Origin of the sequence: Cupriavidus sp. TMH.W2 (genome assembly GCF_050847365.1) — a bacterium.
In the GTDB taxonomy this organism is placed as follows: Bacteria; Pseudomonadota; Gammaproteobacteria; order Burkholderiales; family Burkholderiaceae; genus Cupriavidus.
This window is the reverse complement of sequence record NZ_CP193792.1, coordinates 1,408,348-1,466,018: the sequence shown is the minus strand read 5'-3', so window position 1 is coordinate 1,466,018 and position 57,671 is coordinate 1,408,348. Positions and strand designations below refer to the sequence as shown.

The following is a 57,671-nucleotide window of genomic DNA, read 5'->3' as shown; positions in this document are numbered from 1 at the left end:
CAGCAGTCCCATGCGCTGCTCGACCTTCTCCTGGGTCAGCTTGCCCTTCTTGGCGCTGTTCTCGTAGTTCCTGCGGATGATGCCGACGCCGCGGTCGAGCGCTTCCTGCTTGGTTTCCAGGATGGTGACCGGGATGCCCGCGTTCAGGAAGTTCATGCTGATGCCGCCGCCCATGGTGCCGGCGCCGATCACGGCAACCTTCTCGATCTTGCGGGTCGGCGTGCCTTCGGGCACGTCGGGGATCTTGCTGGCGGCACGCTCGCCGAAGAAGGCATGGCGCAGCGCGCGCGATTCCGGCGTGGTGACCAGGTAGAGGAAACCGTCGCGCTCTTCCTTCAGGCCCTGTTCGAACGGCTTGAGCGAGCCGGCCACCGCTTCCAGGCACTTCAGCGGCGCCGGGAAGTTCTTGGCCATCGCGGCCACGGTGTTGCGGGCAAAGCCGAGGTAGCCTTCCGCGTTCTCGTGGCGCACCTTCAGGTCGCGCACCTTCGGGTGCGGGCCGTTGGCGGCTGCCACATTCTGCGCGAACTTGACTGCGGCGGGCAGCACGTCACCATCGACGATCTCGTCGAACAGCTTGGTGCCGGCGAACTTTTCGGACAGCACCGGAGTGCCCGACACGATCATGTTGGCCGCGGCCTCCAGGCCGATCACGCGCGGCAGGCGCTGCGTGCCGCCGGCGCCGGGCAGCAGGCCCAGCTTCACTTCCGGCAGCGCGATCTGCGCGCCCTTGGACGCCACGCGGTAGTTACAGCCAAGGGCCAGTTCCAGGCCGCCACCCATGGCAACCGAGTGCACGGCGGCCACGACCGGCTTGGACGAAGCTTCCAGCACGCGGATCACCGAATGCAGCGTCGGCTCCTGCATGGCCTTGGGCGTATTGAATTCACGGATGTCGGCGCCGCCCGAGAACGCCTTGCCAGCGCCGGTGATGACGATGGCCTTGACGGCGGCATCGTCCAGCGCACGGGTCATGCCTTCGACGATGCCAAGCCGGGTGCTGTGACCCAGGCCGTTGACAGGGGGATTGTCGAGCGTGATGACGGCTACGCCGTCCTGAACCTGATACTGCGCTGTCATGCTGGTTCCTTTGGTGTCAGAAGTTGTCTCGGGATTCGAATTCTCGAATGATTTTTCTCTGCTGGCGGCGCGTGCCGGCGTCCGCCGGCGATTGCCTCCGGAGGCGGCCGTCATGGGCGGGTAAACCCTCTGCCCAATTTGCCGCTTTCCCGCGCACCGCAACGCCTTGCGGTGCCTGGGCGAAACAAGCATACACAAAATAGCACGGTCGTTCAATTTTAATTTTCGGACTTTTCCGGTGACATGCGCAGCACGAATGCCGCCCCTTATCGCGATGCATGGAGCCTGCGCTTAAGCGGCACCACATCACTCTCGCGATGCCGGATAGAGCACTTGGCAAGTGCAACCGAATCTTGCCTCTAAACCAGTATCGGTCTTTATTTGACCGACACAGAGTAAGGCGGCGTGCCGTAATGCCGTTCAGTTAGCGACTGTCGTTCCCGCGCAGGCGGGAACCCAGTGACGTCATTCCCGAAGAGGACGTGAAAGACGCTGGATTCCCGCCTGCGCGGGAATGACGGTAGGGCTGAACGGCATTGGGCGGCGTGCCGGCGTTTTCGGCGCTGTGGTGATGGGATCGGGTGGTGAAGAAGTCGCAGCCGACCGGCCGCGAGGGTATGTCGTTTGCGTTACCGGCGCCGCTTGAGGCGCAGCGGGAACGCCGGTTGGCTTGACGGGTTGAGAGTGACGGCGGGCGACAATGGAATGCCCGGGATCAAAACACCGACCCGGCGCATGATGCGGTCAGTGCCGCATCAGACCTCGAGCCATTCCTTTCTCACCTGCGAATTCGCCTTCAGCTCGGCGGGCGTGCCTTCGAACACGATGTGCCCGTGCCCCATCACATAGACGCGCTGCGAGATATCCAGCGCGATCGCCAGCTTCTGCTCGATCAGCAGCACGGACACGCCGCGCTCCTTCAGCGTTTTCAGGTAGTCCCCCACCAGCGTCACGATCATCGGCGCCAGCCCCTCGGTGGGCTCGTCGATCAGGATCAGGTCGGGGTCGCCCATCAGGGTGCGGCACAGCGTCAGCATCTGCTGCTCGCCGCCGGAGAGCACGCCGGCCGAGGTGTTTTCGCGCTCCCTGAGCCGCGGGAACATGTTGTACATGTCCTCGATGGTCCAGCGCGGCCTGGCCTGCCGCGGATTGCGCTTCTCGCCCAGCAGCAGGTTCTGGCGCACGGTCAGGGTCGGGAAGATATCGCGGTTCTCCGGCACATAGCCGATCCCCAGGTGCGCGATCTCGAAGGTGCGCCGGCCCAGGATCTCTTCGTCGCGGAACTTTACCGAGCCTTCCGCCCTGACCATGCCCAGGATGGCCTTGGCCATGGTCGAGCGCCCCACCCCGTTGCGGCCCAGCAGCGCGACGATCTCGCCTTCATCGATATGGGCATCCACGCCGTGCAGGATATGGCTCTTGCCGTAGTAGGCGTGCAGGCCCGTCACGTCCAGCATGCGCTTGCCCATCAGTGCGCTCCTTCGGTGGTGTCTTCGTCCAGCGTGGTGCCCAGGTAGGCTTCCTTGACCTTGCGGTTGTTGCGGATGGCCTGCGGGGTGTCCGTGGCAATCACTTCGCCATAGACCAGCACCGAGATCCGGTCGGCCAGGCCGAACACCACGCTCATGTCATGCTCCACCATCACCAGCGTCTTGCCCACGGTGACCTTGCGGATCAGCTCGACCGCATGGTCCGATTCCGATCGGCTCATGCCCGCGGTGGGCTCGTCCAGCAGGATCACCTCGGCGCCGCCGGCGATGGTGATGCCGATCTCCAGCGCGCGCTGCTCGGCATAGGTGAGCAGGCCCGCCTGGGTATCGCGGCGATGCTGCATGCCGATCAGCTCCAGCACCTCGTCGGCGCGCTCGCGCGCGTCGCGCAGGCCGGTCAGCCGGTGCCAGAACGAATACTTGTAGCCAAGCGACCACAGCACCGCGCAGCGCAGGTTCTCGAACACCGTCAGCCGGTGGAAGATATTGGTGATCTGGAAGCTGCGCGACAGCCCCATGCGGTTGATGACGAAGGGCTGCAGCCCGCCGATCTCTTCGCCGTTCAGGCGCACCGTGCCGCTCGTCGGCGCAAAGCGGCCCGAGATCAGGTTGAAGGTGGTCGACTTGCCGGCCCCGTTCGGGCCGATCAGCGCATGGCGCTCACCCTTGGGGATACTCAGGTTCACGCCGCGGATGATCTCCGTCTGGCCGAACTTCTTGCGTACATCGGTCAGTTCCAGTGCCGCTGCGGTCATGCCCTGCCTCCTGCGATTTCTGCCTGCACCTTGTCCCACTGCGCGCGCGCGGCGCGCACCGCCAGCCGCCACGCGGCCAGCCCGACCGCCCACAGCACCGCCGCCACCAGCCATGGCGTCCAGCTTGCCGCATCGAAGCCGACGCCGAACAGCGACATCGCGGTGCCGTTGGCGCTGTCGACCTGCACCTTGTAGACCAGCTCGACCGTCAGGATCATGGCCAGCAGCAGCACCACGCCGGCCCCGCCCGCACGCGCATAGGACGGCAGCATGCGGCCCAGCTTGCCCTTGCCCAGCAGCGGCATCTGCATCAGCAGCAGGCTGGCCAGCCCGCCCGGCACGAACATCACCATCAGCACGAAGAACAGGCCCAGGTACAGCAGCCAGGCCTTGGTCAGGTCCGACAGCGCCACCGCGAACAGCACGAACACCACCGCGCCGATGACCGGCCCGAAGAATACGCCCGCGCCGCCGATGAACACCGCCAGCAGCACGCCGCCCGAGCGCACCGCGCTGACGTTCTCGGCCGAGACGATCTCGAAGTTGACGGCACCCAGCGCGCCGGCGATGCCCGCGAAGAATGCCGACAGGATCAGCACCAGGTAGCGCACGCGCTGGGTGTTGTAGCCAATGAACTCGACCCGCTCGGGGTTGTCGCGCACGGCGTTGGCGATGCGGCCCAGCGGCGTCTGCGTCCACGCGTACATCGCCACCATCGACAGCAGGCACCACGCCGCGATCAGGTAGTAAACCTGGCGCCCCGGCCCGAAGGTGATGCCCAGGAACGGATCACCCACCACGCGGTTGGTGGAGATGCCGCCCTCGCCGCCGAAGAAATCCGGGAACATCAGCGAGCTGGCGAACACCATCTCGCCGATGCCCATGGTGATCATGGCGAAGGTGGTGCCGGACCTCTTGGTGGTGACATAGCCGAAGATCACGCCAAAGAAGGCGCCGGCCAGCCCGCCCACCAGCGGCAGCATCGACACCGGCAGCCACACCTTGCCCGCGCCGACCATGTTCAGCACATGCACGGCAATAAAGGCGCCCAGGCCGGCATACACCGCGTGGCCGAACGACAACATGCCGGTCTGCCCGAGCAGCATGTTGTACGACAGCGCGAAGATGATCATGATGCCCATCTGCGACATCAGCGTGATGGCGAAGCCCCCGGTGAAGATCAGCGGCATCACCAGCATGACCAGCACGGTCAGGCTCCAGATGATCCAGCGCGCCAGGTTCAGCGGACGGTAGCGCAGGGTGCGGCCGGTCACCACCGGCTCGCGCGGTTGTTGCATCGCTCGCTCCATGGCGTCAGCTCTCCCGGGTTCCCATCAGTCCACGCGGGCGGAAGATCAGCATCACCACCAGCAACAGGTACGGCAGCACCGGCGCCACCTGGGCCACCGTGAGCTTCCACAAGGCATAGAACGGCGTGGCGTCGCTGACGGCCAGCCCCAGGCTGGTCATCAGCCCCGCCAGCGAGGCGTCGATGGTGACCGCGAAGGTCTGCAGCACGCCGATCAGGATCGACGCAATGAACGCGCCCACCAGCGATCCCATGCCGCCCACCACCGCCACCACGAACACGATCGACCCGACCGCCGCCGCCATCGACGGCTCGGTGACGAAGGCATTGCCGCCGATCACCCCGGCCAGCCCGGCCAGCGCGGCACCGCCGCCGAACACCATCATGAATACGCGCGGCACGTTGTGGCCCAGCGCCTCGACCATTTCCGGGTGGGTCAGCGCGGCCTGGATCACCAGGCCGATGCGGGTGCGCGTCAGCACCAGGTAAATCGCCACCAGCATGCCCAGCGACACCAGCATCATGAAGGCGCGGTACTTGGGGAAGGACGAGGTGAACACCGTGAACAGCGGACCATCCAGCACCTCGGGAATCCGGTACGGCACCGCCGCCAGGCCCCACACCAGCTTGACGCCCTCTTCGATCAGGTAGGCCAGGCCGAAGGTAAACAGCAGTTCTGCGACGTGGCCGAACTTGTGCACCGTGCGCAGGCCGAAGCGCTCCACCAGCGCGCCCGCGCCGGCCACCAGCAGCGGCGCGAAGATCAGCGCCGGCCAGAAGCCGACCTTGCTGGCGATGGTGTAGGCAAAGTAGGCGCCCAGCATGTAGAAGCTGGCATGCGCGAAATTGAGCACGCCCATCATGCTGAAGATCAGCGTCAGGCCCGATGAGAGCATGAACAGCAGCAGCCCGTAGCTGATGCCGTTCAGCAAAGAGATGATGAAGAATTCCACGGCGTGTCCTTCAAGCTGGTGCCGCCATGCGTGGGCATGCCGGCATCCGTCCGGTTGGATTGAGGGTGAGCGCCTCCCTCCGGGGGGCGGGAGCCGCCCCGGACGCTCCCCGTATCGACCGAAAAATACGACCGAAAAGACCGAAAGTATGCAGCCCGGGCGGCCACTTTGTCAGCGTGGCCGGCCCGCCATCGGCAGGATCAGCCCGGCCGCTTCATCTGGCAGGAGGTCGGCTGGGCCGACACGTACTGATCCATCAGCGCATTGGTCTTCCAGCCGTAGCCGGTGTTCTCCTGGTCGTACTTGACGTCCTTGCCGTCAACCTTGGTCCAGGTGGCGACGACCAGTGGCTGCTGCGCCTGGTGGTCGGTGTTGCGCATCTCGACCGCGCCGTTCATGCTGTCGACCTTGATGCCCTCCAGCGCCTTGGCGACCTTGACCGGGTCGGTCGAGCCGCTGTCCTTGAACGCCTTCGACAGCATGGCGATGCCGGTATACGAGGCCATCACGTAGAAGTCATCGTTGTACTTTTTCTTGAAGCCCTCGATGACGTCGGCGCCCTTGAAGCCCTTGTTGTTGGGGTTGTAGTAGCCGACGTACTTGACGTGCTCGGCGCCGGTCGGGCCCATCGCGGTGGGCACGCCGGTGGTGCCGGCGTAATAGGTGTAGTAGTTGGTGGTCAGGCCGGCGTCCTTGCCCGCCTTGATCAGCAGCGCCAGGTCGCTGCCCCAGTTGCCGGTGATCACGGTATCGGCGCCGGAGGCCTTGATCTTGGCCGCGTACGGGGCAAAGTCCTTGACCTGGGCCAGCGGATGCAGGTCCTCACCCACGATCTGGATGTCCGGGCGCTTGCGCTTCAGGTACTCCTTGGCCGCGCGTGCCACCTGGTGGCCGAACGAGTAGTTCTGGTTGATCAGGTAGACCTTCTTGACGTTCGGGTCCTTGGCCAGGAAGGTGGTCAGCGCCTCCATCTTCATGTCCGAGTTGGCGTCGAGCCGGAAATGCCAGTAGTTGCACTTGGAATTGGTCATGTCCGGGTCCACTGCCGCGTAGTTCAGGTAGACGATTTCCTTGCCCGGATTGCGCTCATTGTGCTTGGCCACCGCGTCTTCCAGCGCCATCCCGACCGACGAGCCGTTGCCCTGCACGATATAGCGGATGTTCTGGTCGACCGCCTGCTTCAGGATGGTCAGGCTTTCCTGCGGCGACAGCTTGTTGTCAAAGCCCACCACCTCGAACTTGTGCGCGCCGGCCCAGCCCTTCTGGTTGGCCATGTCCGCAACATACTGCCAGCTCTTGAGCTGGTTCTGCCCAACTGGAGCCATCAGCCCCGACAGCGGATCGATAAAGGCGATCTTCACCGTATCCGCGAGTGCGGCACCCGAAACCAGCGCAGAACCGACTGCGGCAAACATGGCCGCACCGGCCACCAGCGGACGCATCTTGGTCATACCTGTCTCCTTCACTCTTTTCGTTGGCTTGTCGTTGATGGCGGCTGGCCGCGCGCGTCCTCCGTCGCGCCCCCGGCCCGCCCCGGATGCGCCACGCCGCAAGCTGGCATGGCGCACCGGACTGCGGCTGTGCCGGCCTCAGGCAGTCGGCAGCTTGTAGTCCTTGAACTGCTCGCGCAGCTTGAGCTTCTGCATCTTGCCGGTCGCGGTCAGCGGGATCTCGGTGACAAAGGCCACGTCGTCCGGAATCCACCACTTGGCGACCTTGCCTTCGAAGAACTGCAGCAGTTCCTCGCGCGTGACCTCGGCGCCGGGCTTCTTCACCACCACCAGCAGCGGGCGTTCGTCCCACTTGGGGTGGTAGGCCGAGATGCAGGCCGCCATGTGCACCGCGGGGTGCGCCGCGGCGACGTTCTCGATATCGATCGACGAGATCCATTCGCCGCCGGACTTGATCACGTCCTTGCTGCGGTCGGTGATCTGCATGAAGCCGTCGGCGTCGATGGTGGCGACGTCGCCGGTCGGGAACCAGCCGTCGACCAGCGGGCTGGCATCGTTGCGGAAGTAGCGGTCGATGATCCACGGGCCGCGCACCATCAGGTCGCCGAAGGCCGTGCCGTCCCACGGCAGCTCCTTGCCGTCGCCATCGACGATCTTCATGTCGACGCCGTAGATCACGCGGCCCTGCTTTTCCTGGATCTTGTGGCGGTCGGCGTCGGACAGGCCCTGATGTTTGGCCAGCAGCTTGCATGAGGTGCCCAGCGGCGACATCTCGGTCATGCCCCAGGCGTGGATCACCTCGACGTCCAGCGCCTCGAGCGCGCGGATCATCGCCGGCGGCGCGGCCGAGCCGCCGATCACGGTGCGGTGGAAGGTCGAAAACTTCAGCTGGTTCGACTGCACGTGCTGCAGCAGGCCCAGCCACACCGTCGGCACGCCGGCGGAGATGGTCACCTTCTCCTGCTCGAACAATTCATAGATGGAGGCCCCGTCCAGCCTGGCACCCGGCAGCACCAGCTTGGCGCCGACCAGCGGCACCGAGTAGGGCAGGCCCCAGGCATTGACGTGGAACATCGGCACCACGGGCAGGATCACGTCGCTGGCGGAACAGCCCAGCGCGTCCGGCATTGCCGACGCATACGAGTGCAGCACCGTCGAGCGGTGCGAATACAGCGCGCCCTTGGGGTTGCCGGTGGTGCCCGAGGTGTAGCACAGGCTCGATGCCTGGTTCTCGTCGAACTGCGGCCATTCGTAGTTGCCGTCCTGGGCCTCGACCAGTTCCTCGTAGCACAGCAGCGGCACTTTGGATTCGGCCGGCATATGCGCGCGGTCGGTCATCGCCACCCAGCCCTTGACGTTGGGGCAATGCGGCGCGACGCCCTCCACCAGCGGCAGGAAGGTCAGGTCGAAGAAGACATAGCTGTCTTCCGCGTGGTTGACGATATAGGCGACCTGCTCGGGGAACAGGCGCGGGTTGACGGTATGGCAGACGGCGCCCATGCCGGACACGCCGTAGTAGATCTCCAGGTGGCGGTAGCCGTTCCAGGCCAGCGTGCCGACGCGCTCACCCGGCTTCACGCCCAGGGTGCCCAGCGCCTGCGCCAGCTTGCGGGCGCGCAGTTCGCAGTCGCGGTACGTATAGCGATGCAGGTCGCCCTCCGTGCGCCGCGAGACGATCTCGGTGCTGCCGTAGTAACGCGCGGCGTGTTTGATGATGGAGGAAATGAGCAGCGGCGCGCTCATCATTTGACCCATCAATGCCATGTACCTGCCTCCTGAAAGTCTTGTCTTTTCCGTCAAAAAACGAACAACCGTACTATTTTTTGGCGGTCGTTCGCATGCATGGAATCAGCATCGGGCCGATCCAGTTGTGCACTGCCGTACTGTCGTCGCGTTGCTGTGTGTTGCCGTCGTCGCGTGCTGCTGGTCGTCGGGCCGCAATTCTGCGGAAGTCCATGCACCGGATTCATGTGCGCACTGAAGGCGGAAAATAACCGTGCGGTGCATGGCGGCATTACTCGGCAGAGAGCGGTCGAGTGCCGTTGAGGACGTACAATACTGCGTGGCATGTTGCACCTCAACATGTCGTTTTCCCTAGCCACCATCGCATTTTCGTGCCCTCGGCATGCCGCGCCGCACCGCCTTTTACACGGTTCCCGGCACATCGACGACCGCACGGAATTCGCACCGCCCCACTTGCGCCCCGATGCGCCCCTACGCGATGCCAGACACGCTCCAGCCACAAGCCACGCAGCCCGCCGACGCAACCACGCCGGACACGTTGTCCGCGCCCTTCCGCACCGCGCCCGGCTTTGCCGAACTCGGCGCGCAGTTCTTCACGCGCCTGCGTCCCACGCCTCTGCCGTCGCCGTACCTGGTGAGCGTGGCGCCGGCCGCGGCGGCGCTGCTCGGCTGGGACGCCGGCATCGGCAGCCGGCAGGACTTTATCGATGCCTTTGTCGGCAACCAGGTGCCGGACTGGGCCGACCCGCTCGCCAGCGTGTATTCCGGGCACCAGTTCGGGGTCTGGGCCGGCCAGCTCGGCGACGGCCGCGCCATCCGCCTGACGCAGGCCGAGACCGCCACCGGTCCGTGGGAAATCCAGCTCAAGGGCGCGGGCCTGACACCGTACTCGCGCATGGCCGATGGCCGCGCGGTGCTGCGCTCGTCGATCCGTGAGTATCTTTGCTCCGAAGCCATGGCTGCGCTGGGCGTGCCAACCACGCGCGCGCTGTCGATCATGGGCTCGGACGCGCCGGTGCGCCGCGAGACCATCGAGACCGCCGCGGTGGTGACGCGGCTGTCGCCGACCTTTATCCGCTTCGGGCACTTCGAGCACTTCGCCGCGCACGACGACGTGGCCGCGCTGCGCAAGCTGGCGGACTTTGTCATCGACAACTTCATGCCCGCGTGCCGCGACCATGCCCAGCCCTACCAGGCGCTGCTGCGCGAGGTTTCGCTGCGCACCGCCGACCTGGTCGCGCACTGGCAGGCGGTGGGCTTCTGCCATGGCGTGATGAACACCGACAATATGTCGATCCTGGGCCTGACCATCGACTACGGCCCGTTCGGCTTTCTCGACGCATTCGACGCCAACCATATCTGCAACCACTCCGACACGCAGGGCCGCTACGCCTACAGCCAGCAGCCGCAGGTGGCATTCTGGAACCTGCACTGCCTGGCGCAGGCCCTGCTGCCGCTGTGGCTGCCACCGGACGATGCCGACCAGGAGGGCGCGCGCGACGCCGCCGTGGAAGCCGCGCGCGCCGCGCTCGACCCGTTCCGCGACCGCTACGCCGCGGCGTTCTTCCGCCATTACCGCGCCAAGCTGGGCCTGCGCCCGCCCGCGGGCGGCGACGACAAGTCCGACGAGCCGCTGCTGACCAGCCTGTTCCAGCTGCTGCATGGGCAGCGCGTGGACTACACGCTGTTCTGGCGCAAGCTGTGCGGGATTTCGTCCGCCGACGCCTCGCGCGACGCGCCGGTGCGGGACCTGTTCCCGGACCGCGCCGCCTTCGACGCCTGGGTGGCCGACTACCGCGTGCGCCTGCGGGCCGAGCCGTCGCACGATGCCGCCCGCGCACTGGAAATGCTGGCGGTCAACCCCAAATACGTGCTGCGCAACCACCTGGCCGAGACCGCCATCCGGCACGCCCGCGACAAGGACTTCAGCGAAGTGGACCGGTTGCTGGCGGTGCTGTCGCGCCCATTCGACGAACAGCCAGAGGCTGAGCATTACGCGGCGCTGCCGCCGGACTGGGCATCGGGACTGGAGGTCAGCTGCTCATCGTGACGCGCCCTGCACGCCGGCGCCGGCCGGTGTAAGGTTGGCGCAGTTCGCACGACCAACGCCTGACCTGAGGAAACCCTTCAGACGAAGACCCGCCGAGGACAAACCATGACCACCACCAAGAGCGACGCCGAGTGGCGTGCACAACTCTCCGACATCGAATACCGCGTGGCCCGCGAGTCCGCCACCGAGCGTCCCTTCACCGGGCGCTACTGGGACCACTGGGACAATGGCATCTATCATTGCGTCGGCTGCGGCACGCCGCTGTTCGAATCCGCCACCAAGTTCGACGCCGGCTGCGGCTGGCCCAGCTATTTCCGCCCGATCAACGGCGAGGTGATTGCCGAGCATGTCGACCACAGCCACGGCATGACGCGGGTCGAGGTACGCTGCAAGGAATGCGGCAGCCATCTGGGCCACGTTTTCGAGGACGGCCCCGCCCCGACCGGCCTGCGCTATTGCATCAACTCGGCTGCGTTAAAATTCGACGATCGCGACCCGGCACAGCGTGCGGCGGATGATGCCCACGGTGCCGGCAGCGGCGACTAACCCCGGCGCGACCCGCAGCGCCAATGCCCCGGCAAGGACGCCGGACACAACCTGGTACCGCATGAAATTCCTGTTCGACCTGTTCCCGGTCATCCTGTTTTTTGCCGCCTTCAAGCTGGCCGACATCTACACCGCCACCGCCGTGGCCATTGGCGCCACGGTGCTGCAGATCGGCTGGGTCTGGTTCCGCCACCGCAAGGTCGAGCCGATGCAGTGGGTCAGCCTGCTGATCATCGGGGTCTTCGGCGGCGCCACGCTGGTGCTGCACAACGAGACCTTCATCAAGTGGAAGCCGACCGTGCTGTACTGGATGTTCGCGGCCGCGCTGCTGGGCTCGGTGATCGGCTGGCGCAAGAACCTGATCCGCGCCATGATGGAAAAGCAGGTGACCCTGCCCGATGCCGTGTGGACGCGGCTGAACGCCGCCTGGGCCGGCTTCTTCGCCGCCATGGGCGTGCTCAACCTGTATGTGGCCTATCAGTTCTCGACCGAGGCCTGGGTCAACTTCAAGCTGTTCGGCAGCATGGGGCTGATGCTGGTCTTCATCGTTGCACAGAGCGTCTGGCTGTCGCGCCACATGCCCGAGAACAGCCAGGACTGACAGCCCTGCCCCCTTTTTTCCCCGCAGCCCCGAACCGAAGGAAACCATTGATGGCAGCCGATCCCGCCACGATCGAAGCGATGCTGCGCGAAGCGCTCGCCCCCAGCCACCTCGCCGTGCGCGATGACAGCGCGGCCCACGCCGGGCATGCCGGCGCCGCATCCGGCGGCGGACATTACGACGTGACAATCGTCAGCGAGCGCTTTGCGGGTCACAACCGGGTTGCCCGACACCGCATGGTGTATGATGCGCTGCGCGGTCTGTTCCCCACGCAGATCCACGCGCTCGCCGTGACTGCGTTCACCGACCAAGAGTATCAATCCCGCACACAATCCTTCGCACCATCACGCGATTCTTCCAGCAACTCTCAGACCTGATTCCATGAAGACCACCGTCCTCTCGTTCAGCCTGGCGGCTGTGCTTGCTGCCGGCAGCCTGCCGGCCTTCGCCCAGAATGCCGCCGTGGTGAATGGCAAGGCCATTCCGTCGGCAAAGCTGGACAAGTTGATCGCCGGCACCGGCCAGCCCGACAACCCGGAGCTGCGCACGCGCGCGCGCAACATGCTGATCGACCGCGAACTGCTCTCCCAGGAAGCCAACAAGCGTGGCCTGACCCAGCGCGACGACGTGCAGGAGCAACTGGAACAGGCTCGCCTGAACGTGTTGGCCGGCGCGGTGTTTGAAGACTACGTCAAGACCCACGGCGCCAGCGACGCCGAGCTGCTCAAGCAGTACGACAAGATCAAGTCGCAGTTCGGCATTGGGAAGGAATACCACGCCCGCCATATCCTGGTGGAAAAGGAAGCCGACGCCAAGGCGATCATCGCCAAGATCAAGGGCGGCGCCAAGTTCGAGGACATGGCCAAGGCCTCGTCCAAGGACCCGGGCTCGGCCGCCAACGGCGGCGACCTGGACTGGGCCAACAGCAGCAGCTACGTGCCTGAGTTCTCGGCAGCGATGACCGGCCTGAAGAAGGGCCAGATGACCGATACCCCGGTCAAGACCCAGTTTGGCTGGCACATCATCGAACTGGTCGACACGCGCGACGCCAAGATCCCGTCGTTCGAAGAGGTCAAGCCGCAGCTGACGCAAATGCTGATGGGCGACCAGAACTGGCAGCGCGAGCAGTTCCAGGCCATGATGAAGTCGCTGAAGGACAAGGCCAGGATCCAGTAAGCATCGGCCCGGTCGCCCCCGCCGGTCCTGTCATATCCAAGGATGCAGCGCGTGGAGTCGACTGGCCGCTACTGGCAACTCTGGTATCTCTCGTCCCGGGGCATGTGCTATTGCGCACTGGCCTGGGCGACCCTGGACGGCGCCGCCCCTGGCTGGCGCCGGCTCCATCCGCATCTCCCCCTGCGTGACCGTTACGCGCCCGAGAAGATCCTGCACGCCGCGGTGGCGTACAGAGAGGCTCGCGGCGAGATCAGGCCGCCCTCTGGTTTTGAAGCCGGGCGCATGCTGACTTATGCGTATGCGTCGTGGAGTTCACGCTTGCGCGCGCCGATACCGGACTGATTCGCCCTTTACCATTTGCCCGTTACCGACGGCGATCGTAACGCCACCCTTCGTCGTCAAGCTGCCTGATACTGCCGACCACCAGCCCCACCAGGGCGTCAAGCATCTTGCCGCCCTTCTCCGCGCTGGCCCGCGTAGGATCGCCCGTGGCACCCGTCGCGGAAACTTCAGCGATATCCCACATGATCTGCACGCGCTCGCCAAGGCGGATGCTGTCGTCGGGCATCTGGCGCACGGCCTTGCTCAGGTCGCACAATTCCGGGCGCACCGCCATGGTGATGGAGGTTTCGCCTTCGCCGCCGTGCCCCAGCCCGTCCCACTCGGCGAAGAAGCCGTCCCCGAGCACATTGCCGACCACGTACCACCAGGCGGGCATATAGGCGAACACGGCCTCGGGATGCCGCTGCTTGACCTTGCGCTGCGCAATTTCCAGCGGCGCGATATTGCCGTCGTGGCCGTTCAGCACAAAGATGTGCCGGATGCCGTAGGCAAGCAGGCTCTCGAACATATCCTCGGCGACGGCCGTCACTGTCTCGAAGCGAAGCGAGATCGCCATCGGATTGGCGTTGTAGTGCATCGAAGTGCCGAACGGCACGCCCGGGACCACGACGGTGCGGGCGAGCCGTTGCGCGGCCTGCCGGGCCACTTCGGTGGGAACGAACAGGTCCGGCCCCAATGGCAGGTGGCCGCCGTGGCTTTCGCAACTGCCGAAGACCGTGATCGCACTGTCGATGTCGCCGGCGGCAAACATGGCCTCCAGCTCGGCCGTGGAGAATTCATTCAGGAAGACCTTCTTCATGATGCCCTCTGCGCCAGCGGGCGCGGCTTCGCGTTCAGTATCGGGTGCAACAGCAGGTACAGCAGCACGGTGGCCAGCAGCGCCACCAGGCCGTTCGGCCAGGAAGCCAGCCACTGGTTCAGCTCGAGGCAAAGCCCCAGCATCATGCCGATCAGCGCCGAGCCCACGCCAGCCCGGTTGAACGCAGGCTGGGTATTCAGTTCGCGAACGTCATAGCGGCCCTTGTGCTTGACGTAGTAGTCCGCCAGCAGCGGGCCGGCCAGCGGCGGCGCCATGATGCCGAGGTAGTTGATGAACTGCGCAAAGAGCATCTGATAGAAGCCGAGCGCGCCGAGCACGGTGCCGGCAAGGCCTGCCACCAGGACGAGCTGCCTCTTGCCGACCTCGATGCCGCAGGACTGCAGCACGGGACCTGTGTAGAGCGCATTGCAATAGAGCTCGGCATCGTTGGTGGTCCATAGCGACAAGGTCCACGTGACTGCGCCCGCCAGTGCCAGCAGGAAGCTCTTTTCCAGCATCCACGACACGTAGTTGTACTCACCGACGGTGACGGTGCCGATATAGCCGACGATATTGAGCAACGGATTCGTCAGCAGGAAGCACGCGGCCGAGCCCAGCCACACCGCGCGGGCGTTCCGGCTGAAGCGAAACAGGTCGACGCCCATGATGGCGCCGGCAATCCAGCTCCCCACCAGCATGGTGACGGCCGACGATAGCGGCAAACCGCCCTTCTGCGAGGAGGCCGCGATAAAACTGCCGAGCCCGCCGCCCTCGTCCAGCATGCCGATGCCGACCAGCACCGCGATCAGCATGATGACGGGCGCCACCGGCACCGCCAGGCGCTCCAGCCCTTTCATGCCGGACATGGAAGTCGCGGTGAACAACAATCCGCAGAGCAGGCATGCCGCAAAGACCTCCAGCGTAATGGGGGCGATCGGGTACCCCATCCGGCCCGGGTCGAGCACCACGATGCCGCTCGGGTTGCCGATGAAGGCTCCCCAGATATCCCCCACCATGCCCGTGATCGCCGAGAACCAGCCCAGCGTCAGCAGCCCCATCGCCAGCATCGGCAGGTTCATGCCTTTTGCACCATAGGCATAACGGCACAGCAGGGCCAGGCTCAGCCCGGTTCGTTGCGCGATGACGCCCAGCAGCGAGGTCAGCACGAACAGGATGCCCATGCCGATGGCAATGGCCAGCAACGCCATGGGGAAGGAAACGCCCGCGCCGCCCGCCGGCCCGGCCAGGGTGCCGCCGATAAACAGGCCGGTGGCAACGTAGCCAAACCCGACCCACACCATCACCTGCTTCCAGGTCGGCCTGCGCGCATCGGGCGGGACCGGGGCGAACATATAGTCGGCATCGGGTGCCGGGGACGACTGCGCCTTCTGCTTCATGACTGGATCTCCGATTCAACCATTGCGGCTCGGGCAAAAGGCCCGTATCCGATCGTGAGTCAGCACAAGCGTATCAACGCATAAACGGCAGGAAATGCGGAAGATTCCAAGATCCGGCAGGAAATGGCCGCCGCGATCCGGGCAACGGCTGCGCGCATCGCCGAAAAACTAAAAAGCCACCGGCGCTGCCGGTGGCTCTGAGGGGGCATACCTGTAACGGGCACTGTGGGAGCGTGCCAGGCGCAATGGGCTACAAATAACCCTTGGGGTACTCCCTCTCCCGCTTGCGGGAGAGACCGATGCACGCTGGCCATGCCGACTTGGTTCCAAGAACCGACACGTCATTCCCGCGAAGGCGGGGACCCAGTGGCTTCAAAGACGCTGGATTCCCGCCTGCGCGGGAATGACGGAGTGGGGTCAACGTTCTAAAAAAAACGGTTCCTGGGTAGGGTTGGGGTGAGTGCCTGGCGCATCGACGAAGTCATACCGTCGGTATGCCTGCGCCTGCCCTCACCCCCTGCCCCTCTCCCGCACGCGGGAGAGACCGCCGCATGCGGCCCATGCCGACTTGCCGTACCAGGAACCAGTACTACAGTGGTTGATACTCGGCATGACGCGCAGTGTGGCCGCGTCCCCTCTGGTGCACATTCTGTCGCCCGTGGGAGAGACTGGCTCCGGCAGATGACATTCGGCTTGTTTGGTGAGCGTTGTTAGCTTCCCGCTAGGTAGGTTTGTTTCCATTTTTGTGTCTACCGGGCACGTTGGCGCCGAGCCTTCCGAGCAAGAGGAGGCCGCAGATGAAAACGCTACCGATATTGGATGAACGCGCCACCGGCATCGACGTGGGCAGCCAGAAGTTGCACGTGTCCATCGCGGGTGACACGCCACGGGTCTTTGGCACCATGACCCAAGACGTGTCGATGCTGATCAACTGGCTGCGTGATGAAGGCGTGCGCTCGGTGGCCATGGAGGCGACCGGGGTGTACTGGCTATACCTGTACGGCGCGCTCGAGGCCGCCGGCATCACGGTTCTGGTGGTCAATGGCCGGCAGGTACGCAATCTGCCCGGACGCAAGACCGACATGGCCGACTGTCAGTGGCTGGCCACGCTGCATGCGCACGGTCTGCTGCACTCCGGCTTCGTGCCCCCGGCCGCCATCCGCCGGCTGCAGGACTATTTGCGCCTGCGCCAGGATCACATCACGATGGCCGCTAGCCACGTGCAACACATGCAAAAGGCGCTCGAGCGCATGAACATCAAGTTCCATGCGGTCATCAGCGACCTCACCGGTGTCAGTGGGCTCAAGGTCATCGAGGCCATCCTGGCCGGTCAGCGCGATCCCGCCTGCCTGCTGACGCTATGCGACGTGCAAATCCGCAAGCACAAGGCCGATCGGGTCAAGGAATCGTTGCGCGGCATGTGGAAGGACGAACATCTGTTTGCCCTACGCCAAGCCTTTGAGGGGTGGCAGTTCTACCAACACCAGATCGCCGAATGCGATCGCGCGATTGAACAGGTGCTGCACGAGCTCAGCGGCCCGCACCGTGACGACGATCCGGCGGCCTCGCCGGCCAAGCCGGGTGGCACGCATACGCCCAAGATCGACGGCCTGCACCGCATGCTGCTGCAACTGTGCGGCGGCAATGATCCCACCCAACTGCCGGGGCTGGCCGACTACTCGCTGCTGCTGGTCATCGGCGAGGTCGGCACCGACTTGAGCCGTTGGCCCAGCGAAAAACACTTCACGGCGTGGACCGGGCTCGCCCCCGGCGCCCATCAGAGTGGCAAGCGCCATGGCCACCAGTCCCGCCACCGCAACCGCACCGGTGAACTGTTCTGCCACATGGCACGCAGCCTGGCCAACAGCGTAGACAAGGCCCTGGGCGGCTTCTATCGCCGCCTCAAGGCCCGCCGGGGCGGACTCATCGCCAACAAGGCGCTCGCCCGCAAGCTCGCTGCCTTGTTCTGGCAGACCATGGTCAAGGGCGCAGACTACGTCGAAAAAGGCCTGCGGCATTACCAGGCCCGCGCCGCGCAGTCCGAACAGTGCGTACTGCGCAAGCTCGCGCTGAAACATGGTCTGGCTCTCGTGCCAGTAAAAACAATGGGTTAGCGAAGGTTCCTAGGTAGGGGAGCAATCCGGCAGCGCTTGCTTACCCCACCCACTTCCGTGCATTGCGGAACATCCGCATCCACGGGCTGCCGCCGTCGGCCACCTGCTTCCACGCATCCGGCGCCCAGCTCATGGTCGCGGCACGGAACACGCGCTCCGGGTGCGGCATCAGCACGGTGAAACGGCCATCGACGGTAGTCACCGAGGTAATGCCATCGGGCGAGCCATTCGGGTTGAGCGGATAGGCCTGCGTCGCCGCGCCGTAGTTATCGACAAAGCGCAGTGCCACATGGGCCTGGTCGATATTGCCTTGCTGCGAGAAGTCCGCAAACCCTTCACCGTGGGCCACAACGATCGGGATGCGGCTGCCTTCCATGCCGGCGAAGAAGATCGACGGCGAGGACTGCACTTCCACGGTCACGTAGCGCGCCTCGTACTGCTCCGACTGGTTGCGCGTGAACTGTGGCCAGGCACCGGCGCCCGGGATGATCGGGGCCAGGTTGCTCATCATCTGGCAGCCGTTGCACACGCCCAGCGCAAAGGTGTCCTGGCGGTTGAAGAAGGCCGCGAACTGCTCGGCCATCTGCCCGTTGAACAGAATGGTCTTGGCCCAGCCCTCGCCCGCGCCCAGCACGTCGCCGTAGCTGAAGCCGCCGCATGCGACGAAGCCGGTGAAGTCGGCCAGGCTGGCGCGGCCGGCGATCAGGTCGCTCATGTGCACGTCGTGCGTGTCGAAGCCGGCGCGGTCCATGCTGTACGCCATTTCGATCTGCGAATTGACGCCCTGCTCGCGCAGGATCGCCACGCGCGGACGGGCGCCGGTGGCAATGAACGGCGCGGCGATGTCTGCGGCCGCATCGAAGGTCAGCACCGGGCTGATGCCGGGGTCGGCGGCGTCCAGCAGGCGGTCGTATTCACTGTCGGCGCAGGCCGGGTTGTCGCGCAGGCGCGCGATGCGCCAGCTGACTTCGCTCCAGTTGCGCTGCAGGTCGGTGCGCGAGGCGCCGAAGACCTTCCTGGCGTCGCGGTAGACCTCGATCTGGTCGGTCGTGTTGGGCTTGCCCACCACATGGCTGCAGGCCGACAGGCCGGCTTCGCGCAGCACCGCGAAGACCGCGTCGCGCTCCTCCATGCGCACCTGCACCACCGCGCCCAGCTCTTCCGAGAACAGCGCGCGCAGGGTCTGGTCGTTGCGGCGCTCGGCCACCTGTTGCGCCCAGTTCTTGGCGTCGCCGTAGTCCTGCTCCTGCTGCGGGTCCAGCGCCAGCATGTCGACGTTGAGCGAGATGCCGCAGTGGCCGGCAAAGGCCATTTCCGCCAGCGCGGCCATGAAGCCGCCATCCGAGCGGTCGTGATAGGCCAGCAGCTTGCCTTCGCGGTTCAGGCGCTGGATCACGTTGAAGAAGTTCTTCAGGTCTTCGGCATTGTCGACGTCCGGGGCGCTGTCACCGACCTGCTGCGTCACCTGTGCCAGGATGCTGCCGCCCATGCGGTTCTTGCCGCGGCCCAGGTCGATGCCGATCAGCACCGTGTCGCCCGCGTCGGTGCGCAGTTGCGGGGTCAGCGTGCGGTTGACGTCGTCCACCGCGGCAAAAGCCGAGATGATCAGCGACACCGGCGCCACCACTTCCTTGTTGACGCCGTCGTCCTGCCACTTGGTGCGCATCGACAGCGAATCCTTGCCGACCGGGATGCTGATGCCCAGCGCCGGGCACAGTTCCATGCCGACCGCATGCACGGTGTCATACAGCTTCGCGTCTTCGCCTTCCACGCCGCAAGCCGCCATCCAGTTGGCCGACAGCTTGACCTTGCCCAGGTCCCTGACCGGCGCGGCGGCCAGGTTGGTCAGCGCCTCGCCGATTGCCATGCGGCCCGAGGCCGGGGCGTTGATCACGGCCAGCGGCGTGCGCTCGCCCATGGTCATGGCCTCGCCGGCGTTGCCCTGGTAGTCCAGCGTGGTCACGGCCACGTCGGCCACCGGCACCTGCCACGGGCCGACCATCTGGTCGCGCGCGTTCATGCCGCCCACGGTGCGGTCGCCGATGCTGATCAGGAACGACTTGCTGGCCACGGTCGGGTGGCGCAGCACGTCGCGCACGGCCTGCTCCAGGCTGATGCCGGTCACGTCCACGGCCGGCAGCGCCTCGTCCACGCGCTTGACATCGCGGTGCATGCGCGGCGGCTTGCCCAGCAGCACGTCCATCGGCATGTTGACGGTGTAGTGTTCCTTGAGCGCGGCGTCGACATTGGCGTCGACCAGCTGCAGCTGCTTTTCCTCGGTGGCGATGCCCACCACGGCGAACGGTGCGCGCTCGCGCTGGCACATGGCCTGGAACTGCGGGAAGCTGTCCGGCGCGATCGCCAGCACATAGCGCTCCTGCGACTCGTTGCACCAGATTTCCGCCGGCGACAGGCCGGACTCTTCCAGGTGCACCTGGCGCAGGTCGAAGCGCGCGCCGCGGCCGGCGCCGTCCACCAGCTCGGGGAAAGCGTTGGAGATGCCGCCCGCGCCGACGTCGTGGATCGACAGGATCGGGTTGGCGTCGCCCAGCTGCCAGCACGCGTTGATCACTTCCTGCGCGCGGCGCTCCATCTCGGGGTTGCCGCGCTGGACCGAATCGAAGTCCAGGTCGGCGGTATTGGTGCCGGTCGCCATCGAGCTGGCGGCGCCGCCGCCCATGCCGATGCGCATGCCCGGGCCGCCCAGCTGGATCAGCAGCGTGCCGGCCGGCAGCGGGTTCTTGTGCGTGTGCGAGGCGTCGATATTGCCGATGCCGCCGGCAATCATGATCGGCTTGTGGTAACCGCGCACGGTGCCGCCCACGTTCTGCTCGTAGACGCGGAAGTAGCCGCCCAGGTTGGCGCGGCCGAACTCGTTGTTGAAGGCGGCGCCGCCGAGCGGGCCGTCGATCATGATCTGCAGCGGCGAGGCGATGCGGTCCGGCTTGCCGGTCACGCCGGGCTTGTCGTCGGGGTTGCGGTGCGTCACCGGCTGGGCAGCATCGCGGTCGTTTTCCCACGATTCGACCGCCTCGGGCAGCATCAGGTTGGACACCGTGAAGCCGGTCAGGCCGGCCTTGGGCTTGGCGCCGCGGCCGGTCGCGCCCTCGTCGCGGATTTCACCGCCGGCGCCGGTGGAGGCGCCCGGGAACGGCGAGATCGCGGTCGGGTGGTTGTGCGTCTCCACCTTCATCAGCGTGTGCGTCAGCGCCTCGTGGCGGCCGTACTTGTGGTTGTCGCCGCGCGGGAACCAGCGCTCGGCCATGCCGCCTTCCATCACCGCGGAGTTGTCCGAGTAGGCCACGATCGAGCCCTGCGGATTGAGCTGGTGCGTATTGCGGATCATCGCGAACAGCGACTTGTCCTGCTGCACGCCGTCGATGGTCCAGGTGGCGTTGAAGATCTTGTGGCGGCAGTGCTCGCTGTTGGCCTGCGCGAACATCATCAGCTCGACGTCGGTCGGATTGCGCTCCAGCCTGGCGTAGGCCTCGACCAGGTAGTCGATCTCGTCTTCGGACAGCGCCAGGCCCATCTCGACGTTGGCCGCGGCCAGCGCGCCGCGCCCGGCCGAGATGTCGATAAAGCGCAGCGGCTTGGCCGGCAGTTCCTGGAACAGCCCGGCGGCGTCATCGCGCGTGGCGATGACGGTCTCGGTCATGCGGTCGAACAGGTGCGCGGCGACGGCGGCGCGGGTGCCTGCGTCCAGCGTCTTGCGCCCGCGCAAAAGGCCCTTCTTGCAGAGCACGGTGATCTCGATGCCGCGCTCGATGCGGTGGATATGCGTGAGGCCGCAGTTGTGGGCGATGTCGGTGGCCTTGCTGGCCCACGGCGAGATCGTGCCGAAACGCGGGATCACCACGAAGCGGTCGCCCTCGGGCTGCTCGGCGAACGGAGCGCCGTAGGTCAGCAGCGCGGCGACGCGGGACTGCTCTTCGGCCGACAGCGGCGTCTGGGCGTCAACAAAGTGCAGGAACTGGCCATGCACCGATTCAATATCGGCGTCGATCTGCCGCAGGGCGGTGAGCAGGCGTTGCTGACGGAAGGCGGAAAGCGCCAAAGCGCCGGGGAAGCACGAGAAATGCGCCATGATCGTAGCGGTCGGGAGGCGGTGAGGTAGGGGCTGCTGCTTGGCCGGCACCGCTGCATGGGGCGCCGGCTGGCGGGAAACCGCTATTGTACCTTGCCGGCACCCGGATTTTGCACTGCGGCATCATGGCGACCCCGTGTGACGGGATTTCGTGATAACGCTCATGCATCACTTTTCCGACATAAGCGGCTCAGAGTGACGTCGCCGAGCGTGCGGCCTGCTCGTACAGGCCGGTCAGCACCCGCATCAGCCGTGCCAGTTCGCCGATCTCGGTGTTCTCTTCGCTGCCTGCGGTGAAGTTGCTGGTCAGGCATTGTTCCCGGATCTCGCGATAGCGCGCACAGGCCTCGGCGCCGGCCGCGGTGGTCGAATACGTGGCCTCCTTGCCGACCCGCTCCCCGCTCACCAGCGCCAGTGCCTGCAGCTTTTTCAGCGCGTAGGTCACCAGGTGGGTGTCTTCCACGTTCAGCACGAAGCAGATATCGGCCAGCCGCTTGGGCCGGCCACGATGGTTGACGTGGTGCAGCACCAGCACATCCAGGAAGGTCAGGTCGCGCACGCCGGCCGCGCCCATGCAGCGCACCACCCAGCGGCTGTAGGCGTTGTAGGCGGTGTTCAGCCCGAACTCGAACTCGGACAGCTCGGGGCTGCGCACCGACACCAGGTGCGAGGACGACACGATATTGGACCCGGCCGCGCGCGACAGCGCGTTGGCCGGCCTTGCCTCGCTGGCAACGGCAGGGACATCGGCCACGGCGTCCGTGATGTGCCCGCTCTCGGCTGGCTTGCGTGGCATGCGGGAGACTCCTTTCGATGGGGCGGCGCTGGCGCTGCTAGGTATAAGCCCCGAGCGCGCCCCGGCAATTTTAGCTTGACAGTTTATTGGCGAATTATGAGCATGAACACCTGATAAATACAGGTAAAGCATGAGGAAGGACGCCGGCCACAACTGGCCCGGCGCCTGTGCACCGCCCTTCCTCGCGCTGGCAGGCAAGCGCCGCCACGGCGCTGCACGCCCCATCCCCCTCGCTCGCCGTTTGCAGACCTCATGCCACCCATGCTTCCCGACCTCGACACACTGAACACCCGCCTGCGCGACGGCGCCGCCAGCCGCGCGCAGATCATCGGGCAGGCCGCAGCCCGGGCTGCCATGCCGGCTGCCGAAGCCGTGTTCCTGCACAGCACCTTCGAGGCCGCCGCCCAGGTCGCGCGCGCCGCCGATGCGGCCAGCCGCGCCGGCAAGGCCCTGCATCCGCTGGCGGGCCTGCCGGTTTCGGTCAAGGACCTGTACGACGTGGCGGGCGAAACCACCCGTGCCGCCTCGCTGGTGCGCAAGGATGCCGCGCCGGCCGCCGCGGACGCCACCGTGGTCGCCCGGCTGCGTGCGGCCGGAGCGGCCCTGGTCGGGCGCACCAACATGACCGAGTTCGCGTTCTCGGGCGTCGGCATCAACCCCCATTACGGCACGCCGGTCAATCCGGCCGGCACCGATGGCGTGGCGCGCATTCCGGGCGGTTCATCGTCGGGCGCGGCGGTATCGGTCGCGCTGGGGCTGGCGGTCGCGGCGCTGGGCAGCGACACCGGCGGCTCAATCCGCATCCCGGCCGCGCTGTGCGGCATCACCGGCTTCAAGCCCACCACGCGGCGCGTGCCGCTGAGCGGGGCGTTTCCGCTGTCGTACACGCTGGACACCGCCTGCGCCATGGCGCGCACGGTCAGCGACTGCATCGCGGTGGACAGCGTGATCGCCGACAACGCGGTGATCCCGCGCGTGACCAACCCCGCCGCCACACGGCTGGCCATTCCGCGCCAGCTCCTGCTGGACGATCTCGACCCGGTGGTGGCCCGCGCCTTCGACCGCGCCCTGGGCCGGCTGTCGGCCGCCGGCGTGCAGATTGAGCACGTCGACCTGCCCGAGCTCGGCGAGCTCGCCGGCCTGAACGCCCAGGGCGGGTTCAGCTCGGCCGAGGCCTATGCCATCCACCGCCACGTGCTGGCCGCCCGACGCGACTTGTACGACCCGCGCGTGGCCTCGCGCATCGACCGCGGCGCCAACATCAGCGCCGCCGACTATATCGACCTGGGCCGCGCCCGGCTGGACTGGATCGCCCGCATGGAGGCGCGCCTGGCCCGCTTCGACGCCGTGGCCTGCCCGACCGTGCCCATGGTCGCGCCCGAGATTGCACCGCTGCGCACCGATGACGCGCAGTTCTTCCGCGTCAATGCCCTGCTGTTGCGCAATACCTCGGCCTTCAATTTTCTCGACGGCTGCTCGGTCTCGATGCCCTGCCACGCGCCGGACGAGCTGCCGGTGGGGCTGATGCTGTCGCACGGCCCGATGCGCGATGCCGACCTGCTGGGCACGGCCCTCGCGCTGGAGCGCATTGTGCAACCCTCACAGCGCGACGACTGAGCCCGCGGCGCAGCCATGGCGGCCCCGACATCGACAGGGCGGGCCAGCTGGCCGACCGAGATAACCAGACATGACACCCTCTGCCGCTACCGCCAACTCGCCTGAAAGCGGCGACGGCTGGTTTGCCCTCGATGCGGCCGCGTCCGCGCCGGTGCCGCTGTACGACGTGGCCGCCATCCGCCGGATCGAGAACGCCGCCTTCATGCAACTGCCCGGCTTTACGCTGATGTCGCGCGCCGGCGCCGCGGCCGCGCGCTGGCTGGCCTGCCATGCGCCCGCCGGCCCGCTGCTGTTCCTGGCAGGCCCCGGCAATAACGGCGGCGATGCGCTGGTCGCCGCCACGCAGCTGCACAGCGCTGGCCGCGCGGTGCAGGTATGGCTGGCTGCGGACCCGCAGCGCCTGCCGGCTGATGCGGCGACCGCCTGGCAGCAGGCGCACGCCGCCGGTGTGCCCGTCAGCGTGGTCGCGGGCATGGATGCCTCGCATGACGCGGATTGGCCCGCCGGCACCGCCGCGATCATCGACGGCCTGCTCGGCATCGGGCTGAACCGCCCCGCCGACGGCGCCATGGCGTGGTGGATCGGACAACTCAACCGCAGCGCGCTGCCGGTGTTTGCGCTGGACATCCCCAGCGGCCTGTTTGCCGACACCGGCGCGGGCGCGCCCGCCGTGCGCGCCCGGCGCACGCTGACCTTTATCGCCGCCAAGCCCGGGCTGCTGACGCTGGACGGGCGCGACTGCGCCGGCGAGGTCGATATCGCGCCGATCGGCCTCGGCTATCCGCCGGACGAAACGCCCCATTGCCTGGCAAACGGCCCGGCGCTGTTCAGTGCCGCGCTGCCGCGCCGCCGCCACGCCAGCAACAAGGGCACGCACGGCTCGCTGGCGGTCATCGGCGGCAACCTGGGCATGACCGGCGCGCCGCTGCTCGGCGCCAGGGCCGCGCAGTTCCTCGGCGCGGGCAAGGTGCATATCGGCTTCCTGGCGCAGCCCGCACCGCTGATCGATCCGCTGCATCCGGAGCTGATGCTGCATGCCGTCGATGCACTGGCCCTCGCTTCGATGTCGGCACTGGTGATCGGTCCGGGCATGGGCACGGATGCCGGCGCGCACAAGCAGTTCACCCGGCTGCTGCAAGCCGCGCCGTTGCCCCTGGTATTGGATGCCGATGCCTTGAACCTGCTGGCCGCCGATCCGGCGCTGGCCGGGGCGCTGGCCGCCAGCGGCGCGGCTTGCGTGATGACGCCGCACCCGCTCGAAGCCGCGCGGCTGATGGGCGTGCCGGTTGCCGAGGTACAGCGCGACCGCCCCGCCGCGGCCGCGGCGCTGGCCGCGCAATGGCAGGCCGTGGTCGTGCTGAAGGGATCGGGCACGGTGATCGCCGCACCCGATGGCAGTCCATGCGCGCTGAATCCGACCGGCAATGCGGGGCTCGCCAGCGCCGGCACCGGCGACGTGCTGGCCGGCATGCTGGGCGCGCTGCTGGCGCAAGGCATGGCGCCGCTGGCCGCGGCCCAGGCGGCGGTGTGGATCCACGGCCGGGCCGCCGATGCCCTCCTCGCGCAGGGCACCGGGCCCGCCGGCGTCACGGCAAGCGAGCTGTACGCGCCGGCGCGCACCGTCTTCAACCAGTTGCTGGCCGGGCCGCGCGCATGACGCACGGATCCAGAGCGGCGTAACCGGCGCCTGTCCGGTCCATCCCGTCAGACAATGTCCGATACTTGGCCGGCGCGCGGGCTGGTATGTTGCAAGTGGTAACGATATGACACCGCTGCCGGGCCGGATGCCGGCAGCGCTGACGATATACTTGCCACTCTGTCCTGCGAGCCGGCAACGCCACGCGGCTCGCGCAACAACGGTTGTCCTGCATGCCCACTGACCTTCACGCCTGGAACGCCCTCTTGCGGCACCACGACACCCTTCGCGACGCAAAGATGCGCGGCTGGTTCGATCGCGAAGGCGCGCAGCGCGTCGCGCAATGTTCGCTGGAAGCCGCCGGGCTCTATCTCGACTACTCGAAGAACCGGATCACGCCCGACACCATGCGCCTGCTGGTGCAGTTGGCGGCCGAGGCCGGCGTGACCAAGCGCCGCGACGCCATGTTCGCGGGCGAGCATATCAACACCACCGAAGACCGCGCGGCCCTGCATGTGGCGTTGCGCGCCACCGCCGGCGCCGGCTACAGGGTCGACGGCGAACCCGTCGTGCCGGCGATCCACAAGGTGCTGGTGCGCATGCGCGAATTCTCGGCGCGCGTGCGCAGCGGCGCCTGGAAGGGTGCCACCGGCGAGCGCATCACCGACGTCATCAATATCGGCATCGGCGGCTCCGACCTGGGGCCGCGCATGGTGTGCCGCGCGCTGTCGCACCTGGCGGATGCCGACGGCAACAGCGGGCCGCGCATGCACTTCGTCTCCAATGTCGACGGCACCGACCTGGCCGAGACCCTGGTGCGGCTGGACCCGCAGCGGACCCTGGTGATCGTCTGCTCCAAGACCTTCACCACGCTGGAAACCATGGCCAACGCGCGCAGCGCGCGCGCCTGGTTTGTCGCCAGCGGCGTGGCCGAGCAGAACCTCGCCAAGCATTTCGTCGCGGTCTCGACCAATACCGACGCGGTGCGCGAATTCGGCATCGACCCGGCCAATATGTTCGAGTTCTGGGACTGGATCGGCGGACGCTTCTCGCTGTGGTCGTCGGTGGGCCTGTCGATCACGCTGGCGGTGGGCTTCAATGCCTTTGCCGACCTGCTGGCCGGCGGGCGCGCCATGGACGAGCACTTCCGCAGCGCGCCGCTGGAGCGCAACATGCCGGTGATCCTGGGCATGCTGGGCATCTGGTACCGCAATTTCTGGAACCTGCCGACCAGCTGCATGGCGCCCTACTCCACCTCGCTGGAGCTGTTTCCCGCCTTCCTGCAGCAGCTGGAGATGGAAAGCAACGGCAAGTCAGTGCAGCTGGACGGACAGCCCATCCGCGCGCATACCTCGCCGGTGGTATGGGGCACGGCCGGGACCAACGGCCAGCATGCCTATTTCCAGCAGATCCACCAGGGCTCGCAGGTGGTGCCGGTGGACTTCGTCGCGCCGCTGGTGCCGCCGCGCCGGCTGCCGGGCCATCACGCCAAGCTGCTGGCCAACTGCTTCGCGCAGGCCGAGGCGCTGATGCGCGGCCGCAGCGCCGATGAGCTGCGCGCCGCCGGACTGAAGGATGAGGTGCGCATCGCGCATATGGTGTTCGACGGCAACCGCCCCAGCAACACGCTGCTGATGGAGAACCTGACACCGCACGTGCTGGGCGCGCTGATCGCGCTGTATGAGCACCGCACCTTCGTGCAGGGCGTGGTGTGGAAGATCAACTCCTTCGACCAGTGGGGCGTGGAACTGGGCAAGATCCTGGCCCGCCCGATCGAGGCCGAGCTGACCGGCAATGCGGCAGGCCAGCACGATGCCTCCACCTCCGCGCTGATCGACCGCGCCCGCGCGGTGCTGAAGGCGGGCGCCGCCAGCTAGACCTCGGCGCCCATCCATTCGTCGCTGGCCACGCGGCCGGCGTCGATGGTCAGGATGCGGCCGCAGCGCGATGCCACCGAGCGGTCGTGCGTGACCAGCACCAGCGTGGAGCCGGCATCGCGGTTGAGTTCGAACATCAGCGCGATCACCGCTTCGCCGGTGGCGGTATCGAGGCTGCCGGTGGGTTCGTCGGCAAACAGGATATCCGGGCGCGCCACGAACGCCCGCGCCAGCGCCACCCGCTGCTGCTCGCCGCCCGACAGCGTGCGCGGGTAGTGCCCCAGGCGCGCGCCCAGGCCCACGCGCTGCAGCATGTCCACGGCACGCTCGCGCACCTGCGAGGTTTCGCCGCGCAGCTCCAGCGGCAGCATCACGTTCTCGAGCGCGGTCAGGTGCGCCACCAGCTGGAAGGACTGGAACACAAAGCCGACATGGCGGCCGCGCACCGCGGCGCGCTGGTCCTCGTCCAGCGCGTACAGGTCCTGGCCCTGCAGCCGCACCGTGCCGGTGCTGGGCAGATCCAGCCCGGCCAGCAGTCCCAGCAGCGTCGACTTGCCCGATCCGGACGCCCCCACGATGGCGAGCGTTTCGCCCGGCGTGACGGAAAAGGTCACGTCGTGCAAAATCGTCAGCGAACCGGTCGTGTCGGCAACGGTCTTTCCGAGGGACTCGACAGCGAGAATGGAAGAAGACATGGAGATAGGGATCCGAGGGAAACGGCGCAGGCTGTGGCTGGCAGCCGGCATGGCACTGGCGCTATCGGCCACGGCACAAGCGCAAGCCCCGGCCAGGGGCGCCGCACCTGCGCTGCTGGTGCTTGGCGACAGCCTGTCCGCCGAGTACGGCATCGCGCGCGGCACGGGCTGGGTCACGCTGCTGCAGGACCGTCTGCGGCAGGAACGCTTCGATTATAGCGTCGTCAATGCCAGCATCAGCGGCGAGACCACCATCGGCGGCAAGACGCGGCTGCCGGACCTGCTGTCGCGCCACCGGCCAGCCATCGTAGTGGTCGAGCTCGGCGCCAACGACGCGCTGCGCGGCCTGCCGCTGCAGACTACCGAGGCCAACCTGCGCAATATCGTCGCCACGGCGCAGAAGGCCGGCGCGGGCGTGCTGCTGATCGGCATGCGCATCCCGCCCAACTACGGGCAGGATTACACCGAGAAGTTCGTCTCGCTGTATCCCAAGCTGGCCGGCGAATACAAGGTGCGGCTGGTGCCCTTCTTCCTCGACCAGGTGATTGCGCGGCAGGACTGGTTCCAGCCGGACCGCATCCACCCCACCGCCGCGGCACAGCCGACCCTGCTTGATACGGTGTGGCCACAGCTCAAGCCCCTGCTCAGGCGCAGCGGGAGTCAGTGAAAGAAAGGTCAGGAGTCAGCATGGCGGGAAACGCCTTGGGCGTTTGCTGACCCGATTGTGTGCTCCCTCTCCCGCTTGCGGGAGAGGGTTGGGGAGAGGGCCGAAGTCTCCACGAAGTTCTGGCTAGTGGTATGCCAGCGCCTGCCCTCTCCCCCTGCCCCTCTCCCGCAAGCGGGAGAGGGGAGCAAACCGCCGGCATGCTGAGGACGCGGGCTTACTCGCCGCCTTGCGCCTGCGTGGCACCCACCGGCGTCAGCATCTTGACCTTGGAACGGGCCTTCAGGCTTTCATAGAGGGCCTGCAGGTCGGTCTGGCCGGCCACTTGCGACAGCTGCTGCGCCGCGGCCTGGCGCTGGGCCGGATTGGCCTCGGGCGGCTGGCTGATCCTGGTGATGCGATAGACCGCATAGCCCTGGGCGCCCAGGTCGACACCCACCACCGCCGGCAGCTTCGCGGCATCGGCGCGCATCACCGCTTCCACGGCCTGCGGCGCCATGCCCTCGGCCTTGGTGCGCGACACGGTCTGCACCGCGCCGAAGCCGTCAGCGCTGTCGGCCTTCTTCAGCGCGGCCAGTCGTGCCTCGCCATCCTTGTGAGCCAGTTCTGCGGATTGCTGGGCGATATAGCCCTCGCGCACCTTGGCTTCGACGTCCTCGAACTTGCGCACGGCCGCCGGGCGGTACTCGACGATGCGCGCGGCCACCAGCGTGTTCGGGGCCACCTGGACGGCCTCGGTATTGCGCTTGTTCTTGACCGCGTCGTCGCTGAACAGCGCCTTGAGCAGCTTCTCGTTATTGAGCGGGCTCTGCGCGCCCAGCGCCGGGTTCGGCTGGCGCGTGACGTTGTCAGCGGTCTGGATGGTCAGCTTGAACTTGTCGGCGGCGGCCTTGAGGCTGTCGGCCTGCTCGTAGACGGTATTGCCGAAGGCATCGGCCTGCTCGGCAAACTTCTTGTCGGCGAACTGCTTGCGCAACTCGGCCTCCAGCTCCGTGTGCACGGCGTCCAGCGGCCTGGTTTCCGCGGGCTTGATGCCGGTCAGCTTGATGATGTGGTAGCCGTAATCGGTCTCCACCACGTCGCTGATCTGGCCGTCCTTGAGCGCGTACATGGCATCCTCGAACGGCTTGACCAGCGCGCCGCGGCCCATGAAGCCCAGGTCGCCGCCCTTCTCGGCCGAGCCCGGATCCTGGGAGTTCTTGCGCGCCACGTCGGCGAAGGTGTCGGGATGCTTGCGCAGGTCTTCCAGCAGCTTGGTGGCCTTGTCCTTCGCGGCCTGGCGCTGGGCAGCCGGCGCATCCTTCGGCGCGGCGATCAGGATATGGCTGGCGCGGCGCTGCTCGTCGACGCGGAAGCGCGCGATATTGCTTTCGTAGTAGGACTTCAGCTCTTCCGGCGTCACCGCCTGCGACGCGGCCAGCGCTTCGCCCGACAGCACCAGGTACTCCACCCTGGCCTGCTCCGGCACCGAGAAAGCCTGCTGGTGGCCGTCATAGTAAGCCTTGAGCGCGGCGGCATCGGGCTGCACCTTGGCGGCATAGCCGGCCGGCTTGAACAGCAGCGTCTGCACATCGCGCTGCTGGTCGCGCACGGCCAGCAGGCGCTCGATCAGCGACTTGGGCATGAACGCCGTCGCGGCCACCGAAGCGCCCAGCTGCTGCGTGGCCAGCTCGAAGCGCATGCGGGCATCGAACTGCTCGGGCGTCATGCCCTGCGACATCAGCAGCTGCACGTAGGCCTTGTCGTCGATCTTGCCGTCCTTGGCGCGCGGCAGTTGCGCGATCGCCGGCAGGTTGCTGATTTCTTCGAGCAGCTTGGCATCGGACACCGTCAGGTGCTCGTTGGCCACGGCATTGGCCATCACGCGCTGCTGGATCAGCTGGTCCAGCACCGTCTTGCGCGCATCCGGGCCTTCGAACTGGCGCGGATCATAGTTGGCGCCCAGCATCTGGCGCGCGCGCTCGCTCTGGTCGCGCACGACGTTGTCGACTTCCTGCACGCTGATGGCACGGCCGTCGACCTTGGCGGCATCGTGCGAGCTGTCCATGAAGCGCGAATAGCTTTCCACGCCGAAGAACACGAACGACGGGAAAACAAGCACCAGCAGCAGCAAGAGCATCAGGCGCCGGTTGTTGCGTACGAAATCAAGCATGCGGATTCGGGTAGTGGATTGGCACGAAAGACAAACTCCACGATTCTATCAGGAGCCGCTGGGCACGCACCCGTTGTGCCGGGTGGGAAACATTGGACCTACCTTCCATGCACTACCGTCATTCCCGCGCTGGCGGGATTCCAGCGTCTTATAAAGTCACTGGGTTCCCGCCTGCGCGGGAACGACGATGGCATTTCTGAAGCTATAACTGGCCGCAAATAAAAACGCCCGCTAGCGCGGGCGTTTCCTTGAAACTGGCGGAGTGGACGGGACTCGAACCCGCGACCCCCGGCGTGACAGGCCGGTATTCTAACCGACTGAACTACCACTCCTGTGTCGGCGCTCGCTGCCGGCTCGCTCATGCCCATTGCGATGGAGAGTGGTGGGTGCTGAGGGGCTCGAACCCCCGACCTACGCCTTGTAAGGGCGCCGCTCTACCAACTGAGCTAAGCACCCGCTCGACCATCGCAAGCTGGCTGCCTGCAACTTGCTGTTCGCTCCACACCTCGCGGCAGTTGCCGTGGTTTGCGTTGCGAGGGCGCAAGTGTAATACAGGTGATTTCAGTTTGCCAAGACCCGCGCGCGCAAAAAAAAACGCCGCCGGGCATCGCTGCCCCGCGGCGTTTCCTTCATGCGGCCGGGGTTGCGTCAGTGATGCAGACGTTCAACCTTGGCCGCGGCCTTGTCCGCCACATCGGCAGGCTTGGCGTCTTCTTCGGGCAACGGCTCGGGCTTGCGCTCGAGCGCCAGTTCCAGCACCTTGTCGATCCAGCGGACCGGCACGATCTCGATGGCGTTCTTCACATTGTCCGGGATCTCGGCCAGATCCTTGACGTTTTCCTCCGGGATCAGCACCAGCTTGATACCGCCCCGGTGGGCTGCCAGCAGCTTCTCCTTGAGGCCGCCGATCGGCAGCACCTCGCCGCGCAGCGTGATCTCGCCGGTCATGGCGACATCCGCGCGCACCGGAATGCCGGTCAGCACCGACACCAGCGCAGTGGTCATCGCACCGCCTGCCGACGGGCCGTCCTTGGGCGTGGCGCCTTCGGGCACGTGGATGTGGATGTCGCGCTTCTCGAACATCTCATCCGTGATGCCCAGGCGGCGTGCCCGCGAACGCACCACCGAACGCGCGGCTTCGACCGATTCCTTCATCACGTCGCCCAGCGAACCGGTGCGGGTGATGTTGCCCTTGCCCGGCATGATCGCGGCTTCGATGGTCAGCAGGTCGCCGCCCACCTCGGTCCACGCCAGACCGGTCACCTGGCCCACCTGGTTTTCCTTGCCGGCCAGGCCGAAGTCGTACTTGCGCACGCCCAGGAATTTGTCCAGGTTCTCGGAGTCGACCTTGATCGTGCCCGACTCCTTCTTCAGCAGCAGCAGCTTGACCACCTTGCGGGCAATCTTGGAGACTTCGCGTTCCAGCGATCGCACACCCGCTTCACGCGTGTAGTAGCGGATGATGTCGCGGATCGCGCTTTCGGCCACCTCGATCTCGCCTGCCTTCAGACCATTGTTCTTGATCTGCTTGGGCAGCAGGTAGCGCTGGGCGATATTGACCTTCTCGTCCTCGGTGTAACCCGACAGGCGGATCACTTCCATGCGGTCGAGCAGCGGCGGCGGGATGTTCAGGGAGTTCGACGTCGCCACGAACATCACGTCCGACAGGTCGAAGTCGACCTCGATGTAGTGGTCCTGGAAGGTGTGATTCTGTTCCGGGTCCAGCACCTCGAGCAGCGCCGACGACGGATCGCCGCGGAAATCCATGCCCATCTTGTCGATCTCGTCGAGCAGGAAGAGCGGATTGCGCACGCCGACCTTGGACAGGCTCTGCAGGATCTTGCCCGGCATCGAGCCGATATAGGTCCTGCGGTGGCCGCGGATCTCGGCCTCGTCGCGCACGCCACCCAGTGCCATGCGCACGAACTTGCGGTTCGTCGCGCGCGCCACCGACTGGCCGAGCGAGGTCTTGCCCACGCCGGGAGGCCCGACCAGGCAGAGGATGGGCGCCTTCACCTTGTCCACGCGCTGTTGCACCGCGAGGTACTCGAGAATGCGTTCCTTGACCTTCTCGAGACCGTAGTGGTCTTCATCCAGCACGCGCTCGGCGTTGGCGAGGTCATTGTTGACCTTGCTCTTCTTGCGCCACGGCAGGTTCACCAGCGTGTCGATGTAGTTGCGCACGACGGTGGCTTCGGCCGACATCGGCGACATCAGCTTGAGCTTCTTGAATTCGGCGTCGGCCTTCTTCTTGGCTTCCTTCGGCATGCGCGCAGCCTTGATGCGCTTGTCGAGTTCTTCCAGGTCCGCGCCTTCTTCACCCTCGCCCAGCTCCTTCTGGATGGCCTTGACCTGCTCGTTCAGGTAGTACTCGCGCTGGCTCTTCTCCATCTGGCGCTTGACGCGGCCACGGATGCGCTTTTCAACCTGGAGGATGTCGATCTCGCCCTCGAGCTGCGACAGCAGGCTTTCCAGGCGTTCGGTCACATTGACCATCTCCAGGATCTTCTGCTTCTGCTCGAGCTTGATCGGCAGGTGCGCGGCGATGGTGTCCGCCAGGCGGCCGGCCTCGTCGATACCCGACAGCGAGGTCAGGATCTCGGGCGGGATCTTCTTGTTGAGCTTCACGTACTGGTCGAACTGCGACACGATCGCGCGGCGCAGGGCCTCGGTCTCGGCGCTTTCGCCAGGTGCGGGCGGCACGGGCACGGCTTCGCACATGAAGTGCGATTCGTCCTCGCTCACCTCGCGGATATTCGCGCGCTGGGTACCCTCGACCAGCACCTTCACGGTACCGTCGGGCAGTTTCAGCATTTGCAGGATATTGGCGATGCAGCCGACCTCGTACAGGTCGTCGGCGGTCGGCTCGTCCTTCGCCGCCGTCTTCTGGGCCACGAGCATGATGCTCTTGCCCGCCTCCATCGCAGTCTCAAGCGCCTTGATGGACTTCGGGCGTCCCACGAACAGCGGGATCACCATGTGCGGAAACACCACCACGTCGCGCAGCGGCAACAGTGGGAGGCGAATCGGCTCGGCCGGGAGGAGTTGTGTTCCGGACATCATTTTCCCCAAGTCAGTCATTTAAGGCGTAAATTGGGCCGCCCGAATCGATTACAAGATACTGCGCCAATCGATTCACCAAGGCAGGCAGATGCCGCTCCCTGCACTTGCTGGCCCCTCTGAAACAGCATACCCGCGTTTCCTCCCTCTCGTCGGTAGAAATAAACAAAAAAAGCCGCTCGCTTCTACGCGAACGGCCTTTCCGCCCTGCTGCCGGTGTGGTCCCGACCACTTACCACCTCTGGCAGCCCTCGCGTCAGTTGGACCCTGCCACCTTGGGCTGCTGCTCCTCGTACATCAGCAGCGGGGGTGCATCACCGTTGATCGTATTTTCATCGATCACCACCTTCTGCACGCCCTTGTAGTTGGGCAAGTCGTACATGACGTCCATCAGCGACTGTTCCAGGATCGAACGCAGTCCGCGCGCGCCGGTCTTGCGGCGGATCGCCTTGCGGGCGATGGCGCTCAGCGCACCCGGGCGGATTTCCAGCTCGACGCCTTCCATCGCCAGCAGCTTCTGGTATTGCTTGACCAGCGCATTCTTGGGCTCGACCAGGATCTGCATCAGCGCGGCCTCGTCCAGCTTGGCCAGCGTCGCGACTACCGGCAGGCGGCCGATCAGCTCGGGGATCAGGCCGAACTTGATCAGGTCTTCCGGCTCGGTCTGCGGCAGGATCTCGCTGGCATCGCGCTCTTCCTTGCTCTTGACCTGCGCGGCAAAGCCGATGCCGGTCTTGTCCGAGCGCTGCATGATGACCTTTTCCAGGCCATCGAAGGCGCCGCCGCAGATGAACAGGATGTTGGTCGTGTCCACCTGCAGGAAGTCCTGGTTCGGATGCTTGCGGCCACCCTGCGGCGGCACCGATGCCATGGTGCCTTCGATCAGCTTGAGCAGGGCCTGCTGCACGCCCTCGCCCGAGACGTCGCGCGTGATCGACGGGTTGTCGGACTTGCGCGAGATCTTGTCGATCTCATCGATGTAGACGATGCCGCGCTGCGCCTTCTCGACTTCGTAGTTGCAGTTCTGCAGCAGCTTCTGGATGATGTTCTCGACGTCTTCGCCCACGTAGCCGGCTTCGGTCAGCGTGGTCGCGTCGGCGATCACGAACGGCACGTTGAGCAGGCGCGCCAGCGTCTGCGCGAGCAGCGTCTTGCCCGAGCCGGTCGGCCCGATCAGCAGGATGTTGCTCTTGGACAGCTCGACATCGTCCTTCTTGCCGAGATGCTTGAGGCGCTTGTAGTGGTTGTAGACCGCCACGGCCAGGATCTTCTTGGCCTGTTCCTGGCCGATCACATACTGGTCCAGGCTTTCGCGGATCTCGTGGGGCGTGGGGAGGTCCGAGCGCGCAGCCGTGGCGGCGTCTTTCTCGGATGCCGTGGCCTCGTCGCGAATGATCTCATTGCACAGGTCGATGCATTCGTCGCAAATGAACACCGACGGGCCGGCAATCAGCTTCTTGACCTCATGCTGGCTCTTGCCGCAGAAGGAGCAGTACAGAAGCTTTTCGCTGGATGAACCTTTTTTGTCCGCCATAGGAATCAGTCACTTATGCAGTGCGCACACCGCGGGGCGACAGGCTCCTCGGCGATACGCTTCAAACGCATCATACGCCAAAACGATTGGCACCACCGGCGGTTCCCCCCGGCTGTGGGGCTAAAGCACAAAACGAGGCACGGGGCCTCGTTCCGGTGTAGCCTTCGCCATTTGGGCCTGGCCAGCCTGGCCGGTGGCCGCCGCCGGATTACGCAACCGCGACGCCACGGCGGCCCGCTGCATCAGCCGCGGCGGGCCAGGACCTTGTCGATCAGACCGTAGTCGACCGCCTGGTCGCCGCTCATGAAGTTGTCGCGATCGGTGTCGCGCGCAATCTTCTCGACCGGCTGGCCCGTCACTTCCGACAGGATGGTGTTGAGCCGCTCGCGCAGGTACAGGATCTCGCGAGCCTGGATCTCGATGTCCGAGGCCTGGCCGCGCGCGCCGCCCAGCGGCTGGTGGATCATGATGCGCGAGTTGGGCAGCGCCGAACGCTTGCCCTTGGCGCCGGCCGCCAGCAGGAAAGCGCCCATGCTTGCCGCCATGCCCATGCACAGCGTGGACACATCCGGCTTGATGAACTGCATGGTGTCGTAGATCGCCAGGCCGGCCGAGACGGAACCGCCCGGCGAGTTGATGTACAGCGACACGTCCTTGTCAGGGTTCTCGCTCTCGAGGAACAGCATCTGGGCCACCACCAGGTTGGCGGTCTGGTCGTTGACCTCGCCCACCATGAACACCACGCGCTCCTTCAGCAGGCGCGAGTAGATGTCATAGGCGCGCTCGCCCCGGCCGGACTGCTCGACGACCATCGGCACCAGCCCCAGGCCCTGGGTTTCCAGAGCCGAGGCCTGCGTGGTGGCGAGACGGTCAAGCAAATCATTGCGAGTCATGCATGTTCTCCATGGATTCGTCGGATTGCAAGGCAATCCGGGGTAACTCGGGAAGTTGCCCGGTCCCACGCCGTGACGCGGGGCTACGGGTCACTTCCGGCCTCAGGCTTGCTGCTGGTTGCCTTCGGCGGTGAGTTCCTCGAAGGACACCTTCTTGTCGGTGACCTTGGCCTTGTCGCACACGAAATTTACCACGTTGTTTTCGAGCACGTAGGCTTCCATCTCGGCCAGGCGCTGCTGGTCGCCGTAGTACCAGCGCATGACTTCCTTCGGGTCTTCGTAGCTCTTGGCGAAGTCCTCGATCTCGGCCTTGATCTGGTCGGCCTTGGCTTCCAGGCCGTTGGCCTTGACGATCTCGGCCAGGATCAGGCCCAGCTTGACGCGGCGCTCGGCCTGCTGCGCGAACATCTCGGCCGGGATCGGCATGTCCTTGGCGTTGGGCATGCCACGCTGTTCCAGGTCACGGCGGGCCATTTCCACCAGGCGTTCCTGGTCCTGCTCGATCAGGGCCTTGGGCACGTCCAGCTCGCTCGCCTTCAGCAGCGCTTCCATGACCTGGTCCTTCAGCATGGAGTGCGTGCGGCGCTTCACTTCGCGCTCGAGGTTTTCGCGGATGTCGGCGCGCATCTTGTCGACGCTGCCGTCGGCAATGCCCAGCGACTTGGCGAAGCCTTCATTGACTTCCGGCAGGTGGGCCCATTCGATCTTCTTCAGGGTCACCGTGAATTCGGCGGTCTTGCCGGCCACTTCCTTGCCGTGGTAGTCGGCCGGGAAGGCCAGCGGGAAGGTCTTGCTTTCGCCGACCTTCAGGCCCAGCGCGGCCTGCTCGAACTCGGGCAGCATGCGGCCTTCGCCCAGCACGAACGGGAAGTCCTCGGCCTTGCCGCCGGCGAACTCTTCACCTTCGATCTTGCCGACGAAGTCCAGCGTGACGCGGTCGCCGTTCTGGGCGGTGACGTCGGCACCGCCGTCGCCATGCTCGCCGGCTTCGCCGCGGGCGTGGTAGTGCACGCGCTGCTTGCGCAGGATGTCGATGGTCTTGTCGACTTCGGCGTCGGTGATCTCAGTGCCGGTGCGGGTGACTTCGGCAGCCGACAGGTCGCCGATGGTCACTTCCGGGTACACCTCGAAGGTGGCGTCGAAGGCCACTTCGTCTTCGCCCACGCCGTCGTTCTTGATCTCGAACTTGGGCTGGCCGGCAACCTTGACGTCCTGTTCCTTGGTGAGGTCAAAGAACTTGCGCGCGGCCTTGTCGAAGCGCACTTCGAACTCGACCTGCTGGCCGTACTGCTTCTCGACCATCTTCATCGGCACCTTGCCCGGACGGAAGCCCGACATCTTCACGGTCTTCGACAGGCGAACCAGGCGCTCCTGCTTTTCCTTTTCCACTTCGGCCTTGGGGATGGCCAGGGTCACCTTGCGGTCCAGCTTGCCGAGGTTCTCAATCACGTTCGACATGGTCGTAGATCCAATCCAGAAATGTAGTTGTGTTCGTAGGTGCTACCGCTTGCGCATGTACCGCCCGCTTTACCGCCACGGCGCCGTCACCAGGACGGCCGGGGCGGCGCACCGGCGAACGGAACGCTCCGCGCAAACGGAAAACGGGGATTATCGCACGGTTTTGATTCGCTTCCGGCAGTTTTTGCCCGGAACGCACGCGGAGCCGCCCTGCCGCACCATGCGCCGCTATCCGGCCTGCCCGTGGCGCAGCGCACGCAGCAGCAGGCGCGCCGGATCCACCGCATCGGCCAGATCCGACTCCAGCGGCAGCGGCTCGCCCTCGATCTGGCTGGCCAGCAGTTCCGCAGCCAGCGCAGCCCATGTGAGGCCGCGCGACCCATATGCAAGGGCCGCGTAGAGGCCAGGCAGGCGCGGCAGGTCGCGCAGGTGCGCACCGCGCAGCGATGCGGCCTGCGCCAGCGCAGTGGCCTCGTCGGGCACCTGTCCGATCAGCGGCAGCCGGTTGTGCGTGACGGTGCGCACGCCCACGTATCCTGACAAGGCCGCCGGGTCGATGCCGGCGACGGCATCGGCCTGGCGCGGCAGCAGCCCGGACAAGCGCGCCAGGTTGGCAGCGTGGACCGCCGGCTGCTCCACCAGCGGGCCCTCGTCGGCGTCGTAGCTGGAGCCGACCCGTCCGGTGCCGTCGGCGGCACGCGGCAGCAGGTAGCCGGCACCGGTCACCACGCAATCCGGCCAGCCACCGAGCGCATCGACCTGCGCGGACGCCAGCGTGGTCAGCTGCCCGCGCACGCGCCGCATGGTCCAGTGCTGCTGCGGCAGCAATTGCTGCGCTTCGTACGCGCCGGCCAGTACCAGCACCGGCGCCGATGCCAGCACGGCACCATCCTGCCCGACTGCCTGCCATTGCCCGTCAACGTATGCAATCCCGGCAACCCGGCAGCCGAAACGCGCGGTCACGGCATCGCCAGCCCGCGCGAGCTGCGCCACGCAGATATCCGGCGGCGCCACCCAGCCGCCTTGCGGGAACCACAGGCCGCCACGCGGCACGCCGGCGTCGTGGGCCGAAGCCGCCTCTTCGGCGCTCATCCAGCGCACGAATTCTTCCGGCAAGCCCATCGCCGCCAGGGCGGCGCGCTGGGCCTCGCCCTCGGCCTCGTCCTCGCCGATCTGCAGCACGCCGCAGCCATGCCAGCCGACGGGATGGCCGGCCTCGGCCAGCGCCGCCCAGGTGCGCAGCGCGTACTGGTTGCCGGCGCGCGACAGCCGCGACAGCAAGCTGTCGTCGGCCGACACATGCGCATGCATGGCCGCCGCGCGATGCGCCGAGGTCTGCCGCGCCGGCCCGTCGTGGGCATCGAACAGCGTCACGCGCCAGCCGCGCGCGGCCAGCCGCTCGGTCACGGCACAACCGGCCAGGCCGGCGCCGATCACCATGGCATGGCGCCCGGCCCATTGCGCCGGCAGCGGCGGCGCGTGGCGGCGCGCTTTCCATTGCGGGCGGAAGCGCGCGACGGTCATGTGCCACTTGCCGCCAAAGCCTGGGGCCCTGCTGGCCTCGAAACCGACTTCCTTGAGCCCGCGCCGCACAAAGCCCGCGGCCGCAAACGTGGCCAGCGTGGCGCCTGGCCGGGCCAGCCGCGCCAGTCCGCGGAACACCTGCGGCGACCACATCTGCGCGTTGCGCGCCGGCGCGAAACCGTCCAGGTAGAAGGCATCCACCCCGGCCGCCAGCCGCGGCAGCATCTGTTCGACATCGCCCAGGGCCAGCGTCAGCACCACACGGCCCTCGTCGAAAGCCAGCCGGTGCAGCCCTGGCAGCGCCAACGGCCATTGCGCCTGCAGCGCCTGCGCCAGCGGCTGCAGTCCGTCCAGCCCGGCGTGCAGTTGTGCCAGCCCCTCGCGGGTGAACGGGTGCTTTTCAATCGAGACGAAATGCAGCGTGCCGCAGCGCTGCGGATGGTCGCGCCACGCCTGCCAGGTCGCCAGGAAATTCAGCCCCAGGCCGAAGCCGGTCTCGGCAATGACGAACTGGCGCTGGCCGGCCCACGCCCGCGGCAGGCCGTTGCCGCCCAGGAAGACATGGGCGGCCTGCGCCAGCCCGCCTTCGGTGCTGTGGTAGACGTCGTCGTAGCGGGGCGAATACGGGGTGCCTTCGGCAGACAGGATGGGCTCGGCGGGCTCGAGTGCGCGCGGCATGGGACAGGAAACTCGGCGGAAGCAAAATGCCCGGGCGAACGCGCCGGGCGTGGTAGGGGCCGGGGTTGGCAACCCGCGGCGGATGGTAGCATAGCGGCCTTCCCGCAGACCTCACGCCTGCCCCTGATTTTGCGCCGACAAGGCGCCCTGCCCCACATGCTCAGCTACCGTCACGCCTTCCACGCCGGCAACCATGCCGATGTCCTCAAACACGCCGTCGTGGTGCAACTGCTCGAGCACCTGACGCAGAAGGACAAGGCGTTCTGGTACATCGACACCCATGCCGGCGCCGGCCTCTATGCGCTGGACCATGCCTACGCGCAGAAGAAGGCCGAGTTCGAGACCGGCATCGCGCCGCTGTGGCGCGCCGCCGCCGCCGGCACGCAGTTGCCGGCGATGCTGGACGAGTACCTGGACCAGGTGCGCGCGCTCAACCCGGACGGCAACCTGCGCCACTATCCCGGCTCGCCCTGGCTGGCCTGGCAGATGCTGCGCGAGCACGACCGGCTGCGGCTGTTCGAGCTGCACAGCACCGAGATCCAGGTGCTGCGCGACAACTTCCGCGGCGCCGGGCGCCGCGTGATGCTGTATGACGGCGACGGCTTCGGCGGCATCAAGGCCATCCTGCCCCCGGCGCCGCGCCGCGCGCTGGTGCTGGTCGATCCGTCCTACGAGGACAAGCAGGACTACGCCCGCACCGTGCAGACCGTCCGCGACGGGCTGGAGCGCTTTGCCACCGGCGTCTATGCGGTCTGGTACCCGCAGGTGCAGCGGCGCGAGTCGGTGCAGTTGCCGGTGCAGCTCAAGGGCCTGCCGCTCAAGAGCTGGCTGCATGTGACCCTGACCGTCAGGCACCCGGTCGAGGGTGGCCTGGGCCTGCACGGCAGCGGCATGTTCATCGTCAACCCGCCGTGGCGCCTGAAGGAATCGCTGGAAGAGGCGATGCCGCTGCTGGCCGACTTGCTCGGCCAGGACGACGGCGCGAAGTTCACGCTCGAAGCCGAGGAGCACTGAGGCGGCGCACCAGCCAGTCCAGCGCCATGCCCGCGGCCAGGCCGATGCAGTCGGCCAGCAGGTCGAGCCAGTCCGCATCACGGTAGCCGGTCTGCCCCTGCAGCAGCTCGATCAGGCCGCCGTACGCCAGCAGCCCCAGCCATACGGCCCAGCCATGCCCGGCGTAGGCGCGCCGCCCCAGCACGCCCAGCACCGCGAACGCCAGCATATGGTTGGCCTTGTCCCAGCCGGTGGTCGGCAGGGGCTGGCTCGGCGGCAGCAGCGACAGGACCAGCACCGCCGCCGCGCAGCCCCAGAAAAGCAGGCGCCAGCGCAACGGAGTCAGCGTCGGGAGGGAAATCATCGGCATGTGGGCGGGAGCGAGAAAGCCGACAATATATCCCGGCCGCCTGCCGCCGCCACCGGAGTGCCGGGCGGGGCTGGATTCCCCCCGCGCCTTGCGCTACAATCCGCAGCCTCGTTGCAGTGCAGGCGCAAGCCATGCCGATACCACGTTTCGGCAGCCGGTGCCGCCAGCAGCGGACAGCGTAAAGGCGGGCAGTTCCAGCCGCCTTTTTTGCTTTCCTGTCCTGCCCCTGCCAACGAGCATCGCGGCCGCCCGCCAGGGCAGCGCCGCAGGACCGCGAGGGTGGCGAAATTGGTAGACGCACCAGGTTTAGGTCCTGACGCCAGCAATGGTGTAGGGGTTCGAGTCCCCTCCCTCGCACCACCCGCCTTCCAAGTGGCGGGCTGACAACCTCCCCTTTTCAGACTCCCCTCCGGCCTGCCCCGCGAATAAGCGGCGCTTTACACACTTCTCCGGCAATGAAGCGGCGCTGTTCATCGGCGACATGGGCATGGAAGCACCCATCGTCAACGGTCAGAGCATGGCAGTCGGCGCGGTGCCTGTGTCGCCGCCAGCCAGCCGCTGGAGCATGGCCGAGGCGCAGAAAAACTGGCGCCGCTGGTGATGGAATGCGCGCGGGCGATCTCGCGCTCCATCGCGCATTGCGGGCCATCGCAAGGGTGGTAGAACACCTGAGTGGCAGCGCCTTTCGCCGGCCCTTGCCGCGATCTATTCTGAAGATGTCGGGCGGCGTTGCGCGCTGCGCAGGCTGTTCCCGGCGTCTTCACCTCAGCCCTGATCGGAGGGCATATGAAATTCCCCGCCTTGCTGTTGGCAGCGTCGATGGCCGCTGGCTGGTCATCGCTCGCCCAGGCTGCCGGATGCCAGTACGACATGCAGTGCAAAGGAGAGCGGATCTGCCAGCAAGGGCAGTGCGTTTTTCCTGAAGCGGAAGAATCCGCGGAAGCCGGCGGGCCGGCGCCGCTGCCGGCGGCCAGGCGCACGCCTGCGCCGCCGCCGGTCCGCGGGTGCTGCACGGTGGCAGGCAAGCTGAAGCTGTCGCCGTCCTCGGCGTCGGACACCAGCCTGAGCCACGGCGATGCGTGCCAGGGGCTGACCTCCTCCGGCAAGCCGGTTCCCGGCACGATCTGCAACTAGCTCTGGCGCGAGCGCGTGGCGCGCGTGCGCCAGCATGGCCTGCAGCAGTACGTTGGCACCTGCCTCGATATGCTCGGGCAGCGCGTCCACGCGGTCGGGCACTCCGCGCCCCACCCGCATCAGGTGGCCTGCCGCCCGAAGGCGCCGCCAGCCCGCCAACCGCTCCTACAATGCCGTCATCGCATTGATCCGCCGGCCCGCGCCGCACGGACAAGAGGAGCCCCGCATGTCCCCGGCCGGAGCCGCGCCAGCAGAATCCGCCAGCCAGTCCGCCGCACCGGCCTCTCCGGTCACGCCGACCAAGCTGGTGCCGCCGCGCGGCGCCCGCCCGCTGATGCCGCGCGACTCCCTGCTGGCACGCCTGGCCGAGGCGCGGCGCCAGCGCTGCATCGTCATCCAGGGGCCGGCCGGCTGCGCCAAGACCAGCACGCTGGCGGCGTGGCGCCAGGCCCTGCTGACGCTGGGCTTCGACGTCGCCTGGCTGTCGCTCGCACCGGAAGACAACAGTGTCGCGGCGTTCTTCAACGGACTGGTCGCCAGCCTGGCCACGGTTGACCCTGCCATCGTGCGCGACGCCTGGGTGCTGATGGGCCGCGACGGCCATCAGTCCGCGGTGGAGCACTGGGTCATCACGCTGGTGCGGGCCATCGGCGCACGCCGGCGCGAGCTGGTGCTGATGCTCGACGACGTCCATCACCTGGACGACCCGGGCGTGGTGCTGGCGCTGCGCTGGCTGCTCGACTACGCGCCGCCGCAGCTGCATGTGGTGCTGGCATCGCGCACCGCGCCGCCGGTATCGCTGGCGCGGCTGCGCACGCAGGGGCTGCTGTCGAGCTTCGGGCTGCCCGACCTGCGCTTCTCGGCACAGGAGTCCGCCCGCTTCCTGCAGGAGCAGCTGGGCCACGTCGACGCCCGCGATGCCGGCCGGCTGCATGAACTCACGGACGGCTGGGCCGCCGGGCTGCAGCTCTTTGCCATCGACCTGAAGGGCAAGCGCGGCGGGTCGTACAACCCGGTCCAGGTGCGCGACGCGCGGACCTTTGCCAGCTATTTCGAGCGCGAGGTACTGGTGCGGCTGACGCCGGACGACCTCGACCTGCTCACCCGCATGGCACTGTGCCACCGCTTTTGCGGCGCGCTGTGCGCCACCCTGCTGGGCCGCCCCGATGCCGCCGCCGAGATCACCACGCGGCTGGCGCGCCTGGCGCGCGACGACCTCTTTATCACCCAGATCGGCAACGAGAGCCGCGGCGAGGCCTGGTACCGCCTGCACCCGCTGTTGCGCGAGGTGCTGCTGGGTCGCCTGAGCGGGCTGCCGCCCGGCGCGCAGGCCGCGATGCACGCGGCGGCCTGGCAGTGGTTCAACGCCCATGGCGACGTGGACGAGGCCGTGCGGCACGCGGTGCTCGCCGGCGACGGCGCGGCCGCCGCCGACATGGTCCACGGCCGCGCGCACGGCCTGCTGGCGCGCGGCGAACTCAGCCAGCTGGCTGCGCTGGTGCGGCAACTGCCCGCCGGGCAGATCCGGGCCCGCTTCGGCCTGCTGCTGGTCCAGGCCCACCTGCAGATGTATGCCGGCGATGCCGACGGACTGCAGGACAGCCTGCAGCGGATGCAGGCCCAGGCCGCGCGGCTGGGGTCGCGCGAGCACTATGCACTGGCGATCTTGCGCGGCAGCATGGCGCTGCTGCGCGACGACTCCGACGCGGTCGCCAGCCTGCTGCCGACGCTGCAGCGCGTGCCCGCTGGCGCGGACGACTTCACCCTGACCGGGCGCGGCAACATCCTGTCGTGGATGCATATCTACCGCGGCGAATACGACCAGGCGCGGCGCGTGATCGAGGACGGCGCGCCCTGCGACGGCGCGCCGCGCGGCACGCTGCTGGGCCGCTGCATGGGCGGCATGACGCACGCGGTCGAGGGCCAGGCGCTGGTGGCCGAGCGCGTGCTGCATGACGTGCTGGCCGATGCCGGGCAGCGCGGCGCGGCCTGCGCCGGCGTGGCCTGCATGGCGGCCGCGCTGCTGGGCGAGACCCTGTACGAACTCAACGATGTCGAGGCTGCCGCCAGCCTGCTCGATGCCCGCATCGACGTGCTGGTGCGCATCTCGATCCCGGACACCGTGCTGCGCGCGCTGCTGGCGCTGTCCTGCGCTCGCTGGCATGCCGGCGACCACGCCGGCGCGCTGGCGTGCCTGGACCGGCTGGAGCGCTACGGGCAGCGCCAACGCGTCGACCGTCTGGTAGCTGGCGCCCTGTGGCTGCGCTCGCGCCGGTTGCTTGAGGACGGCCATGTCGACGCCGCCGACGACGCCCTGCTGCGGCTGGAAGCGCTGGCGGCGCGGCATGCCGGCGCGGTGCGCGGCACCGCCTGGGAAGTGCGGGTCCACGCCGACCTGGCCCGCATCGGCATGTGCCTGCACCACAACGATTTCGACGGCGCGCTGGCGCGCCTGGAGCCGCTGGCCGCGCTGTCCGAGGCAGGCGGGCGCTGGTCCCGCGTGGCCACCTTGCGCATGCTGATGGCGCTGGCCCACCAGGGCCGCCGCGACGCCGCCGCCGCGCGCCGGCAACTGGTCGACGCCCTGCGCATCGGCCACCGCCACGGGCTGGTGCGCAGCCTGCTCGATGCCTCGCCGCAGGTGCCGGTCATGCTGGCCGCGCTGGCCGGCGACGACAGCCTGGACCCGGTGCTGGCGTTCTACGCGCAGCGCCTGGCCGACGCCGCGGGGGCGGGTGCTTACGCCAGCCCCCCCGCCTCGCCGGGCCCCGCCGTGCAGCTCGCACGCCTGGCCACGCTCAGCGAGCGCGAGCAGGAAGTGCTGGGCCTGCTGGCGCAGGCCATGCCGAACAAGAAGATCGCCCGCATCCTCAACGTATCGCTCGACACGGTGAAGTGGCACCTGCGCAACGTTTACGCCAAGCTGGATGTCACCGGACGTGACGAAGCCGTGGCCCGGCTGCGCGACGCCGGCACCCTGCCCACCCCCTGACCCGCCCCACCTACACCACCGGTGTAGGGACTTCCCACCCGCCCCCGGCCACACTGGACCCAACGAGGCAGCGACACCGCTGCCGTCCACCAGCCAGACCGGGAGCCATCGATGGAAATCATCCGCAACGTCTATCGCGAAGACCACGAGATGTTCAGGGAAACCGCGCGCCGCTTCTTCGAGCGCGAATGCCTGCCGCGCCAGGCGGCATGGGACCAGGCCGGCTGCGTCGACCGCGAGACCTGGCTCAAGGCCGGCCGCGAGGGCCTGCTGTGCGTCACCGTGCCGGAGGAATACGGCGGCGGCGGCGGCGACTTCGGCCACTCCGCCGTGCTGGCCGAGGAATACCACCGCTCCGGCATCTCCGGCCCGAGCTTCTCGGTGCACTCGGACATCACCGCGCCCTACATCGTGCGCCTGGGCACCGAGGCGCAGAAGCGCAAGTGGCTGCCCGATATCTGCCGCGGCGAAAAGATCCTGGCCATCGCCATGACCGAGCCCGGCAGCGGCTCCGACCTGAAGTCGATCCGTACCAGCGCCGTGCGCGACGGCGACGAGTTCGTCATCAACGGCAGCAAGACCTTCATCTCCAACGGCCTGAACGCCGACATGATCGTGGTGGTCTGCAAGACCGATCCGGAAGCGGGCGCCAAGGGCGTGAGCCTGATCATGGTGGAGGCGGAACGGGAAGGTTTCCGCCGCGGGCGCAAGCTGGAGAAGGTGGGCCAGCACGCCGCCGACACCGCCGAGCTGTTCTTCGACAACGTGCGCGTGCCGGTCACCAACCTGATCGGCAACGAGAACGGCGGCTTTATCCACCTGATGGAAGAACTGCCGCAGGAACGCCTGATCATCGCCGTCTACTGCGCCGCCAAGCTGGAGCGCCAGCTGGAACTGACGCTGCAGTACGTGAAGGACCGCCGCGCCTTCAACCAGACCGTGTGGGACTTCCAGAACACCAGGTTCAAGCTGGCCGACGTCAAGGCCCAGGCCGTGGCCATGCGCACCATGGTCGACTACTACATCGGCAAGCACATGGAACGCAAGCTGACGCTGCAGGAAGCCGCGATCGCCAAGCTGTACGCCACCGAGACCATGTGGAAGTGCATCGACGACATGGTGCAGCTGCACGGCGGCTACGGCTACATGCTCGAGTACCCGATCGCGCGCGCCTTTGCCGACATGCGCGTGACCCGCATCTTCGGCGGCACCAGCGAAGTCCTGCGCGACCTGATCGCGCGCAAGCTCTGAGCCCCTCTTTCGAAACCTCCTTCAGGAACCCATCATGAGCGAGAAAGTCCTGGTTGCCGGCGTCGGCATGATCCCCTTCGCCAAGCCCGGCGCAAGCCTGAGCTACACCGAAATGGGCGCGGAAGCCACGCGCCGCGCGCTGGCGGATGCCGGCATCGGCTACGAGCAGGTGCAGCAGGCGTTTGCCGGCTATGTCTACGGCGACTCCACCTGCGGCCAGACCGCGCTGTATGAAGTCGGCATGACCGGCATCCCCATCATCAACGTCAACAACAACTGCTCGACCGGCTCGACCGCGCTCTACCTGGCGCGCAAGGCGATCGAGACCGGCGATGCCGACTGCGTGCTGGCAGTGGGCTTCGAGCAGATGCAGGCCGGCGCGCTCAAGTCGCACTGGGATGACCGCCCCGTCACCCGCGCCCGCTTCCAGCCAATCATGCATGGCCTGACCGCCGACATGGCGCACCTGCCGCAGGCACTGCGCACCTTTGGCGGGGCCGGCCGCGAGCATATGCAACGCTACGGCACCAGCATGGAAACCTTTGCCGCGGTGCGCGCCAAGGCCAGCCGCCATGCCGCCAACAACCCGCTGGCGCTGTTCCGCAAGGTCGTCACCACCGAAGACGTGATGAACGACGTCGAGCTGCTGCCCGGCGTGATGACGCGCCTGATGGCCTGCCCGCCCACCTGCGGCGGCGCCGCGGCGATCCTGGTGTCGGAGCGCTTTGCCCGCCAGCACGGCCTGCGCACCGGCGTGCAGATCGTGGCGCAAGCGCTCACCACCGATCCGCCCGCCTCGTTCGACCCGCCGTCGATGCTGAACTATGTCGGCACTCACATGACGCGCGCGGCGGCCAACAAGGTCTACGAGCAGGCCGGCATCGGCCCCGAAGACGTCGATGTGTGCGAGCTGCATGACTGCTTCGCGCACAACGAGGTGATCTCTTACGAAGCCCTGGGCTTCTGCCCCGAAGGCGGCGCCGAGAAGTTCGTGATGGACGGCGACAACACCTACGGCGGCAAAGTGGTGGTCAACCCGTCGGGCGGCCTGCTGTCCAAGGGGCACCCGCTGGGCGCCACGGGCCTGGCCCAGTGCTACGAGTTGACGCACCAGCTGCGCGGCACCGCCGAGCATCGGCAGGTGGCAGGCGCGAAGCTGGCGCTGCAGCACAACCTTGGCCTCGGCGGCGCCTGCGTGGTGACGCTGTACGGCCAGAACTGAACCACGGACCGAAGCAGAGCAAAGACGCGGCGCGCCGGCGGCATCGTGCTGCCGGCAGTGCCCCGCTAGGAGACTGCCATGAAACAATCGCCGCTTTACCGCCTGCCGGGCCTGGGCCTGGCCTGCGTGATGCTGCTGCCGGCGCTGCCGGCAAGTGCCGCCGACAACTTCCCTTCGCATCCGCTGCGCTTTATCGTGCCCCTGACGCAGGGCAGCGGTTCGGACACCGTCACCCGCTTTGTCGCCGAGCTGGTGGGCAAGGACCTGGGCCAGGCGGCCGTGGTCGAGAACCGCCCGGGCGCCGACGCCATCATTGCCGTGCAGAGCCTGCTCAACGCCCCGGCCGACGGCTACAGCATCCTGATGATCTCGCCCAGCGCCATGGTCATCAACCCGCTGGTCAACGACAAGCTGCCCTACGACCCGCGCAACATCCGCCCGCTGGCCGCAGCGATCCGCGCTTCGGCGGTACTGGTCACGGGCGCCAACTCTCCCTACAAGAGCTTTGCCGACGTGCTCAGTGCCGCGCGCAGGACGCCGCATACGGTCAGCCTGGCCAGCTACAGCTACCACTATCGACTGGGCGGCCTGCAACTGCAGCAGATGGCAGGCATCGACCTGAACCACATCCCCTACAAAGGCGCGGTGCAGGTGCAGACCGACCTGATGGGCGGCGCGGTGGACCTGGCCCTGCTGGATGTCGGCGGCGCCCTGCCGCTGCTGCGCGCCGGCAAGCTGCGCCCGCTGGCCGTGACCACCCGCGCGCGCCATCCCGAACTGCCCGACGTTCCGACCGTGCGCGAAAGCGGCGTGGCCGACTATGAGCTGTCGGTGTGGATCGGCTTTGGCGTCAGCAGCAAGACCCCCGAGCCGATCGCGCAGAAGCTTGAAGCTTCGCTGCTGAAGGCGCTCGGCACGCCGGTATTCCGCAGTTTCGCCGCGCGCACCGCCTATGCCGAAGTGCTGGCCGAGCCGGGCAAGCAGATGGGCGCCATGATCGCCTCGGAGCGGGTGCGCTACGGGCAACTGGTCAAGACCTACGACGTCAGCGCGCGCTGAAGGCGCGGCCCCGCACAACCCAAGAGAACAGGATTCACCATGTCACAGCTTTGCAAGGACCGCGTAGTCGTCATCACCGGGGCCGGCCGCGGCATCGGGCGCGAATATGCGCTGGAGTTCGCCCGCCAGGGTGCGAAGGTGGTCGTCAACGATCTCGGCGGGCGCGGCGAAGGCGGCGGTGCCGCGAGCGGCCCGGCCCAGGAAGTGGTGGCCGAGATCCGCGCTGGCGGCGGCGAGGCCATCGCCAACTTCGACGACGTAGCCGACTGGGTCGGTGCCGGGCGCATGATCCGCGCCGCCATCGACACCTTCGGCGGCCTGGACGTGCTGGTCAACAATGCCGGCATCCTGCGCGACCGCACCCTGGTCAACATGACCGAGGAAGACTGGGACGCAGTGATCCGCGTGCATATGCGCGGCACCTTCGCGCCGTCGCGGCACGCCGCCGCCTACTGGCGCGAGGAATCGAAGGCCGGGCGCCAGCGCGCCGCGCGCCTGATCAACACCAGCTCGTCGTCGGGCCTGTACTGCAACGCCGGCCAGTCCAACTATGGCGCGGCCAAGGCCGGCATCGCCGCGATGTCGGTGATCGCCGCGCGCGAGCTGGACCGCTACGGCGTCACCGTCAACGCGATCTACCCGACGGCGATGAGCCGCCTCACCGAAGACATCTTCGCCCGGCGCCGCGCCGAGTTCACCGCCGGCGCCGCGCCGGGCTTCGACCCGCTCGATGCCGGCAACGTGGCGCCGCTGGTGGCGTGGCTTGGCAGCCTCGAATCCGGCGACGTCACCGGGCGCGTGTTCGGCGTGCGCGGCGGGCGCATCACGGTGGCTGAAGGCTGGCACGCCGGCCCGCGCATCGAGAAGGCCGGCCGCTGGGACGCCGCCGAGCTGGGCCGGCAGATTCCCGCGCTGGTCCGCCAGGCCGCGGCCAATGCCGACACGTCGGGCGAGATCCCTGCCGCCTGAGCACCGCACTGAGCACTGCATCCACGGACCCGCACCATGACCCCGAAGTACCTGGGCGATCACGCCGCCCTGAACCCTGAGAAGCCCGCCGCCATCAACGGCACCACCGGCGAGGTCCTGAGCTACGGCGAGCTGGACCAGCGCTCGAACCGCTTTGCCCAGTACCTGTACGCGCTTGGCCTGCGTCGCGGCGACCATATCGCGATGGTGCTCGAGAACAATATGCGCTGCTTCGAGCTGTGCTGGGCCGCGCTGCGTTCCGGCTTGCTGATCACCCCGGTCAACCGCTTCCTGACCGCCCCCGAGGCCGCCTACCTGATCGAGGACAGCCAGGCACAGGTGGTGGTGACCTCCCACGCGATGCGCGAACTGGCCGCCCGGTTGACGGAGCTGATGCCGACCTGCCGCAGCCGGCTGATGGTGGACAGCACCATTCCCGGCTGGGACAGCTACGAAGCGGCCATCGCCGCGCACCCGGCCGAGCGCCTGGCCGAGGAATGGATGGGCGCAACCATGATCTACAGCTCGGGCACCACGGGCCGGCCCAAGGGCATCGTGCGCGCGCAGCCGCAGGGCTATGTGACCGAAGGCTCGGGCTCGCCGCGCCGGGCGCAGTTCGTTCGCTATGGTTTCGATGCCGGCACCATCTACCTGTCGCCTGCGCCCCTGTACCACACCGCACCGCTCGGCTATGGGCTGGAGACCCAGTTCGGCGGCGGCACCGTGGTCTTCATGGAGAAGTTCGACGCGGTCGAGGCGCTGCGCATGATCGAGCGCTACCGCGTCACCCACAGCCAGTGGGTGCCGACCATGTTCATCCGCATGCTCAAGCTGGAGCCGGCGCAGCGCGCGGCCTTCGACCTGTCCAGCCACCGCGTGGCGATCCACGCGGCCGCGCCCTGCCCGCAGGAAATCAAGCGCGAGATGATCGCCTGGTGGGGGCCGATCGTGCACGAGTACTACGCCGCCACCGAAGGCAACGGCGTGGCCACGCTGGACACGGCGGAATGGCTGGCGCACCCGGGCTCGGTCGGCAAGGCGCTGGTGGGCGTGCTGCATATCTGCGACGACGACGGCAACGAGCTGCCCTGCGGCGAAAGCGGACTGGTGTATTTCGAGCGCGAGGCCCTGCCGTTCCACTACCACAACGATCCGGACAAGACCCGCGCCGCGCAGCACCCGTGCCATCCCACCTGGACCTCGGTGGGTGACATCGGCCGGCTCGATCAAGACGGCTACCTGTACCTGACCGACCGCAAGGCGTTCATGATCATCTCGGGCGGCGTCAACATCTACCCGCAGGCGATCGAGGATGCGCTGGTGGTCCATCCCAGTGTCGGCGACGCCGCCGTGATCGGCGTGCCCAACCCGGAGATGGGCGAAGAGGTCAAGGCCATCGTCGAACCGGCCGCTGGCATCGCGCCATCTCCGGAGCTGGCCGAGACCCTGCTCGAATACCTGCGCGGCAAGGTGGCGCGCTACATGGTGCCGCGCTCGATCGACTTTACCGACGCCATGCCGCGCCTGCCCACCGGCAAGCTGTATAAGCAGGCCCTGCGCGACCGCTACTGGAAAGCCCAATGACCGTGGCGGCAATGCCGCATTACTCGGCAGCTTCGTGACCCAGTTGGCCACGCTGCGCAGCCTGTCGGTGGCAGTGACCGCGCGCCTGGCGCGCGCTGAAAGCCCGGTGGTGGAAACGGCGCTAGTCAAGGACCTGGGCACGGAGTTCGAGCAGTCCATCCCTGCCCTGTTGAAGCCGTAACCAGCGCCGACCCCGGCGCCGCGCCGGACCCCGAGCTGTACCGCACGGTGGCTTTCCTGAGCCGCGCGGCGCTTCAGCCCGCCAGCGCCCCCACCCCGTCCTCCGGCCGCCTGACGCGGAACCACGCCGCGTACAGCGCCGGCAGGAACAACAGCGTCAGCACCGTGGCAATAATCAGGCCGCCCATGATCGCCACCGCCATCGGCCCCCAGAACATCGAGCGCGACAGCGGGATCATCGCCAGCACCGCAGCGGCGGCGGTCAGGATGATCGGCCGGAAACGGCGCACCGCGGCTTCGACGATGGCGGTCCATTGCGGCACGCCGGCGCTGACGTCCTGCTCGATCTGGTCGACCAGGATCACCGAGTTGCGGATGATCATGCCCAGCAGCGCGGTGATGCCGAGCTGCGCCACAAACCCCATCGGCGCGCGCAGCAGCAACAGCGTGGCGGCGGCACCGATCAGCCCCAGCGGGCCGGTCAGGAACACCATGGTCGCGCGCGAGAAGCTGTGCAGCTGCAGCATCAGCAGCGTGAAGATGAGGAAGATGCACAGCGGCAGCTGCGCCGCGATGGAGGCACCGGCCTTGCCGCTTTCCTCTTCCGCGCCGGCCACGCTGATGCGGTAGCCCGGCGGCAGCTGCGCGCGCAGCTTGTCGAGTTTCGGGCTGATCTGCGCGGTCACCGTCGGGCCCTGGATGCCGTCGACCACGTCGGCCTGCACGGTCACGCCGAAGTCGCGGTTCTCGCGCCACACCACACCCGGTTCCGAGCGCAGCGTCACGCGCGCCACCTGCGTCAGCGGCACCATGCGGCCCGTGTTGGCCGGCACCAGCATATTGTTCAGGTCAGAGATCGCATCGCGCTCATTGCGCGGGGTGCGCATCAGGATGTCGATCAGCTTGTCGCCGTCGCGGTACTGGCCCACCGGCACGCCGGTCAGCACGGTCTGCGTGACGCGGGCGATGGCATTGGTGGTCACGCCCAGCGCGCGCGCCTTGTCCTGGTCGATCTCCAGGCGCAGCATCTTGACGTTCTCATTCCAGTTGTCGTTGACGCCGACGGTATTGGGGTTGGCGCGCATCTCGGCCTTGACCTGGTCGGCCAGCCGCCGCACCCCGGCGGCGTCCGGCCCGATCACGCGGAACTGCACCGGGTAGGCCACCGGCGGACCGTTGGGCAGCAGCTTGACGCGGCCGCGCAGGTACGGGAACTCGGCATCGAGCAGCTTGATGACGCGGCGGCGCAGCGCGTCGCGCGCCTCGGTGCTGACCGGCATCACAATCACCTGCGCCACGTTGGTCTGCGGCAAGATCTGGTCCAGCGGCAGGTAGAAGCGCGGCGCCCCGGTGCCGACGAAGGTGGCCAGGCTTTCGACGTCCTTGTCCTTGCCGGCCAGCTGCTCGAAGCGCTTGGCCTCGGTCTCCATCTGGGCAAAGCTGGTGCCCTCGGGCATCCACAGCTCCACCATCAGCTCTGGGCGGCTGGAATCCGGGAAAAACTGCTTCTCGACGAACTTGAAGGCGTAGAGGCCCAGCGCAAAGGCCGCCAGCGTGATCGCGATCACCGTCTTGCGCCAGGTCACGCACCAGTCCACCAGCCGGCGGAAGCGCGCATAGAACGGCGTGTCGAAGACTTCGTGGGCCGCGCCCGCGCCCGGGCCGCGGGTCTTGAGCAGCAGATAGCCCAGGTAGGGGGTGAAGTAGACCGCCGCCAGCCACGACAGCACCAGTGCCAGCGCCGTCACCGCAAAGATCGCGAAGGTGTATTCGCCCACCGTCGAGCGCGCCAGGCCCACCGGCAGGAAGCCGGCAGCGGTGATCAGCGTGCCGGTCAGCATCGGCATCGCCGTGGAGGTGTAGGCGAAGGTGGCCGCCTCCATCTTGGAGAAGCCCTCTTCCAGCTTGCGCACCATCATCTCGACCGCAATGATGGCGTCGTCGACCAGCAGCCCCAGCGCCACGATCAGCGCCCCCAGCGAAATCTTGTGCAGGCCGATGCCGAAGATATGCATGAACAGGAAGGTCACCGCCAGCACCAGCGGAATGGTCAGCGCCACCACCAGGCCGGGGCGCACGTCCAGCCGCAGCGGCCGCGTGTGCAGCCCCAGCGAGACAAAGCTGACTGCCAGCACGATCACCACCGCTTCGATCAGCACGTGCACAAACTCGCCGACCGAGCGCTTGACGGCCTCCGGCTGGTCCTGCACCTGGTCCATCTCGATGCCCACCGGCAACTGGGTGCGCAGCCGGTCGAACGCGGTGCGCAGGTTCTTGCCCAGCTCGATGATGTCGCCGCCCTTCTGCATCGAGATCCCGAGCCCGATCACATCCTTGCCGTTGAAGCGCATGCGCGTCTGGGTCGGGTCGACATAGCCGCGGTAGACATGCGCGATGTCGCCCAGGCGGATATTGGCGATGCCATTGGGCCCGCGCAGCACCAGGTTCTCCAGGTCTTCGACGCCGGCGAACTGGCCCGACAGGCGCACCTGCAGGTTGTCGGTCGGGGTGACCAGCACGCCGCTGCCAGTCAGGTTGTTCTGCTGCGCGATCTGGTCGGCAATGGCGTTGATATCCAGCCCCAGCTGGGCAAAGCGCGCCTGGTTGAACTCGATATAAACCTTCTCGTCCTGCAGGCCGATCAGCGACACCTTGGCCACTGACGGCACGCGCAGCAACTCCTGGCGCACCAGGTCGGCGTACTCGCGCAGCTCCTTGTAGCTAAAGCCGTCGGCCGAGAGCGCGTAGATAGTGCCGTACACATCGCCGAACTCGTCGTTGAAGAACGGCCCGCGCACGCCCGCGGGCAGCGTCTGCTGGATGTCGCCGATCTTCTTGCGCACGGTGTACCAGACCTGCGCGGTATCCCTGGCCGGCGAGGTGTCCTTGAGCTGGAAGATCACCGTGGTCTCGCCCGGCTTGGAGAAGCTGCGGATCTTGTCCGCATAGGGCACTTCCTGCAACTGGCGCTCGATCTTGTCGGTGACCTGCACGGCGATCTGCTCGGCGGTGGCGCCGGGCCAGAAGGCCTGCACCACCATCGCGCGGAAGGTAAACGGCGGGTCCTCGTCCTGGCCCAGCTGGAAAAACGCCAGCAGGCCGGCGAGCAGCAGCACCACCAGCAGGTAGCGGGTCAGGGGCTGGTGCTCGAGCGCCCAGCGCGACAGGTTGAAGCGGGAATGGTCCATTCGCTCACCCCTGCTTCAGGGTCGCAGGCGGTGCCGATGCCGGGGTCGATGCAGGTCCTGCGGCAGGCGCGGCCGTCTGCAGCGGACGCACCTTCTGGCCCGCGCGCAGCAGGTGGACCCCGGCGGTGACGATGGTCTGTCCAGGCGCGAGGCCCTGGCGCACCTCCACCTCGTTGCCGATGGCGTCGCCCAGCGTCACCGCCACCGGCTTCACCGTGCCGGCCGCGCCGTCATAGACCCAGACCTGGTTGCGGCCCTGCTCCTGCAGGAGCGCGGTCAGCGGCACCCGGATCGCCGGGGTGGCGCCGGTGCGCACGAAGGTCACCACCGCGGTCATGCCGAGCTTGAGGTCGGCGGGCGGGTTCGGCACCGTCACACGGGTGGCATAGGTGCGGGTGACCGGGTCGGCCGCCGCGGCGATCTCGCGCACGCGGCCGGGCAGCGCGTGTTGCGGGTCAGCCCAGGTATGGATAGTCACGTCGGTAATGCCGCGCAGCAGGTCGACCTGGTCTTCGGGCAGGCCGATGGCCACTTCCTTCTCCGCCGTCTGCGCCACGCGCACCACCGGCTGGCCCGGGGTGACGACCTGGCCAACCTCGGCATCGATGGCCGTGACCACGCCGTCGGCGTCGGCATGCAGCACGGCATAGGCAGTCTGGTTGGACTGGCTGCGCAATCCGGCTTCGGCCTGGCGCAGCCGCGCTTCGGCGGCGTCGTAGGTGGCCTGGCGCCGGTGCTGCTCGGCGGCACTGATAAAGCCCTTGGCGAACAGGTCGTTGTAGCGCTTCAGGTCGCTGGCCGCCAGGTCGCGGTCGGTCTTCGCGGCCTCGAACTGGGCGCGCGAGCCGGCTTCGGCCAGCGACAGGTCGGTCGGGTCCAGCCGCGCCAGCGGCTGTCCCTTGCTGACCACCGCCCCGACATCCACCAGCCGGGCGGCGATCTTGCCCCCCACGCGGAAGCCCAGGCGCGACTCCACGCGCGGGCGCACGTCGCCGGAAAACTCGAAGGCGGCCTTGCCGCTGTGCGGGCTCAGCTGCATCAGGCGCACCGGACGGACCTCCGGCGCCGGCTCGGCCTTCTTGCCGCAGCCGGCCAGGACGAGCGTGCCGGCGATCAAAAGTGCGGCCACGATCACGCCAGAGCCGGTCTGGCGCCGCGGCATCGTAACAACAGGGGTATCTGCAGCCGCAACTTCCGGCACTTGGCAAAGCACTGGCATCGGTAGGCAACGAATCGGATGGGTACAACTGACGAGACTGGCCGGTGGCCGCAGCCCGTGTGCCGGCCGTGCGCCGGGAAACCCGGCGGTCTGGCGGACGGGCCGCCGCAAGCCGGCTCCGGCAATAAATAACTTTCCGGTCAGCAATATAGCGACGGCCCCGGAGTGCGTCAAACGACAGGCGACGAAACGACTGGAATGAACACTCAGATGTCGTTCCGGGCCGGTGAGTTGCGCTGACAGCGCTTCGGCATGCGCGACCATACCCCGTCCGGCGCGATGCTACAATCCGGCGCGCCGCTGCCGCCTCCCTCCCTGGCGCTTCCCCCATATCTTCGACCCGAGACCGGCGTGACGCCCGATCAGTATTGCCAAGAGAAAGTCGCCCAGAGCGGCTCGAGCTTCTATTACAGCTTCCTGTTCCTGCCGGCCGAGCGCCGCCGCGCCATCACCGCGCTGTACGCGTGGTGCCGCGAGGTCGACGATGTGGTCGACGACAGCCATGATGCCGGCCTGGCGCACCAGCAACTGGACTGGTGGCACGCCGAACTGCGCCGCCTGTTCGACGGCGCGCCTACTCATCCGACCACCAAGGCCCTGCAGCCGCACGTGGCCGGCGCCGGCCTGAGCCAGGCCGAGATGGCCGAGGTGCTGGAAGGCATGGAGATGGACCTGACCCAGACCCGCTACCTGGATGAAGCCGGCCTGGCCCGCTACTGCCATTGCGTCGCCGGCGTGGTCGGCACCCTCAGCGCGCGGCTGTTCGGCTACACCGAACCCCAGACGCTGGTCTTTGCCGAAAAGCTCGGCCAGTCGCTGCAGCTGGTCAATATCCTGCGCGATGTCGGCGAAGACGCCCGGCGCGGGCGCATCTACCTGCCGGTCAACACGCTGCAGCAGTTCCAGGTGCCGGCCTCCGAGATCCTGAAGGGCCAGCATTCCGAGCGCTTTGTCGCGCTGATGCAGTACCACGCCGGCCGCGCCCGCGCGCTATACCATGAAGCGCTGGCGCTGCTGCCCAGGCAGGACCGCC

41 protein-coding genes, 3 tRNA genes and 1 pseudogene (2 of these 45 only partly in view) are annotated in these 57,671 nt (G+C 67.2%); 22 read left to right on the top strand and 23 right to left on the bottom strand.

The window, feature by feature from the left end:
• The 7 genes from ACREYQ_RS06785 to ACREYQ_RS06755 all read right to left on the bottom strand — a co-directional run.
• Positions 1-1,080: the 5' portion of a 3-hydroxyacyl-CoA dehydrogenase NAD-binding domain-containing protein gene (locus ACREYQ_RS06785; RefSeq protein ID WP_432259986.1), read on the bottom strand. The gene continues 1,002 nt to the left of window position 1, outside the view; 1,080 of the gene's 2,082 nt are visible here — the first part of the coding sequence; the start codon lies at positions 1,078-1,080; its stop codon lies beyond the left edge, outside the window.
• Positions 1,081-1,835: 755 nt separating this feature from the next.
• Positions 1,836-2,549: an ABC transporter ATP-binding protein gene (locus ACREYQ_RS06780; protein WP_432259985.1), complete on the bottom strand. Its 714-nt coding sequence runs from the start codon at positions 2,547-2,549 to the stop codon at positions 1,836-1,838.
• Entirely contained in the window at positions 2,549-3,325 is a 777-nt protein-coding gene (locus ACREYQ_RS06775) for an ABC transporter ATP-binding protein (protein ID WP_432259984.1), read from the bottom strand. The genes ACREYQ_RS06780 and ACREYQ_RS06775 overlap by 1 nt, the downstream gene beginning before the upstream one ends.
• Positions 3,322-4,635 (bottom strand): branched-chain amino acid ABC transporter permease, encoded by a 1,314-nt coding sequence (locus ACREYQ_RS06770; protein WP_432259983.1) that lies wholly within the window; start codon positions 4,633-4,635, stop codon positions 3,322-3,324. Before ACREYQ_RS06770 ends, ACREYQ_RS06775 begins: the two co-directional genes overlap by 4 nt.
• Before the next feature lie 4 nt (positions 4,636-4,639).
• Positions 4,640-5,587 carry a branched-chain amino acid ABC transporter permease gene (locus ACREYQ_RS06765; RefSeq protein ID WP_432259982.1) on the bottom strand — a complete coding sequence of 316 codons (948 nt, stop codon included), beginning with the start codon at positions 5,585-5,587 and terminating at the stop codon, positions 4,640-4,642.
• Positions 5,588-5,787: 200 nt separating this feature from the next.
• Positions 5,788-7,038 (bottom strand): branched-chain amino acid ABC transporter substrate-binding protein, encoded by a 1,251-nt coding sequence (locus tag ACREYQ_RS06760; RefSeq protein ID WP_432259981.1) that lies wholly within the window; start codon positions 7,036-7,038, stop codon positions 5,788-5,790.
• 138 nt (positions 7,039-7,176) lie between these two features.
• Positions 7,177-8,802, bottom strand: a complete 1,626-nt coding sequence (locus ACREYQ_RS06755) for a 3-(methylthio)propionyl-CoA ligase (RefSeq protein WP_432259980.1) — start codon at positions 8,800-8,802, stop codon at positions 7,177-7,179.
• Positions 8,803-9,259: 457 nt separating this feature from the next.
• Here ACREYQ_RS06755 and ACREYQ_RS06750 point away from each other — a divergent pair, with 457 nt between their 5' ends.
• From ACREYQ_RS06750 to ACREYQ_RS06725, 6 genes are all read left to right on the top strand, one after another.
• Positions 9,260-10,831: a protein adenylyltransferase SelO gene (locus tag ACREYQ_RS06750; RefSeq protein ID WP_432259979.1), complete on the top strand. Its 1,572-nt coding sequence runs from the start codon at positions 9,260-9,262 to the stop codon at positions 10,829-10,831.
• A gap of 105 nt (positions 10,832-10,936) precedes the next feature.
• Positions 10,937-11,377 carry a peptide-methionine (R)-S-oxide reductase MsrB gene (gene msrB, locus ACREYQ_RS06745; protein ID WP_432259978.1) on the top strand — a complete coding sequence of 147 codons (441 nt, stop codon included), beginning with the start codon at positions 10,937-10,939 and terminating at the stop codon, positions 11,375-11,377.
• Positions 11,378-11,438: 61 nt separating this feature from the next.
• Entirely contained in the window at positions 11,439-11,978 is a 540-nt protein-coding gene (locus ACREYQ_RS06740; RefSeq protein WP_432259977.1) for a septation protein A, read from the top strand.
• A gap of 50 nt (positions 11,979-12,028) precedes the next feature.
• Positions 12,029-12,355, top strand: coding sequence for a BolA family protein (locus ACREYQ_RS06735; protein WP_432259976.1), 327 nt, complete (start codon positions 12,029-12,031; stop codon positions 12,353-12,355).
• 4 nt (positions 12,356-12,359) lie between these two features.
• Positions 12,360-13,154 (top strand): peptidylprolyl isomerase, encoded by a 795-nt coding sequence (locus tag ACREYQ_RS06730; RefSeq protein ID WP_432259975.1) that lies wholly within the window; start codon positions 12,360-12,362, stop codon positions 13,152-13,154.
• Between the two features lie 42 nt (positions 13,155-13,196).
• Complete coding sequence (locus tag ACREYQ_RS06725) at positions 13,197-13,496, top strand: hypothetical protein (protein WP_432259974.1); 300 nt, start codon at positions 13,197-13,199, stop codon at positions 13,494-13,496.
• Between the two features lie 22 nt (positions 13,497-13,518).
• On the opposite strand, the gene ACREYQ_RS06720 is transcribed toward ACREYQ_RS06725, so the two are convergent.
• Together ACREYQ_RS06720 and ACREYQ_RS06715 are read right to left on the bottom strand one after the other, a co-directional pair.
• Complete coding sequence (locus ACREYQ_RS06720; protein ID WP_432259973.1) at positions 13,519-14,295, bottom strand: creatininase family protein; 777 nt, start codon at positions 14,293-14,295, stop codon at positions 13,519-13,521.
• Positions 14,292-15,692: a purine-cytosine permease family protein gene (locus ACREYQ_RS06715; RefSeq protein WP_432259972.1), complete on the bottom strand. Its 1,401-nt coding sequence runs from the start codon at positions 15,690-15,692 to the stop codon at positions 14,292-14,294. The genes ACREYQ_RS06720 and ACREYQ_RS06715 overlap by 4 nt, the downstream gene beginning before the upstream one ends.
• A 797-nt stretch (positions 15,693-16,489) precedes the next feature.
• Here ACREYQ_RS06715 and ACREYQ_RS06710 point away from each other — a divergent pair.
• On the top strand, positions 16,490-17,806 hold the full coding sequence (locus ACREYQ_RS06710; protein WP_432257995.1) for an IS110 family transposase: 1,317 nt from the start codon (positions 16,490-16,492) through the stop codon (positions 17,804-17,806).
• Positions 17,807-17,846: 40 nt separating this feature from the next.
• Here ACREYQ_RS06710 and purL read toward each other — a convergent pair whose 3' ends face one another.
• Together purL and ACREYQ_RS06700 are read right to left on the bottom strand one after the other, a co-directional pair.
• Positions 17,847-21,893: a phosphoribosylformylglycinamidine synthase gene (gene purL / locus ACREYQ_RS06705; protein WP_432259971.1), complete on the bottom strand. Its 4,047-nt coding sequence runs from the start codon at positions 21,891-21,893 to the stop codon at positions 17,847-17,849.
• A 190-nt stretch (positions 21,894-22,083) separates the two neighbouring features.
• Positions 22,084-22,689, bottom strand: a complete 606-nt coding sequence (locus ACREYQ_RS06700; protein WP_432259970.1) for a winged helix DNA-binding protein — start codon at positions 22,687-22,689, stop codon at positions 22,084-22,086.
• Positions 22,690-22,941: 252 nt separating this feature from the next.
• On the opposite strand from ACREYQ_RS06700, the gene ACREYQ_RS06695 reads away from it, so the two are divergent.
• The 3 genes from ACREYQ_RS06695 to pgi all read left to right on the top strand — a co-directional run bounded on the left by ACREYQ_RS06695 (position 22,942) and on the right by pgi (position 27,819).
• Complete coding sequence (locus tag ACREYQ_RS06695; protein WP_432259969.1) at positions 22,942-24,306, top strand: amidase; 1,365 nt, start codon at positions 22,942-22,944, stop codon at positions 24,304-24,306.
• 70 nt (positions 24,307-24,376) lie between these two features.
• Positions 24,377-25,963: an NAD(P)H-hydrate dehydratase gene (locus ACREYQ_RS06690; RefSeq protein WP_432259968.1), complete on the top strand. Its 1,587-nt coding sequence runs from the start codon at positions 24,377-24,379 to the stop codon at positions 25,961-25,963.
• Positions 25,964-26,175: 212 nt separating this feature from the next.
• Positions 26,176-27,819: a glucose-6-phosphate isomerase gene (gene pgi, locus ACREYQ_RS06685; protein ID WP_432259967.1), complete on the top strand. Its 1,644-nt coding sequence runs from the start codon at positions 26,176-26,178 to the stop codon at positions 27,817-27,819.
• Here pgi and ACREYQ_RS06680 read toward each other — a convergent pair.
• Positions 27,816-28,514, bottom strand: a complete 699-nt coding sequence (locus tag ACREYQ_RS06680) for an ABC transporter ATP-binding protein (RefSeq protein ID WP_432259966.1) — start codon at positions 28,512-28,514, stop codon at positions 27,816-27,818. The two genes, pgi and ACREYQ_RS06680, sit on opposite strands and share 4 nt — an antisense overlap.
• Here ACREYQ_RS06680 and ACREYQ_RS06675 point away from each other — a divergent pair.
• The gene (locus ACREYQ_RS06675; RefSeq protein WP_432259965.1) at positions 28,513-29,181 is read left to right on the top strand and encodes an arylesterase; all 669 of its coding nucleotides are present in this window, start codon (positions 28,513-28,515) and stop codon (positions 29,179-29,181) included. The two genes, ACREYQ_RS06680 and ACREYQ_RS06675, sit on opposite strands and share 2 nt — an antisense overlap.
• A gap of 214 nt (positions 29,182-29,395) precedes the next feature.
• On the opposite strand, the gene ACREYQ_RS06670 is transcribed toward ACREYQ_RS06675, so the two are convergent.
• The 8 genes from ACREYQ_RS06670 to mnmC all read right to left on the bottom strand — a co-directional run bounded on the left by ACREYQ_RS06670 (position 29,396) and on the right by mnmC (position 40,477).
• Positions 29,396-31,330, bottom strand: a complete 1,935-nt coding sequence (locus ACREYQ_RS06670; RefSeq protein WP_432259964.1) for a SurA N-terminal domain-containing protein — start codon at positions 31,328-31,330, stop codon at positions 29,396-29,398.
• A gap of 255 nt (positions 31,331-31,585) precedes the next feature.
• Positions 31,586-31,662, bottom strand: a tRNA-Asp gene (locus ACREYQ_RS06665).
• Between the two features lie 48 nt (positions 31,663-31,710).
• Positions 31,711-31,786, bottom strand: a tRNA-Val gene (locus tag ACREYQ_RS06660).
• A 192-nt stretch (positions 31,787-31,978) separates the two neighbouring features.
• Entirely contained in the window at positions 31,979-34,390 is a 2,412-nt protein-coding gene (gene lon, locus ACREYQ_RS06655; protein WP_432260370.1) for an endopeptidase La, read from the bottom strand.
• A 256-nt stretch (positions 34,391-34,646) separates the two neighbouring features.
• The gene (gene clpX / locus ACREYQ_RS06650) at positions 34,647-35,924 is read right to left on the bottom strand and encodes an ATP-dependent Clp protease ATP-binding subunit ClpX (protein WP_432259963.1); all 1,278 of its coding nucleotides are present in this window, start codon (positions 35,922-35,924) and stop codon (positions 34,647-34,649) included.
• A gap of 242 nt (positions 35,925-36,166) precedes the next feature.
• A complete protein-coding gene (clpP, locus tag ACREYQ_RS06645) occupies positions 36,167-36,817 on the bottom strand; it encodes an ATP-dependent Clp endopeptidase proteolytic subunit ClpP (RefSeq protein ID WP_432259962.1) in 651 nt (216 codons plus the stop codon).
• Positions 36,818-36,919: 102 nt separating this feature from the next.
• Complete coding sequence (tig, locus tag ACREYQ_RS06640; RefSeq protein ID WP_432259961.1) at positions 36,920-38,275, bottom strand: trigger factor; 1,356 nt, start codon at positions 38,273-38,275, stop codon at positions 36,920-36,922.
• A 228-nt stretch (positions 38,276-38,503) separates the two neighbouring features.
• Positions 38,504-40,477 (bottom strand): bifunctional tRNA (5-methylaminomethyl-2-thiouridine)(34)-methyltransferase MnmD/FAD-dependent 5-carboxymethylaminomethyl-2-thiouridine(34) oxidoreductase MnmC, encoded by a 1,974-nt coding sequence (gene mnmC / locus ACREYQ_RS06635; protein WP_432259960.1) that lies wholly within the window; start codon positions 40,475-40,477, stop codon positions 38,504-38,506.
• Positions 40,478-40,633: 156 nt separating this feature from the next.
• Here mnmC and ACREYQ_RS06630 point away from each other — a divergent pair, with 156 nt between their 5' ends.
• On the top strand, positions 40,634-41,491 hold the full coding sequence (locus tag ACREYQ_RS06630; RefSeq protein ID WP_432259959.1) for a 23S rRNA (adenine(2030)-N(6))-methyltransferase RlmJ: 858 nt from the start codon (positions 40,634-40,636) through the stop codon (positions 41,489-41,491).
• On the opposite strand, the gene ACREYQ_RS06625 is transcribed toward ACREYQ_RS06630, so the two are convergent.
• Complete coding sequence (locus ACREYQ_RS06625) at positions 41,466-41,840, bottom strand: VanZ family protein (protein ID WP_432259958.1); 375 nt, start codon at positions 41,838-41,840, stop codon at positions 41,466-41,468. The two genes, ACREYQ_RS06630 and ACREYQ_RS06625, sit on opposite strands and share 26 nt — an antisense overlap.
• Positions 41,841-42,113: 273 nt before the next feature.
• On the opposite strand from ACREYQ_RS06625, the gene ACREYQ_RS06620 reads away from it, so the two are divergent.
• The 9 genes and pseudogenes from ACREYQ_RS06620 to ACREYQ_RS06580 form a co-directional block, all read left to right on the top strand.
• A tRNA-Leu gene (locus tag ACREYQ_RS06620) sits at positions 42,114-42,200 on the top strand.
• A gap of 426 nt (positions 42,201-42,626) precedes the next feature.
• Entirely contained in the window at positions 42,627-42,974 is a 348-nt protein-coding gene (locus ACREYQ_RS06615; protein ID WP_432259957.1) for a hypothetical protein, read from the top strand.
• A 226-nt stretch (positions 42,975-43,200) separates the two neighbouring features.
• Positions 43,201-45,966, top strand: a complete 2,766-nt coding sequence (locus ACREYQ_RS06610) for a LuxR C-terminal-related transcriptional regulator (protein ID WP_432259956.1) — start codon at positions 43,201-43,203, stop codon at positions 45,964-45,966.
• A 111-nt stretch (positions 45,967-46,077) separates the two neighbouring features.
• Positions 46,078-47,217: an acyl-CoA dehydrogenase family protein gene (locus tag ACREYQ_RS06605; protein ID WP_432259955.1), complete on the top strand. Its 1,140-nt coding sequence runs from the start codon at positions 46,078-46,080 to the stop codon at positions 47,215-47,217.
• Between the two features lie 34 nt (positions 47,218-47,251).
• A complete protein-coding gene (locus ACREYQ_RS06600; RefSeq protein WP_432259954.1) occupies positions 47,252-48,439 on the top strand; it encodes a lipid-transfer protein in 1,188 nt (395 codons plus the stop codon).
• A gap of 78 nt (positions 48,440-48,517) precedes the next feature.
• Positions 48,518-49,498 (top strand): Bug family tripartite tricarboxylate transporter substrate binding protein, encoded by a 981-nt coding sequence (locus ACREYQ_RS06595; RefSeq protein ID WP_432259953.1) that lies wholly within the window; start codon positions 48,518-48,520, stop codon positions 49,496-49,498.
• A 39-nt stretch (positions 49,499-49,537) separates the two neighbouring features.
• Positions 49,538-50,467, top strand: a complete 930-nt coding sequence (locus ACREYQ_RS06590) for an SDR family oxidoreductase (RefSeq protein ID WP_432259952.1) — start codon at positions 49,538-49,540, stop codon at positions 50,465-50,467.
• A 36-nt stretch (positions 50,468-50,503) separates the two neighbouring features.
• Positions 50,504-52,051: an acyl-CoA synthetase gene (locus ACREYQ_RS06585; RefSeq protein ID WP_432259951.1), complete on the top strand. Its 1,548-nt coding sequence runs from the start codon at positions 50,504-50,506 to the stop codon at positions 52,049-52,051.
• Between the two features lie 19 nt (positions 52,052-52,070).
• Positions 52,071-52,303: pseudogene (locus ACREYQ_RS06580) on the top strand (acyl-CoA dehydrogenase family protein); the annotation flags it as partial.
• A gap of 2 nt (positions 52,304-52,305) precedes the next feature.
• Here ACREYQ_RS06580 and ACREYQ_RS06575 read toward each other — a convergent pair.
• Both ACREYQ_RS06575 and ACREYQ_RS06570 read right to left on the bottom strand, forming a co-directional pair.
• Complete coding sequence (locus ACREYQ_RS06575) at positions 52,306-55,419, bottom strand: efflux RND transporter permease subunit (protein WP_432259950.1); 3,114 nt, start codon at positions 55,417-55,419, stop codon at positions 52,306-52,308.
• A 4-nt stretch (positions 55,420-55,423) separates the two neighbouring features.
• The gene (locus ACREYQ_RS06570; RefSeq protein WP_432259949.1) at positions 55,424-56,581 is read right to left on the bottom strand and encodes an efflux RND transporter periplasmic adaptor subunit; all 1,158 of its coding nucleotides are present in this window, start codon (positions 56,579-56,581) and stop codon (positions 55,424-55,426) included.
• 408 nt (positions 56,582-56,989) lie between these two features.
• On the opposite strand from ACREYQ_RS06570, the gene hpnD reads away from it, so the two are divergent.
• Positions 56,990-57,671, top strand: partial view of a presqualene diphosphate synthase HpnD gene (gene hpnD, locus ACREYQ_RS06565; RefSeq protein WP_432259948.1) — the 5' portion only. 155 nt of this gene lie beyond the right edge of the window; only the first 682 of its 837 coding nucleotides appear in the window; it begins with the start codon at positions 56,990-56,992; its stop codon lies off the right edge, out of view.

Bases quoted from the DNA above. Each gene is read 5' to 3' on its own strand.
- ACREYQ_RS06780 (WP_432259985.1), bottom strand. From the start codon at position 2,549: ATGGGCAAGCGCATGCTGGACGTGACGGGCCTGCACGCCTACTACGGC.
- ACREYQ_RS06775 (WP_432259984.1), bottom strand. From the start codon at position 3,325: ATGACCGCAGCGGCACTGGAACTGACCGATGTACGCAAGAAGTTCGGC.
- ACREYQ_RS06770 (WP_432259983.1), bottom strand. From the start codon at position 4,635: ATGGAGCGAGCGATGCAACAACCGCGCGAGCCGGTGGTGACCGGCCGC.
- ACREYQ_RS06760 (WP_432259981.1), bottom strand. From the start codon at position 7,038: ATGACCAAGATGCGTCCGCTGGTGGCCGGTGCGGCCATGTTTGCCGCA.
- ACREYQ_RS06755 (WP_432259980.1), bottom strand. From the start codon at position 8,802: ATGGCATTGATGGGTCAAATGATGAGCGCGCCGCTGCTCATTTCCTCC.
- ACREYQ_RS06750 (WP_432259979.1), top strand. From the start codon at position 9,260: ATGCCAGACACGCTCCAGCCACAAGCCACGCAGCCCGCCGACGCAACC.
- msrB (WP_432259978.1), top strand. From the start codon at position 10,937: ATGACCACCACCAAGAGCGACGCCGAGTGGCGTGCACAACTCTCCGAC.
- ACREYQ_RS06740 (WP_432259977.1), top strand. From the start codon at position 11,439: ATGAAATTCCTGTTCGACCTGTTCCCGGTCATCCTGTTTTTTGCCGCC.
- ACREYQ_RS06735 (WP_432259976.1), top strand. From the start codon at position 12,029: ATGGCAGCCGATCCCGCCACGATCGAAGCGATGCTGCGCGAAGCGCTC.
- ACREYQ_RS06730 (WP_432259975.1), top strand. From the start codon at position 12,360: ATGAAGACCACCGTCCTCTCGTTCAGCCTGGCGGCTGTGCTTGCTGCC.
- ACREYQ_RS06725 (WP_432259974.1), top strand. From the start codon at position 13,197: ATGCAGCGCGTGGAGTCGACTGGCCGCTACTGGCAACTCTGGTATCTC.
- ACREYQ_RS06720 (WP_432259973.1), bottom strand. From the start codon at position 14,295: ATGAAGAAGGTCTTCCTGAATGAATTCTCCACGGCCGAGCTGGAGGCC.
- ACREYQ_RS06715 (WP_432259972.1), bottom strand. From the start codon at position 15,692: ATGAAGCAGAAGGCGCAGTCGTCCCCGGCACCCGATGCCGACTATATG.
- ACREYQ_RS06710 (WP_432257995.1), top strand. From the start codon at position 16,490: ATGAAAACGCTACCGATATTGGATGAACGCGCCACCGGCATCGACGTG.
- purL (WP_432259971.1), bottom strand. From the start codon at position 21,893: ATGGCGCATTTCTCGTGCTTCCCCGGCGCTTTGGCGCTTTCCGCCTTC.
- ACREYQ_RS06700 (WP_432259970.1), bottom strand. From the start codon at position 22,689: ATGCCACGCAAGCCAGCCGAGAGCGGGCACATCACGGACGCCGTGGCC.
- ACREYQ_RS06695 (WP_432259969.1), top strand. From the start codon at position 22,942: ATGCCACCCATGCTTCCCGACCTCGACACACTGAACACCCGCCTGCGC.
- ACREYQ_RS06690 (WP_432259968.1), top strand. From the start codon at position 24,377: ATGACACCCTCTGCCGCTACCGCCAACTCGCCTGAAAGCGGCGACGGC.
- pgi (WP_432259967.1), top strand. From the start codon at position 26,176: ATGCCCACTGACCTTCACGCCTGGAACGCCCTCTTGCGGCACCACGAC.
- ACREYQ_RS06675 (WP_432259965.1), top strand. From the start codon at position 28,513: ATGGAGATAGGGATCCGAGGGAAACGGCGCAGGCTGTGGCTGGCAGCC.
- ACREYQ_RS06680 (WP_432259966.1), bottom strand. From the start codon at position 28,514: ATGTCTTCTTCCATTCTCGCTGTCGAGTCCCTCGGAAAGACCGTTGCC.
- ACREYQ_RS06670 (WP_432259964.1), bottom strand. From the start codon at position 31,330: ATGCTTGATTTCGTACGCAACAACCGGCGCCTGATGCTCTTGCTGCTG.
- lon (WP_432260370.1), bottom strand. From the start codon at position 34,390: ATGTCCGGAACACAACTCCTCCCGGCCGAGCCGATTCGCCTCCCACTG.
- clpX (WP_432259963.1), bottom strand. From the start codon at position 35,924: ATGGCGGACAAAAAAGGTTCATCCAGCGAAAAGCTTCTGTACTGCTCC.
- clpP (WP_432259962.1), bottom strand. From the start codon at position 36,817: ATGACTCGCAATGATTTGCTTGACCGTCTCGCCACCACGCAGGCCTCG.
- tig (WP_432259961.1), bottom strand. From the start codon at position 38,275: ATGTCGAACGTGATTGAGAACCTCGGCAAGCTGGACCGCAAGGTGACC.
- mnmC (WP_432259960.1), bottom strand. From the start codon at position 40,477: ATGCCGCGCGCACTCGAGCCCGCCGAGCCCATCCTGTCTGCCGAAGGC.
- ACREYQ_RS06630 (WP_432259959.1), top strand. From the start codon at position 40,634: ATGCTCAGCTACCGTCACGCCTTCCACGCCGGCAACCATGCCGATGTC.
- ACREYQ_RS06625 (WP_432259958.1), bottom strand. From the start codon at position 41,840: ATGCCGATGATTTCCCTCCCGACGCTGACTCCGTTGCGCTGGCGCCTG.
- ACREYQ_RS06615 (WP_432259957.1), top strand. From the start codon at position 42,627: ATGAAATTCCCCGCCTTGCTGTTGGCAGCGTCGATGGCCGCTGGCTGG.
- ACREYQ_RS06610 (WP_432259956.1), top strand. From the start codon at position 43,201: ATGTCCCCGGCCGGAGCCGCGCCAGCAGAATCCGCCAGCCAGTCCGCC.
- ACREYQ_RS06605 (WP_432259955.1), top strand. From the start codon at position 46,078: ATGGAAATCATCCGCAACGTCTATCGCGAAGACCACGAGATGTTCAGG.
- ACREYQ_RS06600 (WP_432259954.1), top strand. From the start codon at position 47,252: ATGAGCGAGAAAGTCCTGGTTGCCGGCGTCGGCATGATCCCCTTCGCC.
- ACREYQ_RS06595 (WP_432259953.1), top strand. From the start codon at position 48,518: ATGAAACAATCGCCGCTTTACCGCCTGCCGGGCCTGGGCCTGGCCTGC.
- ACREYQ_RS06590 (WP_432259952.1), top strand. From the start codon at position 49,538: ATGTCACAGCTTTGCAAGGACCGCGTAGTCGTCATCACCGGGGCCGGC.
- ACREYQ_RS06585 (WP_432259951.1), top strand. From the start codon at position 50,504: ATGACCCCGAAGTACCTGGGCGATCACGCCGCCCTGAACCCTGAGAAG.
- ACREYQ_RS06575 (WP_432259950.1), bottom strand. From the start codon at position 55,419: ATGGACCATTCCCGCTTCAACCTGTCGCGCTGGGCGCTCGAGCACCAG.
- ACREYQ_RS06570 (WP_432259949.1), bottom strand. From the start codon at position 56,581: ATGCCGCGGCGCCAGACCGGCTCTGGCGTGATCGTGGCCGCACTTTTG.